Here is a 57,671-nt window from a genome sequence, read left to right on the forward strand (position 1 = left end):
GAACTGCGCAGGCTTTCGTGATGGCAGCCTGCGAGCGCAGGCGCGTACCCAGTCATCCATCGCGATTTCCGACGATGGCGTGAACTGGGTACTGTGCAATGCCTCGCCGGATATCCGCGCACAACTGCAGGGCTTCGCGCCGATGCAACCCGGCCGCGCCCTGCGCGACACCGGCATCAGCGCGATCATCCTGATGGACAGCCAGATCGACCACACCACTGGCCTGCTGAGCCTGCGCGAAGGCTGCCCGTACCAGGTGTGGTGTACCGACATGGTCCATGAAGACCTCAGCAGCGGTTTCCCGCTGTTCACCATGCTCACCCACTGGAATGGCGGCCTGGCCTGGAACCGCATCGAGCTGGACGCCAGCTTCACCATCCCGGCCTGCCCCAACCTGCGTTTCACCCCGCTGCCGCTGCGCAGTGCCGCGCCACCGTATTCGCCGCACCGCTTCGACCCGCACCCCGGCGACAATATCGGCCTGATCGTCGAAGACCTGCGCACCGGCGGCAAACTGTTCTACGCCCCAGGGCTGGGCAAGGTGGACGCGCCATTGCTGGAAATCATGGCCGGCAGCGACTGCCTGCTGGTGGACGGCACGATGTGGGACGATGATGAAATGCAGCGCCGTGGCGTCGGCACCCGCACTGGCCGCGAGATGGGCCACCTGGCGCAGAACGGCCCCGGCGGCATGCTCGAAGTGCTGGAACACCTGCCGAAGCAGCGCAAGGTACTTATCCACATCAACAACACCAACCCGATCCTCGATGAAGATTCTCCCGAGCGGGCCGAGCTGGTGCGGCGCAATGTCGAAGTGGCTTACGACGGCATGAGCATTGAACTGTAGGAGCGAGCTTGCTCGCGAAAAACGCAAGAACACCGCAGATATTCAGGGTGCATGCGTCACCGTTAACGACCTTCGCGAGCAAGCTCGCTCCCACAGGAGACCCATATGACTGATATACCGATGAGCACCGATGCATTTGAAAAAGCCCTGCGGGCCAAGGGCGCCTTCTACCATATCCATCACCCGTACCACGTGGCGATGTATGAAGGCCGCGCCACCCGCGAGCAGATCCAGGGCTGGGTCGCCAACCGCTTCTACTATCAAGTGAACATCCCGCTGAAGGACGCCGCGATCCTGGCCAACTGCCCGGACCGTGAAATCCGCCGCGAGTGGATTCAGCGCCTGCTCGACCACGACGGCGCCCCCGGCGAAGACGGCGGCATCGAAGCCTGGCTGCGCCTGGGCCAGGCCGTCGGCCTCGACCCGGACCAACTGCGCTCCCAGGAGCTGGTGTTGCCCGGCGTGCGCTTTGCGGTGGACGCCTACGTCAACTTCGCCCGCCGCGCCTGCTGGCAGGAAGCCGCCAGCAGCTCGCTGACCGAACTGTTCGCGCCGCAGATCCACCAATCGCGCCTCGACAGCTGGCCGCAGCATTACCCATGGATCGACCCCACCGGCTATGAGTATTTCCGCACCCGCCTGGGCCAGGCTCGCCGCGATGTGGAACACGGCCTGGCGATCACCCTGCAGCACTACACCACCCGCGAAGGCCAGGAGCGTATGCTGGAAATTCTGCAGTTCAAACTGGACATCCTGTGGAGCATGCTCGATGCCATGAGCATGGCCTACGAATTGAAACGCCCGCCCTATCACAGCGTGACCACGCAGCGGGTCTGGCATAAAGGGATCGCCCTATGAGCTTTGATCGCAGCAAGAAACCGACCTGGCGCCAGGGTTATCGCTACCAGTACGAGCCCGCGCAAAAAGGCCATGTACTGCTCTACCCCGAGGGCATGATCAAGCTCAATGAAAGTGCCGCCTTGATCGGTGGACTGATCGACGGCGAGCGCGACGTCGCCACGATCATCGATGAGCTGGATAAACAATTTCCCGGTGTGCCTGAGCTGGGCAATGATGTAGAGCAATTCATGGAGGTCGCCCGTGCCGAGCACTGGATCACCCTTGCCTGAAAAACCAGCCATCGGCCTGCCCTTGTGGCTGCTCGCTGAGCTGACCTATCGCTGCCCGCTGCAGTGCCCGTATTGCTCCAACCCGCTGGATTTCGCCGAGCAGGGCAAGGAACTGAGCACCGAGCAGTGGTTCAAGGTGTTTCGCGAAGCCCGTGAGATGGGCGCCGCGCAGTTGGGCTTTTCCGGCGGCGAACCGCTGGTGCGCCAGGATCTCGCCGAACTGATCGCCGAAGCGCGCAAGCTGGGCTTCTACACCAACCTGATCACCTCCGGCATCGGCCTGACCGAGCAGAAGATCAGCGACTTCAAGAAGGCTGGCCTGGACCACATCCAGATCAGCTTCCAGGCCAGCGACGAACAGGTGAACAACCTGCTGGCCGGCTCGAAAAAGGCCTTCGCGCAAAAGCTGGAAATGGCCCGCGCAGTGAAGGCTCATGGCTATCCGATGGTGCTGAACTTCGTCACCCATCGGCACAATATCGACAAGATCGACCGCATCATCGAGCTGTGCATTGCGCTGGAAGCGGATTTTGTCGAACTCGCCACCTGCCAGTTCTATGGCTGGGCGCAGCTCAATCGCGTGGGGTTGTTGCCGACCCAGGAACAGTTGGTGCGCGCCGAACGCATCACCAACGAATACCGCGCCAAGCTCGAAGCCGAAGGGCACCCGTGCAAGCTGATTTTCGTCACCCCGGATTACTACGAAGAACGCCCGAAAGCCTGCATGAACGGCTGGGGCAGCATCTTTCTGACCGTAACCCCGGACGGTACCGCCCTGCCCTGCCACGGCGCCCGACAGATGCCGGTGCAGTTTCCCAACGTGCGCGACCACAGCATGCAGCACATCTGGTACGACTCTTTCGGCTTCAACCGCTTTCGCGGCTACGACTGGATGCCCGAGCCGTGCCGTTCATGCGATGAAAAGGAAAAGGACTTCGGCGGCTGCCGCTGCCAGGCGTTCATGCTGACCGGGGATGCGAGCAATGCCGACCCGGTGTGCAGCAAGTCCGAGCACCACGGCATCATCCTTCAAGCACGGGAAGAGGCCGAACACGCCACCCAGACCATCGAGCAACTGGCCTTTCGCAACGAGCGCAACTCACGACTCATCGCAAAAAGCTGAGAGCCTCAGCGTTTGGCGATGATGTACACCGCGTGAATGATGCCTGGGAAGTAACCGCACAAGGTCAGCAGAATATTCAGCCAGAACGCGCCGGCGAAACCCACTTGCAGGAACACTCCCAGTGGCGGCAACAGAATGGCGATGATGATACGAATGATGTCCATGGGTTCAGCTCCTGAAAATCGGCTCGTGTGAGCCGTGTAGCTAATCGACCTTGGACGTTCGTGAGGGTTCAGTAGGATCTGGCACCGCGACCGTCGTTCGCTGCACAAAAAAAAACGCCCCCAGCCAAAAAAAACAAGCTGGGGGCGCCGCGTATACCGCGAGACGGTTCAGGAATAAGGGGTCAGACGGCGATGCCCTTGCGGCATTGCATTTGTGCGGTGCGTACCCGGGAAAAGGCGTGCCCCAGGCGCAGGAGCATTTCGTCGATGTTGCTTTTGCTCACCGTCAGGGCCGGGGTGAAGCGCAGGCAGTTGGGTTGCGGGGCGTTGAGGATCAGTCCTTCGTCCAGAGCCGCTTTTACTACGGCATCCGCAGAATCATCCGATAACGTCAGTCCCCACATCAGGCCGTGGCCGCGCAGTTGACCATGGCCATAGCGATAAGCCAGGCGAGCCAGACCTTCGCCGAGGTAACAACCAGACTCACGCACATGCTCGAAGAAGCCATGCCCCAGCACAGCATCGAGCACCGCCCCCCCGGCGCAGGCCATCAGCGCATTGCCATGATGGGTGCCTTCCAGCTCACCGACTTCAAAGCAACAAGCCTTGCCACGCGCCAGCAGTGCCGCCAGCGGTACACCACCGCCCAGGCCTTTGCCGAGCGCAATGATGTCGGCGCGTACACCGTACTGCTCTTCGGCGAGCAAGGTGCCGCAACGGCCGATGCCGGTTTGCACTTCGTCGAGGATCAGCAGAATGCCCAGCTCGCGGCACAGCCGTTCGACACCCTTGAGGTAATGCTCGGTCGCCGGGATGACGCCGGCTTCGCTCTGGATCGGCTCGAGCATGATGGCAACGGTTTGCGCGTCAACGGCCGCGTGCAGCGCCGCCAGGTCGTTGAGCGGGACGTGGCTGAAGCCCGGCAGTTGCGGTTCAAAGCGGTTTTCACGGCTGCTCGCCGAGGCCGACATCGCCGCGAAGCTGCGCCCATGGCAACCGTTGCTGGCGCTGATGATGCGATAAGCACCGCCGCGATACAGCTGGCCCCACTTGCGTGCCAGTTTGATCGCCGCTTCGCAGGCTTCCGCGCCGCTGTTGAGCAAATACGCCTGGTCGCTGCCGGTGCGGTGGCACAGGCGGTCGACGAGGTTGAGTTGGGGACGGTTATGCAAGCCGTTACCGGGATTGATCAGCGCCTGGGCCTGATCGGCCAGGGCCCGGATCAATACCTGCGGGCTGTGGCCGAGGCTGTTGGCCGCGCAGCCCTGGCTGAAGTCCAGATAGGCGCGATCATCGCTGTCCCACAACCAGGAACCCTGGCCGCGCACAAAGACCTGCGGGGGGCGCGCTACGGTAGGCATCAGGCATCCACTGGGAAAATCTTCGCCACAAGCATCCAGGATCAGGTCATCCAGACTGGCCGCCGAGCGGCGCAAATTGAACAGGTTCACACTTTTCCTCCCATGGCAACCATGCCGTGGTCGGTGTACCCCGCAAAACCCGCCTGGAGGTTTTTTGACTTGCCTATGCAAACACCATCAACATAAACGCTAATCATCGCCCGATCTGGCCCTGTAAGCCTTGTGGATAGGCGCTAGACTAGGCGTCTTGGGGGCCAACGGCCATTTCGATTTTCCAGCTTTTCCGATAAGAATTACTTATGGATTTTAAGCAACTGCGTTATTTCGTCGCGGTGTATGAGGAAGGCCACGTAGGCCGTGCCGCTGAGCGCCTGTCGATCTCCCAACCGGCTCTGTCACAGCAGATCCGCCAGCTCGAACAAAACCTCGATGTGAGCCTGTTCGAACGCAGCAGCAAACGCCTGCTGCCGACCCTCGCGGCCCATACGTTATACAACCACGCCTTGCCGTTGATCGATGGCATGCAACAAGCCGTGGAGGCGTTGCGCAACTTCAAGGGCCAGGCATTGCGCACCTTGGCCATCGGTGTGTTGCAAACCGTACACACCAGCCTGGTGCCGCAGATGCTGGAGCGTGTGCGCAAGGCCCAGCCGCACCTGGTGGTGCAAATCTACGAACTGACCGGGCTGGAGATTGAACGGCGCCTGCTCAATGGCTCGCTGGACATCGGCATCAGTTACCTGCCGCCCCGCCAGCCGGGGCTGCACGGCGTGCTGCTGTATGAAGATGAGCTGAAGGTGGTCATCCCGGAGGATCACCCCCTGCGTGAATTCAAGAAAGTCTCCCTGACACAAGCGGCCGAGTTGCCGATGTTGCTGCTCGGGGAGGAGTTTCAGATCCGGCAGATCTGGCAGGGCCAGCTATCCAACCTCGGGCGGCGCCCGCAGGTGCAGGCGGAGTTGAATACCATGGTGGGGATTCTCGACAGCCTGCCGCATACCAAACTGGCCACGGTGCTGCCGGGACGTTCCCAGGACCAACACAACAGCCAGTCGCTGCTGTGGAAACCCTTGAGTGAACCGAGGGTGCCGCTGAAAGTCGGGTTGGTGTGCCGCGATGTGCAGCGCCAGCAAGCGACGTTGGCGCTGCTGCGCACCTTGCTGGAGGACGTGATGAACGCCCCGCAGGTGCCGGGCTGACTTTTTCGCGGGCAAAAGAAAACCCCGCCGAAGCGGGGCTTTGCAGACTGTTTCCCTGACATCCATTTCACTCCGCCATCCTGGCAGAATCCTACGTGTCCGTGTTGTTGCTTTGCGCTTCCTGCGCGACGTCCATGTGAAGTAGATTATCCGTGGATCCAATTTGGCGATAGAGGACGATTAGCAGCACGTCATGTAAGAGAATGCTTACAAAGCCTCTACACCCTTAGAACAGGGCCTCATCCAGCAAGAACAGCGATTCGCTACCGGCTTTTACCGACGCGCTCAACGACTGAATACGCGGCAGCAGACGGGCAAAGTAGAAACGTGCGGTGCCCAGCTTGCTGGCGTAGAAACCTTCCTCGGCTTCTTTGCCCAGCGCCGCCTTGGCCATCCTTGCCCACATGTAGGCGTAGGCCATGTAACCGAATGCATGCAAATACTCCACCGAGGCCGCACCGATTTCATTCGGGTTGCTCTTGGCACGGTCCAGCACCCAGGCCGTCAACTCATCCAGGCTATCCACCGCGGCATTGAGCGGCGCGGTGAACTCAGCCAGCTCCGCGCCCGCGGTGGCGGTGAACTGGCGGATCTCGTCGGCGAACAGGGTGTAGAACGCGCCGCCGCTGCCGACAATCTTGCGTCCCATCAGGTCCAGGGCCTGAATGCCGTTGGTGCCTTCGTAGATCTGGGTAATGCGTACATCACGCACCAATTGCTCCTGGCCCCACTCGCGGATGTAACCGTGGCCGCCAAAGATTTGTTGGCCGAGTACCGTGGTTTCGAGGCCCAGATCGCTGAGGAATGCCTTGGCCACCGGGGTCAGCAAGGCCACCAGGTTATCCGCGCGCTCGCGGGCGGCGGCGTCTTCGCTGAACTTGGCGATATCCAGTTGCATCGCCACATATGTGGAGAATGCACGGCCGCCTTCGTTCGACGCCTTCATGGTCAACAGCATGCGACGCACGTCGGGGTGGACGATGATCGGGTCGGCGACTTTGTCCTTGGCCTGGGCACCGGTCGGCGCACGGCTCTGCAGGCGGTCGCGCGCATATTCAATCGCGTTCTGGTAGGACCGCTCACCGGACGCCAGGCCCTGGATGCCTACGCCCAGACGCTCGTAGTTCATCATGGTGAACATTGCCGCCAGGCCCCGGTTAGGCTCGCCCACCAGGTAACCCACGGCTTGGTCGAAGTTCATCACACAGGTCGCCGACGCTTGAATCCCCATCTTGTGTTCGATGGAACCGCAGCTCACCGGGTTACGCGCGCCCAGGCTGCCGTCGGCATTGACCATGAACTTCGGCACCAGGAACAGCGAAATGCCCTTCGGCCCCGCAGGCGCATCCGGCAGTTTGGCCAGGACCAGGTGGATGATGTTCTCGGTGAGGTCGTGTTCGCCGCCGGTGATGAAGATCTTGGTGCCGCTGATGGTGTAGGAACCGTCCGCCTGAGGCTCGGCCTTGGTGCGGATAATGCCCAGATCGGTGCCGGCATGCGCCTCGGTCAGGCACATGGAACCGGCCCACTTGCCGGAGTACATATTCGGCAGGTAGGTGGCCTTGAGTGCTTCACTGGCGTGGGTGTTGATCGACACGCAGGCGCCGGAAGTCAGCATCGGGTACAGGCCAAACGCCAGGCTCGACGAGTTGATCATCTCTTCGACTTGCGCCGACACCGCCTTGGGCATGCCCATGCCGCCAAACGCCGGATCGCCGCCTACGCCCACCCAGCCGCCTTCGGCGTAGGTGGTGTAGGCCTGTGGAAAGCCATCCGGGGTGCTGACAACCGTGTCGGCCCAGCGGCAGCCCTGTTCATCGCCGCTGCGGCTGAGCGGGGCGATGGATTTGGCGGTGACTTTACCGGCTTCTTCGAGGATTGCCTCAACGGTTTCGGCGTCGACAGTGTCTGCCAATGCCGGCAATTGGGCCCAAAGTGTGGCGACCTCAAAAACTTCGTTGAGGACGAAGCGCATATCACGCAGCGGCGCTTTGTAATCAGCCATGGCAAACCTCGTGAGAACGTGAAAAGTAATTCGATAGGGTCGGTTTTACAGGCGCCGAGTGTACCCGAACAACTTTTCAGACACATAGGGTCCACTTTTGACTGATTGGTATTTTTAAGTCATCAGCCGCCGAATGCCTCCGCAGGCAGACTCATCAGGCACTCGCTGCCCGCTTGCACGGCAGCCCGATGGGTGGCGGTGCGCGGCAGCAGGCGCTTGAAGTAAAAGTCGCAGGTGGCCAGCTTGGCCTTGGCGAAGTCGGCATCGTCGTGGGTCTGCGCCGCGATCGCCATGCGCAGCCACAAATAGGCGAGGACGATGTAGCCGCTGTACATCAAGTAGTCCACCGCGGCGGCGCCCACTTCGTCAGGGTTTTTCATCGCGGCCATGCCGACCTCGGTCGTCAGCTCGCCCCATTGCCGGTTCAGTTGATCAAGCTGCGCCACATACGCCTTGAGCTGCGCATGCTCGGCATTCGCCTCACAGAACTTATGCACAATCCGGGTAAAACCGCGCAGCAGCTTGCCCTGGCTGCCCAACACCTTGCGCCCCAGCAAGTCGAGCGCCTGGATCCCGTTGGTGCCTTCGTAGATCGACGCAATGCGGCAATCGCGCACCAACTGCTCCATGCCCCACTCGCGAATAAAACCATGGCCGCCGAACACCTGCATGCCGTGGTTGGTCACTTCCAGCCCGGTGTCGGTCATGAAGGCTTTGCAGATCGGCGTGAGGAATGCCAACAGGTCTTCGGCCTCCTGGCGCTGGCCGGCGTCGGCGCTCAAGTGCGCGGTGTCGAGCAGTTGCGCGGTGAAATAGGTGAGCGCCCGGTTGCCTTCGTTGAACGCCTTCATGGTCAGCAGCATGCGCCGCACGTCGGGATGGACGATGATCGGGTCGGCGGCTTTTTCCGGGGCCTTGGCGCCGGTCAGCGCGCGCATTTGCAGGCGGTCGTTGGCGTACCTGATCGCGCCCTGGAAGCTCGCTTCGCCGTTGCACAGCCCTTGCATCCCGGTGCCGAGGCGCGCGTGGTTCATCATGGTGAACATGCAGTTGAGGCCTTTGTTCGCCTCGCCGATCAAAAAGCCCCTGGCCCCGTCGAAGTTCAGCACGCAGGTGGCCGAGGCCTTGATCCCCATCTTGTGCTCGATGGAGCCGCAATGCACCGCGTTGCGCTCGCCCGAATCGGCATGGAACTTGGGCACGATAAACAGCGAGATGCCTTTGGTGCCGGCCGGGGCGTCCGGCAGCTTGGCCAGCACCAGGTGGATGATGTTGGCGCTCAGGTCGTGCTCACCGGCAGAGATGAAGATCTTGCTGCCGCTGACCGCATAGCTGCCATCCGCCTGGGGCACGGCGCGGGTCTTGATCAGGCCCAGGTCGGTGCCGCAGTGGGCTTCGGTCAGGCACATGGTGCCAGTCCATTCGCCAGCGGTGAGTTTGCTCAGGTAGGTGGCTTTCTGTTCGGCGCTGCCGTGGGCGTGGATCGCCGACATCGCGCCGTGGGTCAGCCCCGGGTACATGCCCCAGGAGGTGTTGCTGGAGCCGATCATTTCGCTGAGCACCAGCCCCAGGGATTGCGGCAAGCCTTGACCGCCGTAGGCCGGGTCGGCTGCCACGCCGTGCCAGCCGCCTTGTACATACTGGGCGAAGGCTTCCTTGAAGCCCTTGGGCGTGGTCACCACGCCTTTGTCGAAATGGCAGCCTTCTTCATCGCCGCTGCGGTTGAGCGGCGCGAGCACGTTCTCGCAGAATTTCGCACCTTCTTCGAGGATCGCGCTGACCATGTCCGGGCTGGCGTCCGTCGCGCCAAGGGCGGCGTAGTGAGCGTGGAAATCAAACACGTTGTCGATCAGAAAGCGCATGTCGCGCAGGGGAGCTTTGTACTCAGGCATGGCAATGTCTCCGGCAGCAGATGGTTTCAACCTACTGCCGGCCACCGCCCCGGACAATCACTGTAGCGCCGCTGAATACAGCACCATCACTCAACCGGCAGCACTCTGCGTGCGTACCGCACCACGGCGGTTTTGCCCGGCCGCAATCACGCAGTTACGCCCCGCGCCCTTGGCGGCATACAGCGCCTGGTCGGCGGATTTGAGCACCTCTTCGGAGGTGCGGTGCTCGGCCTGGCGCTCGGCCACGCCGATGCTGATGGTCACCGAGACACTCGACGCACCGCTGCCCGCGCGCCGCTGGCGACCTTGCAGGTCATCCTGCGGACGGTCCGGGTTGCGCAGCTTGATGTCGTAGTTGGCGATGATCTCGCGGATTTCTTCCAGGTGCGGCATGCATTCATCCAGGGTCTTGCCGGCAAACACCACGGCGAACTCTTCACCGCCATAACGGTAGGCGCGTCCGCCGCCATTGACCTTCGACAGCTTGCTGGCGACCAGGCGCAGCACTTGGTCGCCGACATCGTGGCCATGGGTGTCGTTGAAGCGCTTGAAGTGATCGACGTCGCTCATCGCCAGCACATAGTTGCGCCCCAGTCGCTGCATGCGCTCATTGAGTGCGCGGCGCCCCGGCAGGCCGGTCAACTCGTCACGGAACGCCATCTGATACGCCTCGTGGGCCACCGCGGCCGCAATCATCAGCATCACCTGGCTGCACATGATGTTCAGGGTGAACGGCAGGATAAACGTCTGCGGCAACATCCAGAACAATCCCACCAGCCCCACCATCTGCGCCGCGTGCAGCGGGCGCGGCTGGTACCAGTATTGCGCCGCCAGGGTCAGGAAACCGATCAGGAACATCGGGTACGACAGCTGGATCAGGCTCATCCAGGCGCCATGCAGCGCCGGCCAGCGAATTTCCGCCAGCCAGTTCAGCAGCGCCTGGGGATAACTTTGCTCCAGCGCCAACGCGACACTGCCGACCGCCAGCAGCACCGCACAGCGCGCGACAAAATCACGGAACAAGTGGGTTTTTTCCTGCCACAGCCCATAGAGGCCGAACAGCAGCGGCAGCAACAGGCAGCACAAGTGGAACACCACTGCGGCGTCTTCGCGCACGCGGCCGTTGTCGCGGTAGTAGTCGGTCTGGGTGTCGAGCAGGAAGTAGGCGATGTACACCGTGATCATCAGGAACAGTTCACGCTGGCGACGATAGACCGCGCAATACGAACCGCCGAGCAACAGCACCAGGGTCGGCAACACGTTGAACAGCGAGGTGAAGAAGACGTTGAGGTCCTTGACATACGCAGCCGAGAGCCCGGCCAGTAACAGCAGCAATGAAGGGAGGAAATGACTGAAACGTAAAGCGGACGCGCGTGACAAGGGTAAAACTCCGACCCGCCAGGAATGATGGCACTGTGCCTTACTCCAGACAGTTAAACATACCCTGCCCGGCCTGTATCACATTGCCATCACTGTAACGGCAGCCAATCGCAATCCCTGAGCGCCCCGCTGCGTTTTTTCTCGGCAAAAAAAAACCGTCGCCCCCAACAGGAGCGACGGTTTTTCAAGTGGGCTCGGTGAGGCTTAGTAAGCCAGGCCGAAGTCCTCTTCTTTCATGTCCATCAGGTTGTTGGCGCCCGACAGCATGGTGGCCACGTGAGTACGGGTACGCGGCAGGATGCGCTGGAAGTAGAAGCGCGCGGTCTGCAGCTTGGCGGTGTAGAACGCCGCTTCGCTGGTGCCGGCGGCCAGTTTTTCGGCCGCCAGGCGTGCCATGTCGGCCCAGAAGTAAGCCAGGCAGGCGTAACCGGAGTACATCAGGTAGTCCACCGACGCGGCACCGACTTCTTCACGGTCTTTCATCGCCGCCATGCCGACCTTCATGGTCAACTCGCCCCACTCTTTGTTCAGCGCGGCCAGCGGTGTCACGAACTCTTTGACCGCTTCGTTGCCTTCGTTGGCCTGGCAGAACTTGTGGACGATCTTGGTGAAGCCCTTCAGCGCTTCGCCTTGGGTCATCAGCACTTTACGGCCGAGCAGGTCCAGCGCCTGGATGCCGGTGGTGCCTTCGTACAGCATCGAAATGCGGCTGTCGCGCACGTTCTGCTCCATGCCCCACTCGGCGATGAAGCCGTGACCGCCGTAGATCTGCACGCCGTGGTTGGCGGACTCGAAGCCGACTTCGGTCATGAACGCCTTGGCGATCGGGGTCATGAAGGCCAGCAGGCCATCGGCCTGTTTCTTGGCTTCGTCGTCGGTGCCGTACTTGACGATGTCCACTTGCTTGGCGGTGAAGTACACCATCGCACGGTTACCTTCGGCGAAGGCTTTCATGGTCAGTAGCATGCGGCGCACGTCAGGGTGGACGATGATCGGGTCGGCCGCTTTGTCCGGCGCTTTCGGGCCGGTCAGGGAACGCATTTGCAGGCGATCGCGAGCGTATTTCAGGCCGCCCTGGAAGCCGATCTCGGCGTGGGCCAGGCCTTGCAGCGCGGTGCCCAGGCGAGCGGTGTTCATAAAGGTGAACATGCAGTTCAGGCCTTTGTTCGCCGGGCCGATCAGGAAACCGGTGGCTGCGTCGAAGTTCATCACGCAGGTGGCGTTACCGTGGATGCCCATCTTGTGTTCCAGGGAACCGCAGGTCACCGCGTTGCGCGCACCGATCGAGCCATCGGCGTTCGGCAGGAATTTGGGCACGATGAACAGCGAGATGCCTTTGGTACCGGCCGGTGCGTCCGGCAGGCGGGCCAATACGATATGGACGATGTTATCGGCCATGTCGTGTTCGCCGGCCGAGATGAAGATCTTGGTGCCGGAGACTTTGTAGGTGCCGTCGGCCTGAGGCTCGGCCTTGGTGCGCAGCATGCCCAGGTCGGTGCCGCAGTGAGGCTCGGTCAGGCACATGGTGCCGGTCCATTCGCCCGACACCAGCTTGGTCAGGTAGGCGTCTTGTTGCTCGGGGGTGCCGTGCTCGGAGATGGTGTTCATCGCGCCATGGGACAGGCCTGGGTACATGCCCCACGACCAGTTGGCTTCGCCGACCATTTCGCTGACCGCCAGGCCCAGGGATTCCGGCAGGCCTTGGCCACCGTGCTCCACGTCATGGGCCAGGCTCGGCCAGCCGCCTTCAACGAACTGTTGGTAGGCTTCTTTGAAACCAGTAGGGGTCTTAACGCCTGACTCGCTCCAGGTACACCCTTCGATGTCACCCACGCGGTTCAACGGTGCCAGTACTTGCTCACAAAACTTGGCGCCTTCTTCGAGAATGGCGTCAACCATGTCCGGAGTAGCGTCCTGGCAAGCCGGCAGGCTTTGATAATGCGCTTCATAGCCGAGCAGTTCGTCACGAACGAAGCGAATATCACGCAAGGGGGCCTTGTAGTCAGGCATAGCGATAAACCTCTGCTGATGTGTCTGGGATGAACAACCGCGTGGGATTTGTTATGGCGGTCAAACAGGTGTTTGAAACATACGTTTACGACCTGGGGATGTCAAGCGTCGTCCCGCTGCCGTTTGTCATGACACCGCTCAAGAGCGCGCACGACGATGCCTGCGGCGAGGCGCCACAAGGGTTATCGGGAAAAAGGCGAAGGTGCAGGCGCGAGCGGTGTGCCTGGCACACCGCGTTGCTTCAGGGGGTCAGGCGAAGGTGTCGATCAACGTGCCGAGCATTTCATCGGAAGCCTTGGCGACTTTCGCGCCCAGCTCCACCTGAAACTTGCCTTGGGCCATTTCGACCATATTGCTCGCCGAGTTGGTCGGCTGGGCGCGGTCATTGGCCCGTAGCAGGTCGCTCTGGGCGTCCGACGGCTGGGTAGTGGCGGTGCTGGCAATCCTGCCGGCGGCCTGGTCGACGCGGCTCTGCCCGGTTTGAATCGTGCTCAGGCCTGAATAAAACGCGCTGCTGCCAGAGATTTCCATGGCGTGGACCTGCTGAGAGAATCGTGAAGTTGAATTGAAACAGACATCCGGGCAAAAGGCCCGTCAAAAACGCTAATGGCATAATGCCTTATCGATAGCCAAAATCAGTCAAGCAAGTCCAAGTGCAGGTACTCAGCCACCGCGTCGCTGCTGGCGTGCTTGAGTTTGGGCACCCGGCCCAGGCACGGCGCGGGCAAGCGTTCGGCCAGGGTGGCGAGGTTTTCTTCCAGACGAGAGGTCTTCGGCTCGATGATATTCGCCACCCAACCGGCCAGCGGCAGGCCATCGCGTGCGATCGCTTCGGCGGTGAGCAGGGCATGGCTGATGCACCCCAGGCGCACGCCCACCACCAGGATCACCGGCAATTGCAGCGCCATGGCCAGGTCGGACAGGTTGTCCTGGTCGGCCAACGGCACGCGCCAGCCGCCCGCGCCTTCGATCAGGGTGAAATCCGCTTTTCGCGCCAGGATCTGTTGCATGGGTTTGAGCAGCGATTGCACCGTCAGCGCAACGCCCGCCTCGCGCGCGGCCAGGTGCGGCGCGATGGCCGGCTCGAACGCCACCGGGTTGACCTCGGCATAACTCAACGGCAACGAACACTCGGCCAGCAGTGCCAGCGCATCGGCGTTGCGCAAGCCTTTGGCGGTGACCTGGCAACCGGAAGCCACCGGCTTGCCGGCGGCGGTGCTTTTGCCGGCCAGGCGCGCGGCATGCAGCAGGCCGGCGGCGATGGTGGTCTTGCCGACATCGGTATCGGTGCCGGTGATGAAATAAGCGGCGTTCATAGCGGTTTCTCCAGTACGGCGTACACCACTTGGTAGGTGGCCGGCAGGCCCTGGGCCTGGCGGAACTGCTCGTAGGCGTCGATCAGTGCAACAATCCGCGCGCGGCCCGTCAACCCTCCCGGCCGCCCCGGGTTGAGATTGTGCGCGCCAAGCGCTTTCAATTCGTGGGTCAGGCTGCGCACATCCGGGTAATGCAACACATGAGCACGCCGCTCCAGGCTCCGCACCTTGAAGCCACTGGCCGCGCACAGCTGTTGATAGGCTTCGAAGCTGCGGAAGCGGTTGACGTGGACCCGCCCGTCCACCGCCCGCCAGCTTTCGCGCAACTCGTCCAATGTGCCCACGCACAAGCTGGCGAACGCCAGCACGCCGCCCGGCTGCAGCACGCGATAGGCTTCGCTGAGCACCGCCGCGAAATCCGCGCACCATTGCACTGCCAGGCTGGAGAAGATCAACCCGCAGCTGGCCGCCTGCAACGGCAGGCGCTCGGCGTCACCGGCGATGAAATACTGCGCGCCGCCCAACGGCCGCGCATGGTCGAGCATGCCTTGGGCAATATCCAGCGCCACGCCTTGGCCGGCCGGCAGCCGTTCGCCCAGCACGCGGCTGAAATAACCGGTGCCGCAGCCCATGTCCAACCAGCGCTGCGCGCTGCAGGCCGGCGGCAGACGGGTCAGCAATTCATGCCCCACCGCGCGCTGCAACTCGGCCACGCTGTCGTAACTGGCGGCGGCACGGGAAAAGGAGGCCGCCACCTGACGCTTGTCCGGCAACGCGCCTGGCAGGCAGGCATGGGCTAAATCAGTCATCAACGCACTCGTGCAAAAAAGCCTGGATGGCCCCCGCTACACCGTGGGGGTCCTCCAGGAGAAAAGCGTGGCCGGCCTGTTCAATCAGGCCGATTTCGACATCGGGCAGCAGGCTCAGCAGGTCGCTGGCGGCTTCGGCGGGCACCAATTCATCCAGGCCCGCGAACAGGTGCAATTGCGGGCCGCGGTAGGCCACCAAGGCGTCGCGGGTATCCAGTTGGGCAAGCAGCTCGAGGCCGCTCATCAACACGTCCGACGGCGTCTGTGGTGCCGCGCTGGCCAGCAGACGCGCCAACCCGCGCGGGTCCGCGGCGCCTTTGGCGCACAACAGGCCGAAGCGCTTGAGGGTGACCGGGGCGTCGGCGTGGCAACCGGCGAGGAACGCCTCGAAGGTTGCGCCAGGCATCGCGTTCGGCCAGCCATCACGGGCGACGAAACACGGGTTGCTCGCCAGGGTCAGCAACCCACAACAACGCTCGCCGCGCCGCGCGGCCAGCCCGGAAGCGAGCATGCCGCCCAACGACCAGCCACCGAGCCAGGCGTTGTCCGGCAGGCTCGCGTCGAGTTCGTCGAGCCATTCATCCAGGTCGCTGGAGGCCAACGCCGGCAACGGCTCGACCTGTACGCGCAGGTGTTCGTTCAGGCCGTGCAGGGCGGCGGCCAACGGCTCCAGCGGCGACACGCCGAGGCCCCAGCCGGGCAGCAGGATCAAGCGATCACGCATGGTCGGGCTCCGTCGTACCGGACAAGCGGAAACACGCTTCCAATGCGTTTAACAATAGCTGCACCTGCGCCGCGCTGTGGGCCGCGGTCAGCGTCACGCGCAAACGGGCGCTGCCGGCGGGCACGGTGGGCGGGCGGATCGCGGTGACCATCAGGCCGCGCTCGCGCAACATCCGCGACAACGCCATGGCCTTGGCACTGTCGCCGATCAGGATCGGCTGAATCGGCGTGAAGCTGTCCATCAGCGTCAGGCCGATCTGCTCGGCGCCGTGACGGAACTGGCGGATCAGGCCGTTGAGGTGCTCGCGCCGCCAATGCTCGGTGCGCAGCAGCTCCAGGCTTTTGAGGGTGGCGCAGGCCAGGGCCGGGGGTTGGCTGGTGGTGTAGATGTAGGGCCGGGCGAACTGGATCAGGCTTTCGATCAAATCGTCACTGCCTGCGACAAAGGCGCCCGCAGTGCCGAACGCTTTGCCCAGGGTGCCGACCAGCACCGGCACATCCGCCTGGCTCAGGCCGAAATGCTCGACGATACCGCCGCCGTTCGCGCCCAACGGGCCGAAACCATGGGCGTCGTCCACCATCAACCAGGCGCCTTTGGCCCGCGCTTCACGGGCCAGCGCCGGCAAGTCGGCGAGGTTGCCGTCCATGCTGAACACGCCATCGGTGACCACCAGGGTATTGCCGGTGGCTTTCTCCAGGCGCTTGGCCAGGCTGGCGGCGTCGTTGTGCAGGTAGCGATTGAAGCGCGCCCCGGACAGCAGGCCGGCATCCAGCAATGAAGCATGGTTGAGGCGGTCTTCCAGCACCGTATCGCCCTGCCCCACCAGCGCCGTGACCGCACCGAGGTTGGCCATGTAACCGGTGGTAAACAACAACGCACGCGGGCGGCCGGTGAAGTCGGCCAGGGCTTCTTCCAGCGCATGGTGCGGCATGGCATGCCCGACCACCAGGTGCGAAGCGCCACCGCCCACGCCCCAACGGGACGCACCGGCACGCCAGGCCTCGATCACCTGCGGGTGATTGGCCAGGCCCAGGTAATCGTTACTGCAGAACGCCAGTAACGGTTGACCGTCCACTACTACTTCCGGGCCTTGCGGGCTGTCCAGCAGAGGGCGTTGGCGGTAAAGGTGTTCGGCACGACGGGCAGCGAGACGCGCGGCGAGATCGAAAGACATGCAGGCCTCGGCAGATCAGAGAAATGTAAGACAGGGCGCGATCCCCTGTGGGAGCTGGCTTACCTGCGATAGCGGCAGGACTGTCACCACCGAAGTGTCAGAAAGACCGCTATCGCAGGCAAGCCAACTCCCACATTTGGATCGCCGTGGTGCTTTAAACCGCGGCGTTGTAGAACTGCTCGCTGCTTTTCTGTTCCACCAACGCTTGCTCGATCGCCGCCTGGTGGACTTCGTCGGCGTGCTCTTCCCGCGCTTCCGGCAAGATGCCCAGGCGCGAGAACAGTTGCATGTCCTTGTCGGCCTGCGGGTTGGCGGTGGTCAGCAGTTTGTCGCCGTAGAAAATCGAGTTGGCGCCGGCAAAGAACGCCAGGGCCTGCATCTGCTCGTTCATCGCCTCACGGCCGGCCGACAGGCGCACATGGGACTGCGGCATCAGGATGCGCGCCACCGCCAGCATGCGGATAAAGTCGAACGGGTCGATCTCCTCGGCGTTTTCCAGCGGCGTGCCGGCCACCTTCACCAGCATATTGATCGGCACCGATTCCGGATGCTCCGGCAGGTTGGCCAGCTGGATCAGCAGGTTGGCGCGGTCGTCGAGGGACTCGCCCATGCCGAGAATGCCGCCGGAGCAGATCTTCATCCCCGAATCGCGCACATAGGCCAGGGTTTGCAGGCGCTCGGCGTAGGTGCGGGTGGTGATGATCGAGCCGTAGAACTCCGGCGACGTGTCGAGGTTGTGGTTGTAGTAGTCGAGGCCGGCCTGGGCCAGGGCTTCGGTCTGGTCCTGGTCGAGACGGCCGAGGGTCATGCAGGTTTCCAGGCCCATGGCCTTCACGCCTTTGACCATCTGCAGCACGTAGGGCATGTCTTTGGCCGACGGATGTTTCCACGCCGCGCCCATGCAGAAGCGGGTCGAACCGATGGCCTTGGCGCGGGCCGCCTCTTCGAGGACCTTCTGCACTTCCATCAGCTTTTCTTTTTCCAGGCCGGTGTTGTAGTGGCCCGACTGCGGACAATATTTGCAATCTTCCGGGCAGGCGCCGGTCTTGATCGACAGCAGGGTCGACACCTGCACACGGTTCGCATCGAAATGCGCGCGGTGTACGGTCTGCGCCTGGAACAACAGGTCATTGAACGGTTGCACGAACAGTGCTTTGACTTCGGCCAAGGACCAATCGTGACGCAGGGTGGCAGTGGTGCTGGCGCTCATGGGCGATTCCTTGATTATGCTTTGGCAAACGCTGCGGGAAGGGCAATACCCACAGGCACGACACGGATGCTCGGCATATTTAAGGAAGATTCATGCACTGTCAACCTGGATACAAACACCAAGTTTACATATGGTCAAAAAACGTACAGCACTGTTTAATCTGCGATGAAGCCACTGAGTCGGCCGATTGTGTGTGCAACGCCTGCGAAACCGAGCTGCCCTGGCTGATGGAGCAGTGCGAGGTCTGCGCCCTGCCCCTGCCGCTGGACGGTCTGATCTGCGGCCAATGCCAGAAACACCCGCCGGCCTTTAAACAGGTCATCGCCGCCTGGCGCTACAGCTTCCCCGTCGATAGCCTGATCAGCCGCTTCAAGCATCAGGCGCGCTGGCCCCTCGGGCATCTGCTGGGGCGCTTGCTGGGACGCCATCTGCAACACCGCTTCGACAATGCCGAACTGCCGCGCCCCGACTGCCTGCTGCCGGTGCCCATGGCGCGCAAACGCCTGCGCGAGCGCGGTTATAACCAGGCGTTGATGCTGGCACGCTGGCTCAGCGCCGAACTGCACATTGCCTACAATGAACACCTGTTGTTACGCCCCAGTGAAACCGTCGCGCAACAGGCGCTCGACGCCAAGAGCCGCCAACGCAACCTGCGCGGCGCCTTCGCCCTGGCGCGCGACATACCGGTACAGGACCGCCACTTTGCGCTGGTCGACGACGTGCTCACCACCGGTGCGACCGCCCATAGCCTGGCACGTCTGTTGATGGAGGCCGGGGCGCGGCAGGTCGACGTGTACTGCCTGGCGCGCACGCCCAAACCGGGTGCCTGACTTGACTCCGGCCGGCCTTGCCCGCAACGTTCCGCTCATCTCATCGAAGCGTAACCCCATGTCTCTGCCGACCTCCCTCAGCCAACACATCATCCGTCGCCCGCAGCGCATCGCTTTGCTCGCGCATATCGCCGAGCAGGGCTCGATCACCCGCGCGGCGAAAAGCGCCGGCTTGAGCTACAAAGCGGCCTGGGACGCCATCGACGAACTGAACAACCTCGCGCAAAACCCGTTGGTGGAACGCAGCGTCGGCGGCAAGGGCGGCGGCGGCGCCAGGCTGACGGCCGAAGGCGAGCGCGTGCTGCGCCTCTATCAGCGCCTGCAAGTGTTACAGGCCGAAGTGCTCGGCTCGGACGAAGCCGCCAGCGACTTCAACCTGCTGGGCCGCCTGATGCTGCGCACCAGTGCGCGCAACCAACTGCATGGCCAGGTCGTCGCCATCGAGCGTCACGGCCGCAATGATCTGATCCGCCTGCAACTGGCCGGCGGCCTGAGCCTGAGCGCGCAGATCACCCACGACAGCACGCAACGGCTGGAGCTGGAAGCCGGTGTCGAAGTGGTCGCCCTGATCAAGGCCGGCTGGCTGGAGGTGTGCGCCAGCCAGCACCCAGAAACACCTGGACACAATTGCCTGATCGGCAGCGTCGACGCCATTCTCGACGCCGAGGACGGCCCCAGCGAAGTGCGAATCGCCCTGCCCAACGGCCAGGTACTTTGCGCCCTGGCCCAGCCCCACGCGCTCAAGGCCCTGGATGCCGCCGAAGGTCAGCCGATCCAGGTGCAATTCGCGCCGAGCAATGTATTGCTCGGCACGCCCGTCTAAGCGCCGGGCCTGCTGCGCCCGCCGTCAAACTGCAACAATTTCGTCATGCCCGCTCCTTATGGTGTCTGCAAAAACCGCAGGGAGCCTGACATGAGCCTATTAGAAGAAAACCAAGCCACCGACCTCGAACAGATGGTCGGCCTCACCCGCCGCCGCTTCATCGGCGCCGGTGCCCTGTGCGGAGCCGCGATGTTCCTCGGCGGCAACCTGCTGACCCGCAGCGCGCTGGCCGTGAATGCCGCCAACGCCAGCCCGCTGCTGGGGTTCGCCAGCATCGCCGCCGCCACCAGCGACAGCATCACCCTGCCGCCCGGCTACAGCGCCTCGGTGCTGATCAGTTGGGGCCAGCCGCTGCACAAGAATGCCCCGGCGTTCGACCCGTCCGGCAACGGCACGGCCAAGGCCCAGGAGCAGCAGTTCGGTGACAACAACGATGGCATGAGCCTGTTCGCCTTCCCCGGCGACGACAACCGCGCGCTGATGGCGATCAATAACGAATACACCAACTACCGCTACCTCTTCGCCCACGGCGGCGCGCCGCAATCGGCCGAAGACGTGCGCAAGGCCCAGGCCAGCGAAGGTGTGTCGGTGATCGAAGTGCGCCGCCAGGGCGACACCTGGCAGTTCGTCCAGGACTCGCGCTACAACCGGCGCATCCACGGCAACTCGCCGATCCGCCTGAGCGGCCCGGCGGCCGGCCATGACTGGCTGAAAACCAGCGCCGACAAATCCGGCAAAAAAGCCCTCGGCACCTTCCAGAACTGCGCCAACGGCAAGACGCCGTGGGGCACTTATCTGACGTGCGAAGAGAACTTCACCGACTGCTTCGGCAGCAGCAACCCACAACAAACCTTCGACGCCGGGCAAAAGCGCTACGGCGTGGTGGCGGCGAGCAAAGAGATCAACTGGCACCTGCACGACCCGCGTTTCGATATGGCCAAGAATCCCAACGAACTCAATCGCCATGGCTGGGTGGTGGAAATCGACCCGTTCGACCCGCACTCCACTCCCGTCAAACGCACCGCCCTTGGCCGCTTCAAGCATGAAAACGCAGCCCTCGCGGAAACCCGCGACGGCCGCGCCGTGGTGTACATGGGCGACGACGAGCGCGGCGAATTCATCTACAAGTTCGTCAGCCGCGACCCGATCGACCACCAGAACCCCAAGGCCAACAAAGACCTGCTCGACCATGGCACGTTGTTTGTGGCGATCTTCGACGCTGGCGACGGCAACGCCGACCACCCCAAGGGCAACGGCCAATGGGTCGAGCTGACCCATGGCAAGAACGGCATCGACGCCAGCACCGGTTTCGCCAGCCAGGCCGAAGTGCTGATCCATGCACGCCTGGCTGCCAGTGTGGTGAAAGCCACGCGCATGGACCGCCCGGAATGGATCGTGGTCAGCCCCACCGACGGCCAGGTCTATTGCACCCTGACCAACAACGCCAAGCGCGGCGAAGACGGCCAGCCGGTCGGTGGGCCCAACCCACGCGAGAAAAACGTCTACGGCCAGATCCTGCGCTGGAAGCCCAACGCCGATAACCACGGCGCCGCCGATTTCACCTGGGATCTGTTTGTGGTCGCGGGCAACCCCGGCGTGCATGCCGGTACGCCGAAGGGCGGCTCGTCGAACATCAACCCACAGAACATGTTCAACAGCCCCGATGGCCTGGGTTTCGACAAAGCCGGGCGCCTGTGGATTCTGACCGACGGTGACTACAGCAACGGCGGCGACTTCGCCGGCATGGGCAATAACCAGATGCTCTGCGCCGACCCCAACACCGGCGAAATCCGCCGTTTCATGGTCGGGCCGGTGGCGTGCGAGGTGACGGGGATCAGCTTCTCGCCGGATCAGAAGACCTTGTTCGTGGGGATTCAGCATCCCGGCGAAACCGGTGGTTCGACGTGGCCGGAGCATCTGCCCAATGGCAAGCCGCGTTCGTCGGTGATGGCGATTCGGCGGGATGATGGTGGGATCGTGGGCGCCTGACAGACCGCTATCGGGGGCAAGCCCCCTCCCACATGTTGAGTTGTGAATACCTTCAACTGTGAGAGGGGGCTTACCCCTGCCACATGTTGATTTGTAAATACCTTCAACTGTGGGAGGGGGCTTGCCCCTGCCACATGTTGATTTGTGAATACCTTCAACTGTGAGAGGGGGCTTGCCCCTGCCACATTTTGATTTGTGAATACCTTCAACTGTGGGAGGGGGCTTACCCCTGCCACATGTTGATTTGTGAATACCTTCAACTGTGAGAGGGGGCTTGCCCCTGCCACATGTTGAGTTGTGAATACCTTCAACTGTGAGAGGGGGCTTACCCCTGCCACATGTTGAGTTGTGAATACCTTCAACTGTGAGAGGGGGCTTGCCCCTGCCACATGTTGATTTGTGAATACCTTCAACTGTGAGAGGGGGCTTGCCCCCTCCCACATGTTGATTTGTGAATACCTTCAACTGTGGGAGGGGGCTTGCCCCTGCCACATGTTGATTTGTGAATACCTTCAACTGTGGGAGGGGGCTTGCCCCTGCCACATTTTGATTTGTGAATACCTTCAACTGTGAGAGGGGGCTTGCCCCTGCCACATTTTGATTTGTGAATACCTTCAACTGTGAGAGGGGGCTTGCCCCTGCCACATGTTGATTTGTGAATACCTTCAACTGTGGGAGGGGGCTTGCCCCTGCCACATGTTGAGTTGTGAATACCTTCAACTGTGGGAGGGGGCTTGCCCCCGATAGCAATGGCACAGCCGCCCCCTATCTCAAGCCCGGTGCGTTACCATACCCGGCCGGACGCGGCGCCCTGCTGCGCGCAGGAGTTCGCATGGCCCATCCGTTTGAAACACTCACCCCCGACCTGGTGCTCGATGCTGTCGAAAGTATCGGCTTCCTCAGCGATGCACGCGTATTGGCGCTCAACAGCTACGAAAACCGTGTGTATCAAGTGGGCATCGAAGACGCCGAGCCGCTGATCGCCAAGTTCTACCGGCCGCAGCGCTGGAGCAACGAAGCGATCCTCGAAGAACACAGCTTCACCTTCGAACTGGCCGAGTGCGATGTGCCGGTGGTCGCGCCGATGATCCATAACGGCTCAAGCCTGTTCGAACACGCCGGGTTCCGCTTCGCTCTGTTCCCGCGCCGTGGCGGCCGGGCGCCGGAGCCGGGCAATCTGGACCAGCTCTATCGCCTTGGCCAGTTGCTCGGGCGCTTGCACGCGGTCGGCGCGACCCGCCCGTTCGAACACCGCGAAGCCCTGGGCGTGAAGAACTTCGGCCACGACTCCCTCACCACCCTGCTCGAAGGCAACTTCATTCCCAAAAGCCTGCTGCCGGCCTACGAGTCCGTGGCCCGCGACCTGCTCAAGCGTGTGGAAGAGGTGTACAAGGCCACGCCGCACAAGAACATCCGCATGCACGGCGATTGCCACCCCGGCAACATGATGTGCCGCGACGAGATGTTCCACATCGTCGACCTCGATGACTGCCGCATGGGCCCGGCCGTACAGGACCTGTGGATGATGCTCGCCGGCGACCGTCAGGAATGTCTGGGCCAGCTGTCGGAGTTGATGGACGGCTACCAGGAATTCCACGATTTCGACCCGCGCGAACTGGCGCTGATCGAACCGCTGCGGGCCTTGCGCCTGATGCACTACAGCGCCTGGCTGGCGCGGCGCTGGGATGACCCGGCGTTCCCCCACAGCTTTCCGTGGTTCGGCAGTGAGCGGTATTGGGGTGATCAGGTGTTGGCGTTGCGCGAACAGTTGTCGGCGCTCAACGAAGAACCGCTGAAACTGTTCTGACGGCGTTGCTTCCTGTGGGAGGGAGCAAGCCCCCTCCCACATAAAGCACTGCAGGCACCACGACCGGACAAATATCCTTACAATCGCGCTTTGTTAGCTGCCTAAGCAAGGATTCTGCAATGCACGCCGCCAACCCCCGCAAGGGCTACATCCTGGGCCTGAGCGCCTATGTTATCTGGGGTCTGTTCCCGCTCTATTTCAAAGCCATCGCCAGTGTCCCCGCCGCCGAAATCATCGTACACCGCGTGCTCTGGTCGGCGCTGTTCGGCACGCTGTTGCTGATGGTCTGGAAACACCCCGGCTGGTTCCGCGAACTGCGCGATAACCCGCGGCGCCTGGCGATCCTGGCGCTCAGCGGGGCGTTGATTGCGGCTAACTGGCTGACCTATGTGTGGTCGGTGAACAGCGGACGCATGCTCGAAGCCAGCCTGGGTTACTACATCAACCCGCTGGTGAACGTGTTGCTCGGCATGCTGCTCCTCGGCGAACGCCTGCGCCGCCTGCAATGGCTCGCCGTCGGTCTCGCCGCAGCGGGGGTGGCGCAACAGGTGTGGCAGGTGGGCAGTTTGCCGTGGGTGTCGCTGGCGCTGGCGCTGACCTTCGGTTTCTATGGCCTGATCCGCAAGCAGGCGCCGGTCAAGGCACTGCCGGGGCTGGTGGTGGAAACCTGGATGTTGGTGCCGATCGCCGTCGCCTGGTTGCTGTTCAACCCGTCGGCGCACAGCGCGCAGTTGGCATTCTGGAGTACGTCCGAAGCCTGGTGGCTGGTGGCCGCCGGCCCGGTGACGCTGATCCCACTGGTGTGCTTCAACGCCGCCGCACGGCATTTGCCCTACACCGCCCTGGGCTTTTTGCAGTACGTGGCGCCGACCCTGGTGCTGCTCGAAGCGGTGCTGCTGTTTGGCGAACAACTGGCAACCAGCACGCTGATCGCCTTCGCGTTTATCTGGGCCGGCCTGGTGGTCTACAGCCTGGACGCCTGGCTGACAGTGCGCAAACGCTGATCAAATAACGTACAAACTTCTGCAAGCCACGGCCCGCATGGCTTGCAGAGATCCACCCCAAGGTTATCCACAACCTGATCCCCGCCATTTGTGTACAAGCCCTTGAAACTGCTCGTTTTTTGCTCAGCTGACGGAGAAGCACGGCCGGCGTGGCCTGGCGCCGGGTCTCTACAGGTTATCCACAGGCCCATGCAAGATTTCCATGCATAACCTTGTGGGTGGTTATTCCTCGCGGCGCAGTTCCAACTCCACCATCAAGTCGTCGGCCAGGGTTTCCAGGGCCGCTTGCAGGGTGTCCAGCGCCAAGCCAGACGGCACCGCCAGTGATGCATCGGCGTGGAACAGCGGGTCGCCGCTCATCGGCGCCGGGCGCACGTCGGTGCTCAAGCGTTCGAGGTTCACCCCCTGCTTGCTCAACAGCGCGGTAATCTCACGCACGATCCCCGGCCGGTCGTTGCCCACCAGCGTCATGGTGATCGGTTTGGACGCCGCCGCCTGCCCGGCGCCGCTCTCGCCCACCAGCACGCGGATGCCGTGTGTGGATAAGTCCTCCAGCGCATTCACCAGGGCCTGACGGTTCTCGGCGGGGACGCTGACCCTCAGAATCCCGGCAAACTGCCCGGCCATGTGCGCCATGCGGCTCTCCAACCAGTTGCCGCCGTGGGCCGCGATGTTCTGCGCAATGCGTTCAACCAGGCCGGGTTTGTCGGCGGCAATGATAGTGAGTACAAGATGGTCCATGGCGAAGCCCTCTGGAATTCAATCTACAAGGTGGACGCAGATGCCCCCGAAAACAAATCGTGTACCATTTTTATATTTATCTGGAACAATCCATCTGTTTCTTGAGAACATCCCAGACCCCACTGTGACCATACGACCAAAGTGGGTCGCTAAACGACGTATTTAGTCTAATTTTCACAAGCGCAAGTCATCATGTAGTATGCGCAATCGCGCACTACATAACGTTGGGTCGATGTCTGCCACGGCAACCATGCTCCGCGACACAGCCTGCCCAGCCGCCTTCACAGGCATGTACCGGCGCAGCGTGCCCGCGGTTTAAATGGCCAGAGGCTTCATTGGTAAATTGAAAAGCTGAAAAGCGCATAAGCTCCGCAGAGTGAGGCAAGCAATGACTGAACACGTTCAAGTCGGTGGCCTGCAGGTCGCCAAAGTCCTGTTCGACTTCGTGAACAACGAAGCCATTCCCGGTACCGGCATCACTGCCGACCAGTTCTGGGCCGGTGCCGACAAGGTCATCCACGACCTGGCACCGAAGAACAAAGCCCTACTCGCCAAACGCGACGATTTCCAAGCGCGGATCGACACCTGGCACCAGACTCACGCCGGCCAGGCGCATGACCCGGTGGCCTACAAAGCCTTCCTGCAAGATATCGGATACCTGCTGCCAGAAGCCGCAGACTTCCAGGCCTCGACCCAAAACGTCGATGACGAAATCGCCCGCATGGCCGGCCCCCAGCTGGTTGTGCCGGTGATGAACGCCCGTTTCGCCCTCAACGCCTCCAATGCGCGCTGGGGCTCGCTGTATGACGCGCTGTATGGCACCGACGCCATCAGCGAAGCCGACGGCGCCGAAAAGGGTCAGGGCTACAACAAGGTGCGCGGCGACAAGGTCATCGCCTTCGCCCGCGCCTTCCTCGACGAAGCCGCGCCGCTCAGCGCCGGCAGCCACGTCGATTCCACTGGCTACAAGATCGTTGACGGCAAACTCGTGGTCAGCCTCAAAGGCGGCAGCAACAGCGGCCTGCGCGACGATGCCCAGTTGATCGGTTTCCAGGGCGACAGCGCCCAGCCGATTGCGATCCTGCTCAAACACAACGGCCTGCATTTCGAAATCCAGATCGACGCCAGCACCCCGGTCGGCCAGACCGATGCGGCCGGCGTCAAAGACGTGCTGATGGAAGCCGCGCTGACCACCATCATGGACTGCGAAGACTCCGTCGCCGCCGTCGATGCCGACGACAAAGTGGTGATCTACCGCAACTGGCTCGGCCTGATGAAAGGCGACCTGGCCGAAGAAGTGGCCAAAGGCGGCAAGACCTTCACCCGCACCATGAACGCCGACCGCGTCTACACCGGCGTGAATGGCCAGGACGTGACACTGCACGGTCGCTCGCTGCTGTTCGTGCGCAACGTTGGCCACTTGATGACCATCGACGCGATCCTCGACAAAAACGGCAACGAAGTACCGGAAGGCATTCTCGACGGCCTGCTCACCAGCTTGGCGGCGATCCACAGCCTCAACGGCAACAGCAGCCGCAAGAACAGCCGCACCGGTTCCGTGTACATCGTGAAACCAAAGATGCACGGCCCGGAAGAAGCGGCGTTCACCAACGAGCTGTTCGGCCGCATCGAAGACGTGCTGAACCTGCCGCGCAACACCCTCAAGGTCGGGATCATGGACGAGGAGCGCCGTACCACGGTCAACCTCAAGGCCTGCATCAAGGCCGCCAGCGAGCGCGTGGTGTTTATCAACACCGGCTTCCTCGACCGCACCGGCGATGAAATCCACACCTCCATGGAAGCCGGCGCGATGGTGCGCAAGGCCGCGATGAAGACGGAAAAATGGATCGGCGCCTACGAAAACTGGAACGTCGATATCGGCCTCGCTACCGGCCTGCAAGGCCGTGCGCAGATCGGTAAAGGCATGTGGGCCATGCCCGACCTGATGGCGGCGATGCTCGAACAGAAAATCGCCCACCCGCTGGCCGGCGCCAACACCGCCTGGGTGCCGTCGCCGACGGCGGCTGCGTTGCACGCGTTGCACTACCACAAGGTCGACGTGTTCGCGCGCCAGGCCGAACTGGCCAAGCGCGAGCGCGCGTCGCTGGACGATATCCTGACCATCCCGCTGGCGAACAACCCTAACTGGTCGGACGAAGAAATCCGCAACGAGCTGGACAACAACGCCCAGGGCATCCTCGGTTATGTGGTGCGCTGGATCGACCAGGGCGTCGGCTGCTCGAAAGTACCGGACATCAACGACATCGGCCTGATGGAAGACCGCGCCACCCTGCGCATTTCCAGCCAGCACATCGCCAACTGGCTGCGCCACGGCGTGGTCACTCAGGATCAGGTGATGGAAAGCCTCAAGCGCATGGCGCCGGTGGTAGACCGTCAGAATGCCGGGGATGCGTTGTACCGCCCGCTGGCGCCGGACTTCGATAGCAATATCGCGTTCCAGGCGGCGGTGGAGTTGGTGATTGAAGGCACCAAACAGCCTAACGGTTATACCGAGCCGGTGTTGCATCGCAGGCGTCGGGAGTTCAAGGCTAAAAACGGCCTGTAAATGAAAAAGCCCTGGTCTTGCGATCAGGGCTTTTTCTTTGAGGCTTGTGGTGTCCGGAATGGCCTCATCGGGGGCAAGCCCCCTCCCACAGGATGTACGCGGTCAACTGTGGGAGGGGGCTTGCCCCCGATGAGGCCTTTACATACACCGCAAAAATCAGGACCTCATCCCCAACTCGCGCTTGACCATCTTCGCCAACTTCACGCTATCAATCGGCTTGAGCAGAAAGTCCACCACGCTCAAATGCATCGCATCGATCACATCCAGCGCTCCGGCGTTCCCGGACACAACGATGATCGGCAGCGCCGCGCGCTCGGATTCGCGCACTTCGCGAATCAACTGGAGGCCGTTGCTCGGCGCCATGCGCAGGTCGGTGATCAGCAACCCAATGGAGCGGCTCGACTTCAAGAGTTTCAAGGCTGCCTCACTACTCTCGGCGGTCATGCAGCGAATCCCGTCCAGGCCCAGGATTTCCGCCAGCAGTTCGCGCGCATCCTTGTCGTCGTCGACGATCAACACGCGTTGTGGCGGTAAATCAGGCTTCAGCATCACAGCGCTCAGCGCTTCGCGCTCGGCATCACTCAAAATATCGTGGTCGGACATACGGTTCTCAGCTAGCTCTCATCAATCTCCCAGCACACTCGTCAGACATCTGCGGAAGGGCGAACAATGTGCACTTCGTCGGAAAGTTTGCCTAGTGGGCGTTCTACGGGGTTTGGACGATCGTCATGTAAGGTTTTTCCCTAGTTATGCGCCGTTTTCATCGACCTAGACTTACGTCCAATGGGCACCCGCCGTGCAGGAGTCGACCATGCAGGACGATAACGACAAAAACATCGCGGTCATTGTTATGAGTAAAGCTGATGCATTCGCCCAGGCGGGAAAAACTGCGGTGTTGCAGAACATCCACGGCACCTTGCAGTTCCTGCAACGCTTCCCGCCGTTCAACCAAATGGAAAACGCGCACCTCGCGTTCCTGGTAGAGCAGTGCCAATTGCGCTTTTATGGCCCCGGCGAAAGCATCCTCAAGCCGTCGGCCGGGCCGGTGGAGCACTTTTACATCGTCAAGCAGGGCCGGGTCATCGGCGAACGGCCGGATTCGGCCGAACCCACCTTTGAGATTGCCACCGGCGAGTGCTTCCCCCTTGCGGCACTGCTGGGCGAACGTGCGACGCGCACCGAGCACAAGGCCGCCGAAGACACCTTCTGCCTGCAACTGAACAAGCCGGCGTTTATCAAGCTGTTCGCGCTGTCCAGCGAGTTCCGCGATTTCGCCTTGCGCGGCGTCAGCAGCCTGCTCGATCAGGTCAACCAGCAAGTGCAGCAAAAAGCCGTGGAAACCCTCGGCACCCAATATTCCTTGAACACCCGCCTCGGCGAGTTGGCCATGCGCCACCCGGTGACGTGCAGCCCGGCTACACCGTTGCGCGAAGCGGTGACGCTGATGCACGAGCAACAGGTCGGCAGCATTGTGATCGTGGATGAGCACAAGGCGCCCCTGGGGATCTTCACCCTGCGCGATCTGCGCCAGGTAGTGGCCGACGGCACCAGCGATTTCACCCTGCCGATCGACGCGCACATGACCCATGCGCCGTTCTTCCTCACCCCGGACCACAGCGCCTTCGACGCCGCCATCGCAATGACCGAGCGGCATATTGCCCACGTGTGCCTGGTCAAAGACCAGCGTCTGTGCGGCGTGGTGTCCGAGCGCGACCTGTTTTCCCTGCAACGCGTGGACCTGGTCCACCTGGCCCGTACCATCCGCAACGCACCCAAGGTGGAAAACCTGGTGGCGATACGCGGCGAGATCGGCCAGTTGGTGGAGCGCATGCTGGCCCATGGCGCGTCGTCGACCCAGATCACCCACATTATTACCCTGCTCAACGATCACACCGTGTGCCGGGTCATCGAGCTGACCCTCGCCGACAAAGGCGACCCCGGCGTGCCGTTCACCTGGTTGTGTTTCGGCAGCGAAGGCCGGCGCGAGCAGACGCTCTACACCGACCAGGACAACGGCATCCTGTTCGACGCCAAGGACGCCGCCGAAGCGGCTGAGATCCGCGCGCGCCTGCTGCCCCTCGCGCAGCAGATCAACCAGAGCCTGGCGCAGTGCGGCTTCACCTTGTGCAAAGGCAACATCATGGCCGGCAACCCCGAGCTGTGCCTGTCGCGGGCCGAATGGGCGCGACGGTTTGCGGCGTTCATCCGCGAAGCCACGCCGGAGAACCTGCTGGGGTCGACCATCTATTTCGACCTGCGAGTGGTGTGGGGCGATGAACAGGGCTGTGAACAACTGCGCCAGGGCATTCTCGACCAAGTCGCGGATAACCGCCTGTTCCAGCGCATGCTGGCGGAGAACGCCTTGCGCCAGCGCCCGCCGGTGGGGCGCTTCCGCGATTTCGTGCTGACGCGCAAAGGCGGCGAAAAAGCCACCCTCGACCTCAAGGTGCAAGGCCTGACGCCCTTTGTCGACGGCGCGCGCCTGCTGGCCCTGGCCAACGACGTCCACGCCATCAACACCCTGGAGCGCCTGCGCCAGTTGGTGGTCAAGGAAGTGATCGAGCCGCTGGATGGCGCCGCCTATGAAGAGGCGTACCACTTTATCCAGCAAACCCGCATGTAGCAGCACCAATTGCAGATGCGGGAAAACCAGCCGTATTCCAACCGCGTCGACCCCGACAGCCTCAACCATCTGGACCGGCGCATCCTGCGCGAATCCCTGCGCCAGGCCCAGCGCCTGCAAAGCAGCCTGACCGTGCGGTATCAGCTGTGAACTTATTTGGTTGGTTGCGCACGGCCAAACCCCATCTCGACGCAACACAACAGCAGCGCCTGGCGCAGTTACCCCAGCCGGTCGCGCTGGGCGACCTGGCATTGCGCAGCCAGCGCTGGGTGGTGCTGGACCTGGAAACCAGCGGCCTGAACCTCAACCGCGATCAGGTGTTGTCCATCGGTGCAGTGGTGATCGAGGACGGCGCGGTGGATTTTTCCCAGATGTTCGAACGCACCCTGCAACGCGCCGAAACAAAACTCAGCCCCAGCGTGTTGATCCACGGTCTCGGCCCCAGCGCGATCGCCGCCGGCAGTGACCCGGTGGACGCGTTGCTGGATTTCATGGAGTTCGTCGGCGACAGCCCGTTGCTGGCCTTCCATGCGCGGTTCGATCAACACATGCTGGCCCGGGCGCTCAAGGACAGCCTGGGTTATCGCCTGGCCCATACGTTCCTCGACGTGGCCGACATCGCCCCGCTGCTGTACCCCGAGGCGCTGCTGCGCGAAGCCGGGCTGGACGACTGGATCGACCACTTCCACCTGCAGGTGGGCGAACGCCATCACGCCAGCGCCGACGCCCTGGCCACTGCGGAGCTGATGCTGATCCTGCTCAGCCGCGCGCGCCAGCAGCACATCGACACACCGCGCGCCCTGCAAGCACGTTTGAGCCAATGGAAACGGCGCAAGCAAGCGCCATCGTTTTAATAGCACCGCCGGACAGACGCCAATTGCGCCCGCTGCACGCCTCTGACACAATCGCGAATAATTCTCGTTAGTTTAAACTTGTTTATTCGGTGATGCCTTGTCGTCGGTCCAGACCCCACACAGTGAGCTTGTCGGTGCGTTGTATCGCGACCATCGCGGCTGGCTGCTGGCCTGGCTGCGGCGCAATGTGGCCTGCCCGAGCCGCGCCGAAGACCTGAGCCAGGACACCTTCATGCGCTTGCTCGGCCGCGACGGGTTGCGCGAACCCCGCGAGCCCCGCGCCTTCCTGGTGGCGATCGCCAAAGGCTTGCTGTTCGACTACTTCCGCCGCGCCGCCCTGGAACAGGCCTACCTCAGCGAATTGATGCTGATCCCGCAAAGCGAACAGCCGTCGCCGGAAGACCAGCAACTGATCCTCGAAGACCTCAAGGCCATCGACCGCCTGCTCGGCACGCTGTCGAGCAAGGCCCGCGCCGCGTTCCTCTACAACCGCATCGACGGCCTGGGCCACGCCGACATCGCCCGGCGCCTCGGCGTGTCGGTGCCGCGCGTGCGCCAGTACCTGGCCCAGGGCATCCGTCAGTGCTACATCGCGTTGTATGGCGAGCCGCTGTGAGTGCGATCAGTTGCAAACCGGTGTCGGCCCGGGTGCTGGATGCGGCGATTGCCTGGCAACTGTCCCTCGACTCAGGGGACGGCAGCGCCGTGGAACAGGAGGAGTTCGCCAAATGGCTGGCCAGCGATGCAGAACATGCCCGCGCCTGGCGCCAACTGGGCCTGCTCGACCAGCGCTTCAGCGTGGCCTCGGGCCCGGCGCGGGCGGCGTTGTTGCAGTCACGCGAGGGCATTCGCCAGCGCGTGCGCAAACTCGGCAGCGGCCTGGCGAGTATCGCACTGGTCTGCGGCCTGGCCTTGTTTGCCGGGGAACGTTATGTACCGCTCCACTATTGGCTGGCCGATCAACGCACCGCCACCGGCGAACAACGCACGCTGACACTGGCGGACGGCACGCAGATCAACCTCAACACCCACAGCGCCATCGATGTGCGCTTCGATGAAAAACGCCGGCTGATCGTGTTGCAGGAAGGCGAAATCCTCGTCGAAACCGGCCACAACGATGCGCGCCCGTTCTATGTGCAGACCCGCGACGGCAGCCTGCGCGCGCTGGGCACGCGGTTTATCGTCAAGCGCGAGGACGCCGCCACGCGCCTGAGCGTGCTGCAATCGGCGGTGGCCGCGCAACCCGAGGCGCTGCATCAGGAACAGATCTTCAAGGCCGGCCAGCAAGTGCTGATGCGCAGCGACAGCCTCGGCCCGCTGCTCGCCGTCACCCCCGCCACCGACGCCTGGACCCGCGGCATGCTGGTGGTGGACAACGCCCGCCTGGGCGATGTGGTCGAGGAACTGAGCCGTTATCGCCGCGGCTACCTGGGTGTGGATAACGCTGTGGCCGACCTGCGTATCACCGGCAGCTTCCCGCTGCACGACACCACCCTGGCGCTCAACGCACTGCTGCCGACGCTGCCGGTGCGGATCGAACAGCGCACGCCGTGGTGGGTGACGGTGAAGGGTAGGCCCTAGGTCCGGCGGTGTCGGGGATATTGCTCGCGCGAGCAATCCCGCTCCCACCTTCGACCGCGTTGTATCAGGCTGAACGCGGTCGAAGGTGGGAGCGAGCTTGCTCGCGATGACGCCCTCCAGAACACCAAATATCCCCAGACCACAATTATTTTCACCTCGCCCTATCACTTTTCGAATCTCGCTCGGCACAGGGGTAATTGCGAATTACTTCCATTCAGGAGCCGCCCCATGTCCCGCACGCTAGACACCTTGTTGCGCCCCAGCCTGTTAGCCGTGGCCATTGCCCTCAGCACCCCGCTGGCCAGCAGCGCGCTGATCGCCGCCGAGCAAGCGTCCAGCGTGCGCGCCTACAACCTGCCCGCCGCGCCATTGGCCGCCACCCTGAACCAGATCGCCAGCCAGGCCGGCCTCGCGCTGACCCTCAGCCCGGCACTGGCCGCGGGCAAAACCTCGGCGCCGGTCCAGGGCCAGTTCGACGCCCCGGGCGCACTGCGCGAGGCACTGCGCGGCAGCGGCTTGCAGGTGGAGCAGAGCAGCACGGGAACTTACACACTGGTGGCGATTGCGGACGGGGTCGTGGCGTTACCGCAAACCAGCATCGTTGCCCAGGGCAACACTGAAAGCGCCTGGGGCCCGGTGCAGGGCTACCTGGCGACGCGCACCGCCGCCGGCACCAAGACCGATACCGCGCTGGTCGAAGCACCGCGCTCGATCTCCGTCGCCACCCGCGAGCAGATGCAGGACCGCAACGTGCAGAACCTGGATGACGCCGTCAAATACATGCCCGGCATTGTGTCCGCCAGCTACGGCAGCGACACCCGCTACGACTGGATGCGCGTTCGCGGCTTCGAACCGACCCAATTCCTCGACGGCCTGCCGTTGCCACGCGGCGTGTACGCCAACCCCAAGGCCGAAACCTGGAACCTGGATCGCCTCGCCCTGCTGCGTGGCCCGGCCTCCTCGGTCTATGGCCAGACCCCGCCGGGCGGCCTGCTGGACATGGTCAGCCGGCGCCCCAGCGCGGAGTCGAGCCATGCCATTCAAGTGCAATACGGCAGTGACAACTATCGCCAGATCAATTTCGCCAGCACCGGCAAGATCGATGATGAAGGCCAGTTCCTTTACGGCGTCAGCGGCGTGGTCCGGGATGCTGGCACCCAGGTCGACCACATCGACAACAAGCGCTACAACATCGCCCCCAGCCTGGTCTGGAACATCGACACCGACACCAAGCTGACCCTGCTCTCGCAGTTCACCCGCGACGATACCGGCACCACCAGCCAGTTCCTGCCGATCCAGGGCACCAAGATCAAATCGCCGCTGGGCGAGGTCTCCCACCACAAGAACCTCGGCGATCCGGACTATGAGTTTTATGACCGCACCTACTACGCGCTGGGCTATGCGTTCGAGCATCGCTTCAACGATACATGGCAGTTCCGCCAGAACCTGCGCTACACCAAGTCGGAGCTGGCGTTCCAGCAACTGACCGTGGGCTCACTGATCTACGGCCCTGCCGACGCTGCGGGCAACATCGGTCGTTCGTCGACCAACGTTGACGAAAACATCGGCCAATTCGCGGTCGACAACCATTTCCAGGCTGACTTCAACACGGCTGACATCACGCACACGCTGTTGCTGGGGCTCGATCATCAACGCACCGACACTTCGTATCTGTCGATTTTCGGCAGCGCCGGGACGACCAATATCTTCAACCCGACCTACGGCCAGACGATCGTCCGCCCGCCGCGCTCCGACGCGTACTACGACTACAACCAGAAAACCATACAGACCGGCCTCTATGTGCAAGACCAGATGGCCCTCGACAAATGGCGCCTGACCCTCGGCGGGCGTGAAGACTGGGTGCATCAGGGCACCACGTACTTCAACAAGGACGACGCGACCAACACCGACCGCAGCCGGAACTTCAGTGGCAACGCGGCGCTGAGCTATGTCTTCGATTCGGGCTTCGTGCCGTACCTGTCCTACGCCGAGTCCTTCCAGCCGGCGAGCAATGCCAGCGTCGACCCGGTCAAATCGTACAAGCCCACGCAGGGCAAGCAATGGGAACTGGGCGTCAAGTATCAGCCTCCCGGCTCCAACACATTGCTCAGCGCAGCGGTTTACGACCTGACCCAGAAAAACGTGCTGGTCACCAGCTTCGGCGCCGGGGGCGAATCGGTGACCGACCAGACCGGCGAAGTGAAGGTCAAGGGCCTGGAACTCGAAGCCGTGTCTGACGTGAGTGAAAACCTCAAGCTGATAGCCGCCTACACCCTGGCCAAGTCCGAAGTGCAAAAAGGCCAATACAAGGGCAACCGCCTGCAGCTGATGCCGAACCAGCAAGCCTCCCTGTGGACGGACTACACCTGGCACAGCGGCATGCTCGACGGTTTCGGCATTGGCGCCGGGGCCCGCTACACCGGCAATACCTATGGCGACCAGGGCAATACCTGGACGGGCAAGGCCAACGCCTACACAGTGTTCGACGCCACCGTGCATTACGACCTCGGCCGCCTGGACAACAGCCTCAAAGGCGCCTCGCTGAAACTGAACGCGACCAACCTGTTCGACAAGGACTACCTCTCCACCTGTGACGGTTCCTACTGCTACTTCGGCGACCAGCGCAGTGTGGTCGCCAGCGCCACCTACCAGTGGTAAACGACTGAGTTGACCTCCCGGCCGCCTCCAGGGGCGGCTTGGGTGTGTCTGAAGGCCAACAAATGAAAAGCCGAACCATCCGCCGCTGGTCCTTTATCCACACCTGGACCAGCCTGATCTGCACCTTGTTCCTGCTGCTGCTCGCCCTTACCGGCCTGCCGTTGATTTTCCACCACGAGCTCGATCACCTGCTGGGCAACGAACCCGAGTTGCAGCAGATGCCCGCCGACACACCACAGCTGAACCTCGAGCAACTGGTGGCCAAAGCCCAGGCGCATCGCCCTGGCGAAGTCATGCAATACCTGGCGTGGGACGAAGACGACCCGCACGGCGTGATCGCGATCATGGCCGCCACCGCTGGCACCGAGCCCAATGCGTCGCACACGTTCATGCTCGACGCGCGCACCGGCGCAACCGTGGAGATGCCGTCGGCCAACGGCGGCTTGACGCTGTTCCTGCTGCGCCTGCATGTGGATATGTTCGCCGGCCTGCCGGGCAAGTGGCTGCTGGCGTTCATGGGCCTGTTGTTTGTGCTGGCGATTGTCTCGGGCACGCTGCTTTACCTGCCGTTCATGCGCCGCTTGACGTTCGCCACCGTGCGCCAGGACAAATCCACCCGCCTGCGTTGGCTCGACCTGCACAACCTGATCGGCGTGGTCACCCTGACCTGGGCACTGGTGGTCGGCGTGACCGGCGTGATCAGCGCCTGCGCCGACCTGATCATCGCCGCCTGGCGCACCGACAGTCTCAGCGCGATGGTCGAACCGTACCAACACGCCCCGCCGCTGACCCTGCGCGCACCCGCCAACGATCTGCTCAAGATCGCCGCCGCAGCCGCACCCGGCATGCAGCCGGACTTCATCGCCTTCCCCGGCACGCGCTTTTCCAGTGAGCACCATTACGCGGTGTTCATGAAGGGCAGCACCCACCTGACCTCGCACCTGCTCACGCCGGTGCTGATCGACGCCAGCAGCCTGGCCGTCACCGCGATCGCCGAGCGGCCGTGGTACATGGATGCCATGGGCATGTCGCAGCCGCTGCACTTCGGCGACTACGGCGGCATGCCGATGAAAATCCTCTGGGCGCTGCTGGATGGGCTGACCATCGTCGTGCTCGGCAGCGGTGTGTACCTGTGGTGGGTTCGGCGCAAGGCGGGCAAGGCATGAGGCCGCGTCAATCGAGTTTCTGGAAAGTGTTCGGCATTCCGCTGGGGATCGGCCTGCTCAGCGCCGTCGGTTTGTTTGCCGCGTTGCTGGGGGATGGGCTGTGGGATGCACTGAGTTGGGTCGGGTTGGGTATTCCTGCGGTCATTGGGACTTGGGCGTTGTTCAGGCGGCGTGGCTGAGGACGCTATCGGGGGCAAGCCCCCTCCCACATTGGTATGCACCCCCCTGGGGGAGGGGGCTTGCCCCCGATGAGGCCCTCAAGAACCACAGCCCCCCCCCTCGCCAGCCACCGCGCAACCCACTAGGCTAGCGACTGCCCATCCCATCCAGGGGGATGGGCTGTGGGATGCGCTGAGTTGGGTCGGGTTGAGTATTCCTGCGGTCATTGGGACTTGGGCGTTGTTCAGGCGGCGTGGCTGAGGACGCTATCGGGGGCAAGCCCCCTCCCACATTTGGAATGCATTCCCCTGTGGGAGGGGGCTTGCCCCCGATGAGGCCCTCAAGAACCACAGCCCCCCCTCGCCAGCCACCGCGCAACCCACTAGGCTAGCGACTGCCCATACCATCCAGAGGGATGGGCTGTGGATGCGCTGAGTTGGGTCGGGTTGGGTATTCCTGCGGTCATTGGGACTTGGGCCTTGTTCAGGCGGCGTGGCTGAGGACGCTATCGGGGGCAAGCCCCCTCCCACATTTGGAATGCATTCCCCTGTGGGAGGGGGCTTGCCCCCGATGAGGCCCTCAAGAACCACAGGAATCCCCCTCGCCAGCCACCGCGCAACCCACTAGGCTAGCGACTGCCCATCCCATCCAGGGGGATGGGCTGTGGGATGCGCTGAGTTGGGCGTTGTTCAGGCGGCGTGGCTGAGGACGCCATCGGGGGCAAGCCCCCTCCCACATTTGGAATGCATTCCCCTGTGGGAGGGGGCTTGCCCCCGATGAGGCCCTCAAGAACCACAGGAATCCCCCTCGCCAGCCACCGCGCAACCCTCTAGGCTAGCGACTGCCCGTCCCATCCAGAGGAATGCCCATGTCCGCTCCCAGCATGACCTTGTTCCACAACCCCGCTTCGCCGTTCGTGCGCAAAGTCCGCGTGCTACTGGCCGAAACCGGCCAGCAGAACCGTGTGGCCCTGCAGCTCTGCATGCCGACACCGGTCAACCCGGACGTGCAACTGGTCAACGAAAACCCGGTGGGCAAGATCCCGGCCCTGCGCCTGGCCGATGGTACGGTGCTGCACGACAGCCGGGTGATCCTCGATTACCTCGACCACCAGCACGTCGGCAACCCGCTGATCCCGCGTGACGGCTCGGCCCGCTGGCGCCGCCTGACCCTGGCCTCGATGGCCGACGCCATCATGGATGCCGCCGTGCTGGTGCGTTACGAGAGCGCCCTGCGCCCGCCGGAAAAACACTGGGCGCCGTGGCTCGACGAACAGCGCAACAAGATCCGGCGCACCCTGGCGGAGCTGGAAGCGGATGCGATTGCCGAACTGGCCAGCCACTTCGATATCGCCGCGATCAGCGTGGCCTGCGCCTTGGGTTACCTGGATTTCCGCCACCCGGACCTGCACTGGCGCGACGCCAACCCCCAGCTTGCCGCCTGGTACGCCGAAGTCAGCCAGCGCCCTTCGATGCTTGAGACACAGCCGCCGGTTTGACCCTGCGCATAGGTGGCGCAGGAAACAACGCCACAATCCTCGCCACCAACTGCGCTCGCTCCCGCTGGTCCTCACGCAACCCGATCATTGCACGGCCTCCAGATCGAATGCCAAGGGCTCGGCCGCCTTGCGTTTGCCCACGCCGTACCAATCGAGTTTGCGTGTCAGCACCATCACCGTCCCCAGCAGGCCGAACAGCAACAGCGAGCCCATCAGCAGCGCGTAGTCCTCGGCACTCAACAGCCCGTACAACAAGCCATACAACGCCGCCAGCCCGGCCGAGAACCCCAGGCCGTGGGCGACGCTGCGCAGCACATGGCACACGTAGAAACCAATCAACAACACACAGGCACTGGCCGAGATCAGGTACGCCAAGGCAAAGCCCAGGTGCTCGGACAACGACAGCAATAACAGGTAGAAAAACGCCAGGGCGAACCCCACCAGGGCGTACTGGATCGGATGCACCGCCAAGCCCTTGAGCACTTCGAACAGGAAGAAACCGCCAAAGGTCAGGGCGATGAACAGCAGCGCATATTTGATCGCGCGGTCGCTCTTGAGGTACTGGTCCACCGGGTCGATGAAGTTCACCCCGAAGCTGCGGTTGTTGAAGTCGTCACAGCCGCGTTCGTCCAGGCAGCCGCGCAGGGCTTCTTCGAGGTTGGTGGAGAAGAATGAGGTCTGCCAGTTGGCGCTGAAGCCCTTGTCGGTGACTTCCCGTTGCGCCGGCAGGAAGTTGCCGATGAAGCTCGGGTGCGGCCAGTTGGAGGCCAGTGTGACCTGGCTGGTCTTGCCCACCGGCACCACTTGCAGTTGCTCGGTGCCTTGCAGGCGCAGGTCGAAGGCGAAGTCCAGCGCGGCCGGGGTTTTGCTGTCCTGCTCCGGCAGCGCCACATGCACCCCCTCGCCCAGCCACTCCACGTGGGTGCCTGGCGCAAACTCCAGGCGCTGGCTGCCCAGCTCCAGCTTCAGTGCGTTTTCGATACCGCGAATATCGCTGATACCCACCGCCAGAAACGCCGGCTCAAAGCGGTAATCGGCGAAATTTTCCTTGATGCCCCATTGCTCCGGCAAGACGAAGCGTCCGCTGATGCGGTTGTCGGCGTGGAACAGCCGGGCCTGGTAGATGCCACGCGCACGCAGTTCGGTCTGCACCCGCCCGTCGAGCTCAAAACGCTCCGGCAGGAAATACAGACGACCGCGCACTTCACGGGTTTCCTCGTAGCGCCTGTTGAGTTTTTCATTGAGCTTCCACTCGCGGACAGTCTTGCGGTACGGCACCACCATCACCGGGCCGGTGAGGCGCTGGCTGTAGCTGGAGCTACGGGCGATATCCATCAGGACACTGTCGCGAGTGTATTGGCGGTCGGCGATGAGGCCGTTGATCATCAGCAATGGAATCAGCAATAGCAGGATCAATAGCGCAATCGCGCCAAGTTTGAAAAGCAGGCTGCGGTTCATGGGGCTCTCCCTGTTTTGATGGGGAAAGCGTGAGCCGCGCATGTGGGAAATTTATGTGGGCAATGTGGAGACTGTGTGGAGATGCAGCACCACTTGCACGCCACCGTGTACGTTGCCGATCTGCAACGTGCCGCCATGCAGCTTCATCACTTCCTCGACAAAGTTGAGGCCCAGGCCGGTGCTTTTGCGCCCGCTGGCCGGACGCGGCAGCGAGTAGAAACGCTCGCTCAGGCGCGGCAAGGCGTAGTCGGGAATCGGCGCGGCCTGGTTGAACAGGCTGACCTGCACAGCGTTGTGCCGGGTCTGTGCGCTGAACCGCAACACCCCGCCCGCCGGCGTGAAGTCCAGGGCGTTGTCGAGCAGGTTGCCCAGGGCCTGGCGCAGCAGGAACGGTTCGCCGAAGACCTTCACCTCAGCGCCGATCGTTTGTTCGATGCGCAAGCCGGCACCTTCGATGCGCGCGCATTGGGCCTTGAGCACATCGTCCACCAGCGCGGCCAGCGGCAGGCTGGCTTGCGCCTCCAGGCCCTGGCGATGCTCGACCTGGGCCAGGTTCAGCAAGCGCTCGATCAACTGCTGCAGGCGGGTACTTTCGCTGTCGATATTGCCGACAAAGCGCTGTTGCTGCTCGCGGCTCATGTCGCCCTGCAACAGCTCGGCCGCGCCGCGAATCGCCGCCAGCGGGCTCTTCAATTCGTGGGTCAGGGTGTGGACGTAATGCTCCACATAAGCCTTGCCCTCCAGCTGTGTCCGCATGTGCTCCACGGCGGTGGACAACTGCTTCAGCTCGCCGCCACGGTAATGCGGCAATTCGGCGCGCCGCCCCTCGCTGACCGCCTCGGCATACGCGGTAAGCCGGCGCAGTGCCACGCTCAACCACCACGACAACAGCGCACCGAGCAGCAGGCCGAGGATCACCAAGCCGGCGCCGTACCACAGCAACCGGTGCTCGGTGCGATCGACATAAGGCTGCAGCGAACTGTTCGGCTTGGCCACCGTGACCACGCCGATGATCTGCCCGTTGTCGCGAATCGGCGCGCCCACGTGCATCACCGACGAGGCCGGATCATCCGGCGCGCTGCGGGTGGAACGCGCGCCGTACTCGCCGCGCAGGGTCAGGTACACGTCGTTCCATTTGGAGTAGTCCTGGCCCACGGCTTCGCCGCTGGAGTCGAGCAACACCATGCCGTTGGCGTCGGTCACGTAGATGCGGTGGTTGACCTGGTTTTTCGGCAGGCCCCAGATGGTCGCGCCCGGCTGACGGGTGCCGTAGGCCTTGAGCAGCTCCGGCCAGTGGCTTTGGGCGAGGGTGCCGTTCTTGACGTCGTTGCGCAGGATTTCGGCCAGCAGGTTGGCGGTGTCCACCAGGGTTTCTTCGGTGGACTGGCGCACGCCAGGGCGGATTTCCTTCATCACGGTGTTCAGCACGAAGTAACCGGTGAAGCCGATAAACAGCGCGTAGACCAGGAAAAACCGCAGCCCCAGACGCATCAGCTGTGGCTCGGGCTGTAGCTGTAGCCGAGGCCGCGATGGGTCTGGATCGGTTCGGCCTGCGCCGCCACGCTGCGTAATTTGCTGCGCAGGCTTTTGATATGGCTGTCGATATTGCGCTCATAGCCGGCATCGGCCGGCACGCCGACCGCGTCAAGCAGTTGTTCGCGGCTGAACACACGCTCGGGTTGTTCCAGCAGGCTTTGCAGCAAGCGGAACTCATGGCGGGTCAGGCTCAGTGCCAGGCCACGGTAGGTGATCTGCATGCGCTCCAGGTCGACCTGGAACAACGCCGGAACGACGCCAGGGCCGACGCGCTTGAGGATCGCCCTGACCCGCGCCGCCACTTCCCGTGGGCTGAACGGCTTGACCACATAATCGTCGGCGCCGATCTCCAGCCCGACCACGCGGTCGATCTCGCTATCGCGGGCACTGAGAAACATCACCGGCACTTCGCTGAAGCGCCGCAGTTGCTTGCAGGTTTCAAAGCCGCTGATGTCGGGCAGGCCGATGTCGAGGATGATCAGGTCGGCCGGGGTCTGGCGCTGGTGGGCCAGCGCTTCCTGGCCGAGGCTCAGCCAGGTGGTGGTAAAGCCCTCGCCTTGCAGGGCGAAAACCAGTGTGTCGGCTATCGCCGCTTCGTCTTCGACAATCAGGATGTGCGGCATGGCGGTCCGTCAGCAGTCCGGCTTGTCGGCGGTGTAGCGACGCGCCGGGTTCACCGCGGCGCCGAACTCACGCAGGGCCTTGGCGCCGATCAGCAGCGGGTAGTTGAAGCTGCTGCGGTCGGTGAGGTTGACCTCGACGGTGCGCTTGACGTTGCCCAGGCACATTTCCAGGTCGATCACCGGGCGCGTGGCCACGGTGGCTTCTTCCTTGTCCTCGTCTTCGTCGGCGCGGCTCTTGATCTTGCTGATGCGCGCCACCTTGTGTTCGTAGACTTTGTTGCCGGCGTCCTTGCCGCCGACGCGGAAGCGCACCCAATCGTCGCCGTCACGGGTGAAGGTCTCGATGTCACGGGCCGACAGCGAGGCGGTCAGCGCGCCGGTGTCCATCTTGGCCTTGAAGGTTTCGCCGATCTCCGGCAGTTGGATGTATTCGTAGCGACCGTAAACGGTCGGTTCGGCGGCCATGACGGGCAAGACCGCCAGGGCGAGCGAGGCAAGGAGCAGTTTCACGAAGTGATTTCCTCGGAAAGAAGTAGGCGAATTCTAGACCGCAAAGGCAGCACTTAGTTAGTTCGGCAACCATACCCGGCATATTGTGAAACATTCGTCGGGCGATTTGCGATTTGGCCTCTAGACGCCGCTCTCTTATTATGTCCCGCCCACAGGATTCCAAGAGTTACTTATGCGCCGCCTGCTCACCGGCTGTTTCGTCTCGCTGCTGCTCCTGCTCAACACCCTGGTCCTGATCGGGCCGCTGACGGTGTTTGCCCTGCTCAAGCTGGTGGCCCCCGGTCGCTATCGCGATTACGCGTCATGGGCCGTGATGTGGATCGCCGAGACCTGGGCCGAAATCGACAAACTGATCTTCGCGCTGTGCATCCCGACCCAATGGGACATCCGCGGCGCAGACGACCTGCGCGGCGACACTTCGTACCTGGTGATCAGTAACCACCAATCCTGGGTCGATATCCCCGCGCTGATCCAGGCCCTCAACCGCCGCACGCCGTTCTTCAAGTTCTTCCTGAAGAAAGAACTGGTCTGGGTGCCCTTCCTCGGCCTGGCCTGGTGGGCGCTGGATTATCCGTTCATGAAGCGCTACACCAAGGCGTTCCTGGCCAAGCACCCGGAACTGGCGGGCCAGGACTTGAAGATCACCCGCCAGGCCTGCGAGCTGTTCAAGCGCCAGCCGGTGACGGTGGTCAACTACCTGGAAGGCACCCGGTTCAGCGAGGCCAAGCGTGCCCAGCAAGGCTCACCGTTTGCCCGCCTGCTCAAGCCCAAGGCCGGCGGCGTGGCGTTTGTGTTGGCGGCACTGGGCGAACAACTGGATGCCGTGCTCGACGTGACCGTGGTCTATCCGCAAGCGAAGACGCCGGGGTTCTGGGATCTGATCAGCGGGGCGGTACCGAAGGTGATCATCGATATCCGCACCCGTGAGCTGGACCCGGCGTTGTGGCAGGGCGACTACGAAAACGACCCGGCGTTTCGCCAGGTCGTACAGAACTGGGTGAACCGGCTCTGGACGGAGAAAGATCAGCGGATTCAGGAACTGCGAGGCGAAACCGCTGGGGCCTTATGGGCAAAGTAACCGTTACGGACGCTTAGGCCACGTGGCCGAATCGTCACCGGTACGCCACCCGTGCGCTATCTCGATGGTGTCGTGACTGCTCACGGTATCAGCCTGCTCCTGGCTGGCGTCGTGGGGCGCTTTTCCTTGCTCTGCGGCAGCGGGCTTGTGGGTCGCGGCGTGATACGAAGCGCTAGCGAGAGCGTTGTAGGTGTTGACGATGTTCATGGAAGACTCCTACCTGACCGGATTGAAGAATCCACCCCAGGAGGGTTGGTTTTCCTGGAGCAGTCCCCGTAGGTGGTGAAACATCCCACACAGTTCCTCGAGAGTTGTTGCGCAGCATTGCCAAACGAGGGGCTGACTCGATCCTTGGCTACCCGCGCCCCACGCCTGGACCCGCTTGCCCTGCAGCGAACCCGCGATAGGGCATCGTCTGAAAACGCATAAAAAACTGTCAGAGTTAACAGTTCCGCCCGCCTTGGGCGGCTGATTAGGCTAAGGACTCCATCTCAGTCGAGTGCCCTGATCATGACCATCAAAGTCCTCTTCGCCGGCATAGCGTTACTGACAGCAGCGAACATTGCCCATGCAGAAATGGCCACGTGCCCCGCAGTCAGTTCAATAAAAGCTACGCCGTATACCGACCCGGACCTTCCTCCGGACTTCAACCAAGGCTTCAAATACGAAGCCCCCGGGCCCGGTGGCCAGATGTGGGAGGGCCAGTCCACGGCCACAAGCGAGACCTACCTCGAATCTAAATACAACCTGATGTTAGTCAGTGCCGAAATGATCCACGGGAAAATACTCTGCAGTTATGGCGGTACAACACAAAGAGAAAACGCAGAGCCGGTGAACAACGTTTCCAAACCCTATGTTCAATTGGGCCTGCCGTTTAACAACCCGAAGGCCGCGACCGGTACAGCATGGAAAGGAACCAGCTGCGGGAATCAAGGCGGCGCGGTGCCGATCGACGCCTCCCAATGTACTTTTGAGTACCAACCGTAACGCTGTTCCCCGCAACCTGCCGGCCACTTCAAAGCGGGGGCGAACCCGCTTTGAAGGACCATGGCCTTAGCTGCCGGTGCCCCAAGCCTGGCCCAGTTTGCCCAGCAGCGAACTGTTGGCGCCCTGGCCGCCCAGGTATTGCAGGATCACCGGGGCGAATTGGCCGATCATGCCGCTGTCCATGCCCAACGCGCTGAACGCGGTGTTCAGGTCGCTGGTGTTCTTCACGTTACCCAGCAGGCCGTCGAGGCCGCTGGTCTTGCTGCCACCGCTCTGGCCGAGCATCCCGCTCAAGGCACCGAGGCTGCCCAGCGCATTGCTGCCCGACAGTTGATCGAGACCCGGCACGCTTTTCCCCAGTTGTGAATAGTCGCTGCTGCTCAGTTGGTTCCTGGCCAGGCCCAGCATGGCGCCGGTGCCGCCGACAGCTTGCTCGTGGGTGACATTCAATTGTGAGGTCAGGGCACTCAGCAAACCGGCCGTTTCGGACGACGGCGCAACGGCAGCGGCTTTGTTGTTGCCGCCCTGCATACCGGAAATCGCATTGGCCGCATCGCCAAGGCTGAACCCGGCGGCGAATACCGGGCCGGCTGCCAGGGTCATCAGGCAGGAAAGGGCGAAACCGCGTGAAATCTTCATCGAAACAACCTCTGGATGTAGGGGTGAAAGCAGGCGTTTGACTGGCCTTTTCGTCACTTGTTCCAAACCCGCTCCGGAACCCAACTGCGATAAGCCGGTCCATGAACTGACTACAAAATTTGTCAGGAAGAGACTTATGACGACGATCCACCCCCAAGTGATTGATCACAAGCCTTCATTCTGGAGCCGCCCGCGCCTGTTCATCGGCGCCTGCGCTGTAGTGGCCGCCGGTATCGGCGGCGCGCTCTACACCCAGGACAGCGTCAAATACGCCGCCACCCTGGTGACCACCACCCAGCAGCCGGCAGCGCAGATCATGGCCCACAAGGACTACCTGGAAGTGCAGCCGATTGCCTCCACGGCCCCTGCCCCTGATCAGAGCCTGGAACTGTGGGCCATCCCCGAGGACGGCACGCCGGTATCCCTCGGCCTGTTGCCGGAAGATGGCAAAGGCATCATCGGCTTGAACCCACGCCAGCAGGAATCCATCAGCAAACCGGTGGACTTGATGGTGAGCTCGGAAACCAAGGGTGGATCGGTGAGCAAGCAGCCGACCGGGCCGACGGTGTATCAAGGCGCGCTGGCGATTCGTTAAGCCACGGGGTAAACATCAACGAGTCACTGGATCAATCGCCAAAAGCAAGCTCAGCCGGCAGTCCGCCAGTCGTGAGCGAGAGCCGTGGTTGCTGACAAGCAATCTGAAGCAAAGCGAGTGGAATTCAGCAAAATCGTGGCAATTTATAAGCGGCGTATGCAGATCGAAGGAGGCTTCCGAGATGTGAAAAGTGAGCACTTGGGGCTGGGTTTTAATCTGCATCGAAGCATGAGCCCAAAGCGAATAGAGGTGCTGCTGTTGATTGCTGTGCTCACCAACTATCTCCTCTTTTTAACCGGGCTTCAGGCGCGAGAACGTGATCAATCACAAACTTTCCAGCGCAGGGGCCTCATAAAAGCCGGAGTCACCACAACCGCAATGAAGAACTATTAACGCCAGAAAGACAAACAGATCCTACTTATATCAATAAACAATTAACAATATCTCAAATCAATATAAAAACTGTCAATTTCAACAGTAGAGCAATAAGCCTTGGCTCCGGATGATGGCCCTCCACACAATGAAAATGGAGCACAAGACCATGCACGCCAAAGTATCAATTGTCACTCTTCTCCTTCTAACAGCAGCAGCCAGCAACACCTACGCGGGAAACTGCGCGTACGCGTTTAATATAGCCAAAGTAGGCGATTCCTACGTTGCAGATGGCGTTGAAGGCGCACGTTCACAGTGGACTTCCAGCGCCACAGCTCCAGATATCAGCCTTTCTAACCTTAGGTTCGTGAACGCCCGCATCCAAAAAGCGAATAATGAAACAGATCCAAGCAGAAAAAAAGATTGGAGAGTTTTTTGCCGCTACCAAGACCAGAACAATCAATTTATAACAATGTCTTTTAATCCAGGCCAACCCATCAAAGCTGTAGGCGGAAATTGGAAAAGTGTGGCCACAGATAGCTTTGACAGAGAAATCAAAGCTAAAACCAAATCACCCAGCGACATGACGGAGGCTGATATTATTGCGAGGGACTGCGTTAAGTCATCGCCTGAAGAGTGTCCGTATCAATAAGTTTTATAAAAATAAAGAGTGTGGCCAGAACGCCACTCTCTTTTAATACTCGGGCGGCGCATCATCCAGTCTGATCACCTGCACGTGTGTCGATTTTTTGCATCTCTGGCAATAAAAAACCACTCTTTAATCTCAACTTCTTCTAAAGTACTGTCACTTCTAACAGTAGCTGCCGCCGGAACATCACCTGCAGCATAGAGCCTTCCACGCCCCACAGGAGTTGGGCTATGAAAACTGCACTGCTTGCAGGTGTGTTAGCCACTGTGGCACTGATGAACAACACCCACGCGGCGACTTCCACCTGCCCGCCGATCCAAAACATCAAACAAACGGCGATGGCCAGTGGAGGTTACCGCTATGAAACATCACAGTCCGATGGACGCATCTGGGCAGGTGAAAACCAGCAGGCGACAGCGTCGTACCTTACTGATTCGACGTTTCACGATGCCCGGTACGATGCCGACCACAAAGCCGTCATCTGCACCTACGAAGGGCCAATGAATAACGACGCGAGCTTTTCGGTCACGCTCAAACCTATCTCTGATTGGAACCTTATCCCTATAGGTGACTGGAAAGGCACGCATTGCGAAGCCCAGGACATTTCCAAATGCTCATTTACGCATGAATGAAAAGGGCGACTCGAAGTCGCCCTTTTCGTTACGCCGCGCTGAACAACTTATGCGGATCAATCACAAACTTCTTCGGCACGCCCGCATCAAACTCGCCATACCCACGCGGCGCGTCATCCAGGCTGATGACTTCGACCCCGACGATGTCGGCAATGTGAATGCGGTCCCACATGATCGCCTGCATCAACTGGCGGTTGTACTTCATCACCGGCGTTTGCCCGGTGTGGAAGCTGTGGGATTTGGCCCAGCCCAGACCAAAACGGATGCTCAGGCTGCCCATCTTCGCGGCGGCGTCGACGGCGCCAGGGTCTTCGGTGACGTACAGGCCGGGGATACCGATCTTGCCCGCCACGCGCACCACGCCCATCAGTGAGTTGAGCACCGTGGCCGGGGCTTCGTGCTTGACGCCGTCATGCCCGTGGCCGCGTGCTTCGAAGCCCACGCAGTCGACGGCGCAGTCCACTTCCGGCTCACCGAGCAAGGCAGCGATCTGTTCGTGCAGCGGCGTGTCAGTGGACAGGTCGACCACTTCAAACCCTTGCGCCTTGGCGTGAGCCAGGCGGATGGAGTTGACGTCGCCGATGATCACCACCGCCGCGCCCAGCAGGCGTGCGGAGGCGGCAGCGGCCAGGCCGACCGGGCCGGCACCGGCGATGTAGACGGTGCTGCCAGGGCCAACGCCGGCGGTGACGGCGCCGTGGTAGCCGGTGGGCAGGATGTCGGAGAGGCAGGTCAGGTCGCGGATTTTCTCCATGGCCTTGTCGCGGTCCGGCAGTTTCAGCAGGTTGAAGTCGGCGTAAGGCACCAGCACGTATTCGGCCTGGCCGCCGGTCCAGTCGCCCATGTCGACATAGCCGTAGGCGCCACCGGCACGGGCCGGGTTGACGGTGAGGCACACGCCGGTGTGTTGCTCTTTGCAGGAGCGGCAGCGGCCGCAGGCGACGTTGAAGGGCACGGACACCAGGTCGCCGATTTTCAGGTTCTCGACGTCGCTGCCCTTCTCGATCACTTCACCGGTGATCTCGTGACCGAGCACCAGGCCGGTCTGGGCAGTGGTGCGGCCGCGCACCATGTGTTGGTCGGAGCCGCAGATGTTGGTGGAGACCACGCGCAGGATGACGCCGTGCTCAATCTTCCTGCCACGGGGGTCCTGCATTTTGGGATAGTCGATTTTCTGTACTTCGACCTTGCCGTTGCCGAGATACACGACACCACGATTACCAGACATGCTTTCACCTCGCTGTTGTTTTTATGAAAGCGCGTTGCCCGTGGGTGGGCAGCGCGTTGAGTGCTCGGGTACAGATGCTGTTTCTTGTGTTGTTTGTTAGGGCCTCATCGGGGGCAAGCCCCCTCCCACATTTGGAATGCATTCCCCTGTGGGAGGGGGCTTGCCCCCGATGGCGTCAGTCAGAGCACCACCGTCCGATTGGCATTCAAAAACACCCGCCGTTCAATGTGATACCCCACCGCCCGGGCCAGGGTCAGCCCTTCGATATCGCGCCCCTTGGCAATCAGATCCTCGGGGTAGTGGCTGTGATCCACCACCTCCACACCCTGGGCGATGATCGGGCCTTCATCCAGGTCGTTGTTGATGTAATGCGCCGTCGCGCCGACCAGCTTCACGCCCTTGTTGTACGCCTGGTGATACGGCTTGGCGCCCTTGAACCCCGGCAACAACGAGTGGTGGATATTGATCGCCTTGCCATCCAGCTTGCGGCACAGCTCCGGCGACAGCACTTGCATGTAGCGCGCAAGGATCACCAGTTCCGCGCCGGTGTCTTCAATCACTTGCCACACCTGACGCTCCTGGGACGGTTTGTCGTTGGGGTCGAGGGCGAAGTGGTAATAGGGAATCTGGTGCCAGTCGGCCAACGGTTTCAGATCGGGGTGGTTGGACACCACCGCGACCACGTCCATCGACAGTTGGCCAATACGCTGGCGATACAGCAAGTCGTTCAGGCAGTGATCGGCCTTGGACACCATGATCACCACTTTGGGCCGATAGTTCGGCGCCGTCAGTTCGAAGACCATGCCAAAGGCTTCCCCGCGCGCGGCCAGGCCATCGCGGAACGCTTGCTCATCGAAACCCTCCGGCTGACGAAACTCCACGCGGATAAAAAAGCGCCCTGACAGCCGGTCATCGAACGAGTGGTGCTCGGTGACGTAGCAACCCTGCTCGAACAGGTAGCGGGTGACCGCGTCCACCGTGCCGAGCACGCTGGGGCAGTCGGCGGTCAAAATCCATGTATCGGGTGCGCGGCTCATGACAGGTCACTCCTCAAGCAAAGCCCGGCCTCACCCACCCCTACCCCTGTAGGAGCGAGCTTGCTCGCGAAAATCGTCAACGATAACGCGGGCATCCTGGATGACCGCGGTGCCCTTGAGGCTTTCGCGAGCAAGCTCGCTCCTACAGGGTGGCGGGTGAAGGGGGTGGGGGTCATATCAGGCTTGAACGCTCAGGCCGAATTCGGCCGAGGCATCCTGCAACCACAACCACCAGTAATCCGAGAAGCTGCGACGAATCACCAGTTCCCAGGTGTCTTCGGCGGTATGGCGGATCACCAGTTGCGACTTGGCGAACACCGTGCCCACCGCCTTGCCCACCGGGAAGTTGTTGGGGTGTACGTCGTAGCTGGTGGACTTCATCAGCACGTCGCGCACGTTCGGGCCGCGCAGTTCGAGGATCTGTTGGCCGCCGCTGACATTGACGATCTGGATATGCAGATCGCCCAGGGCGGCACGCAGGTTTTGTTCGGCGGCGAATTCTTCACCGCTCGGCACCACCAGCAGCCACTCGTCCGGGCCGAGCCATTGCAGGCTGGTGTCGCCGTTGACGATCACCGTCAGCGCGCCGGGCAGTTCGATGCCCAGGGCCTTGTGGACGCCAGCGGCGAAGGCGGCGTCATGGCCGTCGCCGCGAATAGTCAGGTGGCCGAGCAGTTTCTTTTCACGCACGGTCACGCCGGCATTCTTGCGGCCCTTGCCGACCAGGCTGGCGAGGTCGGCATGGTGCAGCGACGACTCGGCCTTGGCCCCGGTGGTGGGGCGTTGTTGGTATACGTTGGCTGCTGTCATAGAGCACCTTTGCTGAATTCTGTTGTGTGGCTACTGGCGTCATCGGGGGCAAGCCCCCTCCCACATTTGGAATGCATTCCCCTGTCTCCCGATGGCGCGCCTCGGTCTATCAGATGTTCTGGCGGTCGCCTTTCGGATCAAAGAACACCGAGGACACAATCTCCGCCTCGATCACGCTGCCATCCGCTTGCGGCGAAAACACCCGCTCGCCGATGCGCTTCAAGCCGCCCTTGACCACCGCCAGCGCAAACGAATAACCGAGGGAGTTGTGCGCGTAGCTGGAGGTGACATGGCCGACCATCTTCATCGGGATCGTCTGCTTGGCGTCGAACACCAGTTGCGCGCCTTCCGGCAGCCACACCGCGGGATCGATCGGCTTGAGGCCGACCAATTGCTTGCGATCTTCGCGCACGCAGTCTTCGCGGTTCATGCCGCGCCAGCCGATCCACGAGAACGGCTTGGTACGGCCGACGCACCAGCCCATGTTCAGGTCGTCCGGGGTCATCGAGCCGTCGGTGTCCTGGCCGACGATGATGAAGCCCTTCTCGGCCCGCAGGACGTGCATGGTTTCGGTGCCATACGGGGTCAGGTTGTACTTTTTGCCGGCCTTGACGATTTGCTCCAGCACGCCCATGGCGTAGTCGGCCTGCACGTTGACTTCATACGACAGCTCGCCGGTGAACGAGATGCGGAACACCCGCGCCGGCACGCCGCCGACCAGGCCTTCTTTCCAGGTCATGAACGGGAAGCCGTCCTTGTCCAGGTCGATGTCGGTGACTTCGGCCAGCAGCTTGCGGCTGTTGGGGCCCGACAGGGTCATGGTCGCCCAGTGGTCGGTGACCGAGGTGAAGTAGACCTTGAGGTCCGGCCATTCGGTCTGTTGGTAGATTTCCAGCCATTGCAGCACACGGGCCGCGCCGCCGGTGGTGGTGGTCATCAGGAAGTGGTTGTCGGCCAGGCAAGCGGTCACGCCGTCGTCGAAGACCATGCCGTCTTCTTTGCACATCAGGCCGTAGCGCGCCTTGCCCACGTCGAGCTTGGTCCAGGCGTTGCTGTAGATGCGGTTGAGGAACTCGCGGGCATCCGGGCCCTGGATGTCGATCTTGCCGAGGGTCGACGCATCCAGCAGGCCGACGCTGTCGCGCACCGCCAGACATTCGCGCTTGACCGCCGCGTGCAGGTCTTCACCGTTGCGCGGGAAGTACCACGGGCGTTTCCACTGGCCGACGTCTTCAAACTCGGCGCCATTCTTCACATGCCAGGCGTGCAGCGCGGTGTAGCGAATGGGCTCGAAGATGTGCCCACAGTGCCGCCCCGCAACCGCGCCGAAGGTCACCGGCGTGTAGTTGGGGCGGAACATGGTGGTGCCCATCTGCGGGATGGTCATGTTCAGCGAACGCGCCGCAATGGCCAGGCCGTTGACGTTACCCAGCTTGCCCTGGTCGGTGCCGAAGCCCAGCGCGGTGTAGCGCTTGACGTGTTCCACCGACTCGAAACCTTCGCGGGTCGCCAGTTCGATGGCGGCCGCAGTGACGTCGTTCTGCAGGTCGACGAATTGCTTGGGCGCCCGTGCAGTGGCTTTCTCGTGAGGCACCTGGAACAGCGCCAGCGTCGGCTCTTCCAAGCGGTTCAAGGCTTTGGGCAGCGTGCCTTCCACCGGGCTAAAACCGGCTTCGCTGGCGGCGCGCACGCCCCCTTCAAAACCGTCCGCCAGGGAATCGCCCAGGCCGTAGACGCCGTTGATACCGCCAACGCACACACGCTTTTGCGGTGCTTCGCCCGGTACAAAACCGAGGATGTCTTCGCGCCAGGTCGGCTTGCCGCCCAGGTGCGAGGCCAGGTGGACCACCGGGCTGTAGCCGCCGGAGCTGGCCACCAGGTCGCAGTCCAGCCACTCGCCGGGGCTGGTGACGGTATGCGCTTTGACATCGATGGCGGCAACACGGGCGCCGCTCACATGCTTGCTGCCACGGGCTTCGATCACAGCGCTGCCGGTGAGGATACGAATGCCTTTGGCGCGGGCTTCTTCCACCAGCGCGCCGCGTGGGTTATGGCGGGCATCGGCCACGGCCACCACTTTCAGGCCGGCTTCCAACCAGTCCAGGGCGACGCGGTAGGCGTGGTCGTTGTTGGTCGACAGCACCAGTTTCTTGCCGGGTGCCACGCCGTAACGGCGCACGTAAGTCGAGACTGCACCGGCGAGCATATTGCCCGGCACGTCGTTGTTGCCGTACACCAGCGGACGCTCGCACGCACCGGTCGCCAGCACCACGCGCTTGGCACGCACACGGTGGATACGCTGGCGCACCTGGCCGATCGGCGCACGGTCGCCGAGGTGATCGGTGAGACGCTCGTGAATGGTCAGGAAGTTATGGTCGTGGTAACCGTTGACGGTGGCGCGGGGCAGCAGCACCACATCCGGCAGGGCTTTGAGTTCGGCGATGACGCTGGCGACCCACTCGGTGGCCGGCTTGCCGTCGAGGCTTTCGCGCGAATCGAGCAACGAGCCGCCGAACTCTTCCTGCTCATCGGCGATGATCACGCGGGCGCCGCTGCGCGCAGCGGCCAGTGCAGCGGCCAGACCGGCCGGGCCGGCACCGACCACCAGCACGTCGCAATGCCGGTTGAAGTTGTCGTAGGTGTCCGGGTCGTTCTCGGTCGGCGAGCGGCCTAAACCTGCAGCCTTGCGGATGTACTTCTCGTAGGTCATCCAGAACGACTGCGGGTACATGAAGGTTTTGTAGTAGAACCCCGGCGGCATCAGCTTGCCGCCGACTTTGCCGAGAATGCCCATCACGTCGTTGTTCACGCTCGGCCAGCCGTTGGTGCTGGTGGCAACGAGACCCTGGTACAACGCCTGTTGCGTGGCGCGCACGTTGGGAATCTGGGTGGCTTCGGTGGCGCCGATCTGCAGCACCGCGTTCGGCTCTTCGGCACCGGCAGCAAAGATGCCGCGTGGGCGCGAGTACTTGAAGCTGCGGCCGATGATGTCGACACCGTTGGCCAGCAGCGCAGCGGCCAGGGTGTCGCCTTCGAAGCCTTTGTAGGTCTGGCCGTTGAAGCTGAAGGTCAGGACTTTGTTACGGTCGATCCGGCCACCGTTGGACAGGCGATTGATCTGGCTCATACCTTCGCTCCAGCAGCCTTGGCGGTGAATTGTGGCTTGGTGCCGATTTTGTAGGTTTCAAGAATTTCGTAGGTCAGCGTGTCGCGGGTCGCGTTGAAGTACTGACGGCAACCGGCAGCGTGAATCCACAGCTCGTGGTGCAGGCCGCGGGGGTTGTCGCGGAAGAACATGTAGTCGCCCCACTCTTCATCGGTGCAGGCGTTGGGGTCCAGCGGGCGTGGGATGTGCGCTTGGCCGGAGGCATGGAATTCCTCTTCGGAGCGCAGTTCGCCACAGTGAGGACAGAAGATATGCAACATAGGGAATTTCTCCTGTTAGTGGGCGACGGCCGCAGCGCCGTGTTCGTCGATCAACGCACCGTTGTGGAAACGGTCGATGGAGAAAGGTGCGGCCAGCGGGTGCATTTCACCCTTGGCCAGGCTCGCGGCAAACACGTTGCCTGAGCCGGGAGTGGCCTTGAAACCGCCCGTGCCCCAACCGCAGTTGAAGAACATGTTCGGCACCGGGGTCTTGGAGATGATCGGGCAGGCGTCCGGCGTGGTGTCGACGATGCCGCCCCACTGGCGGTTCATACGCACGCGTGAGAGCACCGGGAACATCTCGACGATGGCCTGGATGGTGTGTTCGATCACCGGGTACGAACCGCGCTGGCCGTAGCCGTTGTAGCCGTCGATACCGGCGCCGATCACCAGGTCGCCCTTGTCGGACTGGCTGATGTAACCGTGTACGGCGTTGGACATGATCACGCTGTCGATAATCGGCTTGATCGGCTCCGACACCAGTGCTTGCAGCGGGTGCGATTCGATCGGCAGGCGGAAACCGGCGAGCGAAGCCATGTGCCCGGAGTTACCGGCGGTGACCACACCGACGCGCTTGGCGCCGATAAAACCCTTGTTGGTCTCCACACCGATGCACACGCCGTTTTCCTTGCGAAAGCCGATCACTTCGGTCTGCTGGATCAAATCCACTCCGAGGGCGTCGGCGGCGCGGGCAAAGCCCCAGGCCACGGCATCGTGACGGGCCACGCCGCCGCGTCGTTGCACGGTGGCGCCCATCACCGGGTAGCGGGTGTTCTTCGAGCAATCCAGGTACGGAATCTCGTCCGCGACCTGTTTGGCGTTGAGCAGTTCGCCGTCCACGCCGTTGAGGCGGTTGGCGCTGACGCGACGTTCGGAATCGCGGATGTCCTGCAGGGTGTGGCACAGGTTGTAGACGCCGCGCTGGGAGAACATCACGTTGTAGTTCAGGTCCTGGGACAGGCCTTCCCACAGTTTCATCGCGTGTTCGTACAAGTGCGCCGACTCGTCCCACAGGTAGTTGGAACGCACGATGGTGGTGTTGCGCGCGGTGTTACCGCCGCCCAGCCAGCCCTTTTCGACCACGGCGACATTGGTGATGCCGTGCTCCTTGGCCAGGTAGTAGGCGGTCGCCAGACCATGCCCGCCACCGCCGACGATGACCACGTCGTACACCTTTTTAGGGGTCGGCGTGCGCCACATCTTCTGCCAGTTTTCGTGGTGGCTGAGTGAGTGCTTGAAGAGGCCGAAGCCCGAGTAGCGTTGCATAGTCATTACTCCAAAACCGCGCTCAGCGATAAACCGGGAAATCAGCGCACAGGGCCGACACGCGCTTGGCCACGTCGGCCTCGACATCGGCGTCGCCGAGGTTGTCGAGGATGTCGCAGATCCAGCCGGCCAGCTCGATGCATTGCGGCACCTTGAAACCGCGCGTGGTCACCGCCGGCGTGCCGATACGCAGGCCCGACGTCACGAACGGCGACTGCGGGTCATTCGGCACGGCGTTCTTGTTGACGGTGATGTGGGCGCGACCGAGGGCGGCGTCCGCGTCTTTACCGGTGAGGCCCTGGCGAATCAGGCTGACCAGGAACAGATGGTTATCGGTGCCGCCGGACACTACATCGTAGCCGCGTTTGATAAACACGCCGGCCATGGCCTGGGCGTTGTCGATCACTTGCTGCTGATAGGCCTTGAAGCCAGGCTCCTGGGCTTCCTTGAAGCACACCGCCTTGCCGGCGATGACGTGCATCAGCGGGCCGCCCTGGGCGCCAGGGAATACAGCGGCGTTGAGTTTCTTTTCGATCGTTTCGTTGGCACGCGCCAGAATCAGGCCGCCACGCGGACCGCGCAGGGTCTTGTGGGTGGTGGTGGTGACCACGTCGGCGTAAGGCAGCGGGTTCGGGTACAGACCGGCGGCCACCAGGCCGGCGACGTGGGCCATGTCGACGAACAGCAGCGCACCGACCTTGTCGGCGATCTGACGGAAGCGTGGGAAATCCAGGGTCTTGGAGTAGGCGGAAAAACCGGCCACCACCATCTTCGGCTGATGCTCCACGGCCAGGCGTTCGACTTCGTCGTAGTCGATCAGCCCGGTGTCGGTGTTGATGCCGTATTGCACCGCGTTGTACAGCTTGCCCGAGGACGACACTTTGGCGCCGTGGGTCAGGTGGCCGCCGTGGGCCAGGCTCATGCCGAGGATGGTGTCACCGGCGTTCAACAGCGCCAGGTACACCGCGCTGTTGGCGGATGAGCCGGAATGCGGCTGCACGTTGGCGTAGTCGGCGCCGAACAACTGCTTGGCGCGTTCGATGGCCAGGGCTTCGACCTTGTCCACATGCTCGCAGCCACCGTAGTAGCGCTTGCCCGGGTAGCCTTCGGCGTACTTGTTGGTCAGGCCGCTGCCCTGGGCTTGCATCACGCGCTTGCTGGTGTAGTTCTCCGACGCGATCAGCTCGATATGATCTTCCTGCCGCTGCTCCTCGGCATTCATCGCCGCGAGCAGTGCATCGTCATAACCCTGGATCTGGTCTTGTTTGCTGAACATCGCGTCTCTCCCAGCCTTTCGTATTGTTAAGGCCCGTGCAGGGCCCTTTGATGCGATGGTAGGGCTGGCGCAGGCAGGTCAAATGCCTACGGACGCCACGCAAAGGTGCGTTTACGACATAGCTGGAACAACGCAGAACAAATGTGGGAGGGGGCTTGCCCCCGATAGCGGTGGATCAGCTTGCACATGCCGTGGCTGACACACCGCTATCGGGGGCAAGTCGAACCGTCGCACCGCCCCTCCCACACTGGTTAGGCGATGATTTGACGGACGAGTAGCAACAGCAGGAAATGCACAGGATAGAGGGCATACGCCCAGCGGCGCATGGCCGGCGGCGAGGTGTGTTGGGCGTGTCGCAACACGACCAGGCCGAGCAGTGGCGCGAGCAGGCAGGCGCTCAGTCCCATCCACGCCACCGGCGTGCCGCTATCGAGCAGAATCTGCCATTGATTGGCTGCCACACACAGCAGCCCCGGAAATACGCTGAAATACCATCGCCGACGAAACACCAACACCATTGCCCACGGCAGCAATACACCGAAGAAACCGAACATCAGCTGCGTGGAAAACACAGCGCCTATCGCCAGGGAAATCAGCGCCAATCCTCGGTCAACCAGCGCCTTCTGCTGCCATCCTCGGGCAACCAGCAGGCCCAACGCCAAGGTGGGCAACACATTCAACGTATCGGCATCTTCGATGAACAGCCGGTACGGCACTTCGCTGATCAGACTGAACAACAGCAACCAGCCCAGGTAACGCCAGCGGCCGCTCACTGGCGCGTCTCGCACCCGATGCACATTCGCCGCAATCGCCAGGCAAAACCACGGGAACGCCAGGCGCCCCGGCACATACAGGCCATCCAGGCTCAACCCGACATAACGCAAGTGGTCCAGCACCATGCTCAGC

The 57,671-nt window shown here is 62.3% G+C and carries 51 protein-coding genes and 2 pseudogenes (2 of these 53 only partly in view); 25 read left to right on the forward strand and 28 right to left on the reverse strand.

Going from position 1 to position 57,671, the window contains the following annotated elements:
* The 4 genes from pqqB to pqqE all read left to right on the forward strand — a co-directional run.
* On the forward strand, window positions 1-847 hold the 3' portion of the coding sequence (gene pqqB, locus MOQ67_RS28975) for a pyrroloquinoline quinone biosynthesis protein PqqB (RefSeq protein ID WP_448675738.1). It extends 65 nt beyond the left edge of the window; the window shows 847 of its 912 coding nt (coding positions 66-912); its start codon lies beyond the left edge, outside the window; the stop codon is at window positions 845-847.
* 105 nt (window positions 848-952) lie between these two features.
* On the forward strand, window positions 953-1,705 hold the full coding sequence (gene pqqC, locus MOQ67_RS28980; protein ID WP_017847832.1) for a pyrroloquinoline-quinone synthase PqqC: 753 nt from the start codon (window positions 953-955) through the stop codon (window positions 1,703-1,705).
* Window positions 1,702-1,977, forward strand: coding sequence for a pyrroloquinoline quinone biosynthesis peptide chaperone PqqD (pqqD, locus tag MOQ67_RS28985; protein WP_046489112.1), 276 nt, complete (start codon window positions 1,702-1,704; stop codon window positions 1,975-1,977). Before pqqC ends, pqqD begins: the two co-directional genes overlap by 4 nt.
* Window positions 1,970-3,100 (forward strand): pyrroloquinoline quinone biosynthesis protein PqqE, encoded by a 1,131-nt coding sequence (gene pqqE / locus MOQ67_RS28990; protein ID WP_017847834.1) that lies wholly within the window; start codon window positions 1,970-1,972, stop codon window positions 3,098-3,100. Before pqqD ends, pqqE begins: the two co-directional genes overlap by 8 nt.
* Before the next feature lie 5 nt (window positions 3,101-3,105).
* On the opposite strand, the gene MOQ67_RS28995 is transcribed toward pqqE, so the two are convergent.
* Together MOQ67_RS28995 and MOQ67_RS29000 are read right to left on the reverse strand one after the other, a co-directional pair.
* Window positions 3,106-3,264 carry a YqaE/Pmp3 family membrane protein gene (locus MOQ67_RS28995; RefSeq protein WP_010207008.1) on the reverse strand — a complete coding sequence of 53 codons (159 nt, stop codon included), beginning with the start codon at window positions 3,262-3,264 and terminating at the stop codon, window positions 3,106-3,108.
* Window positions 3,265-3,446: 182 nt separating this feature from the next.
* Entirely contained in the window at window positions 3,447-4,715 is a 1,269-nt protein-coding gene (locus tag MOQ67_RS29000) for an aspartate aminotransferase family protein (RefSeq protein WP_017847835.1), read from the reverse strand.
* 209 nt (window positions 4,716-4,924) lie between these two features.
* Here MOQ67_RS29000 and MOQ67_RS29005 point away from each other — a divergent pair, with 209 nt between their 5' ends.
* Window positions 4,925-5,824 (forward strand): LysR family transcriptional regulator, encoded by a 900-nt coding sequence (locus MOQ67_RS29005; protein ID WP_017847836.1) that lies wholly within the window; start codon window positions 4,925-4,927, stop codon window positions 5,822-5,824.
* 226 nt (window positions 5,825-6,050) lie between these two features.
* Here MOQ67_RS29005 and MOQ67_RS29010 read toward each other — a convergent pair whose 3' ends face one another.
* The 10 genes from MOQ67_RS29010 to bioB form a co-directional block, all read right to left on the reverse strand.
* Window positions 6,051-7,829 carry an acyl-CoA dehydrogenase C-terminal domain-containing protein gene (locus MOQ67_RS29010; RefSeq protein ID WP_017847837.1) on the reverse strand — a complete coding sequence of 593 codons (1,779 nt, stop codon included), beginning with the start codon at window positions 7,827-7,829 and terminating at the stop codon, window positions 6,051-6,053.
* Between the two features lie 122 nt (window positions 7,830-7,951).
* Window positions 7,952-9,721, reverse strand: a complete 1,770-nt coding sequence (locus MOQ67_RS29015) for an acyl-CoA dehydrogenase C-terminal domain-containing protein (protein WP_104904342.1) — start codon at window positions 9,719-9,721, stop codon at window positions 7,952-7,954.
* Between the two features lie 90 nt (window positions 9,722-9,811).
* Window positions 9,812-11,101: a GGDEF domain-containing protein gene (locus tag MOQ67_RS29020; protein ID WP_046489103.1), complete on the reverse strand. Its 1,290-nt coding sequence runs from the start codon at window positions 11,099-11,101 to the stop codon at window positions 9,812-9,814.
* Window positions 11,102-11,305: 204 nt separating this feature from the next.
* Entirely contained in the window at window positions 11,306-13,111 is a 1,806-nt protein-coding gene (locus tag MOQ67_RS29025) for a phenylacyl-CoA dehydrogenase (protein ID WP_057005404.1), read from the reverse strand.
* Window positions 13,112-13,360: 249 nt separating this feature from the next.
* The gene (locus MOQ67_RS29030) at window positions 13,361-13,642 is read right to left on the reverse strand and encodes a hypothetical protein (RefSeq protein ID WP_046489100.1); all 282 of its coding nucleotides are present in this window, start codon (window positions 13,640-13,642) and stop codon (window positions 13,361-13,363) included.
* Window positions 13,643-13,746: 104 nt separating this feature from the next.
* Entirely contained in the window at window positions 13,747-14,427 is a 681-nt protein-coding gene (gene bioD, locus MOQ67_RS29035) for a dethiobiotin synthase (protein WP_017847842.1), read from the reverse strand.
* Window positions 14,424-15,236, reverse strand: a complete 813-nt coding sequence (gene bioC, locus MOQ67_RS29040) for a malonyl-ACP O-methyltransferase BioC (RefSeq protein WP_177029585.1) — start codon at window positions 15,234-15,236, stop codon at window positions 14,424-14,426. Before bioC ends, bioD begins: the two co-directional genes overlap by 4 nt.
* Complete coding sequence (locus MOQ67_RS29045; protein WP_448675739.1) at window positions 15,229-15,960, reverse strand: alpha/beta fold hydrolase; 732 nt, start codon at window positions 15,958-15,960, stop codon at window positions 15,229-15,231. Before MOQ67_RS29045 ends, bioC begins: the two co-directional genes overlap by 8 nt.
* Window positions 15,953-17,134 carry an 8-amino-7-oxononanoate synthase gene (gene bioF, locus MOQ67_RS29050; protein WP_232590947.1) on the reverse strand — a complete coding sequence of 394 codons (1,182 nt, stop codon included), beginning with the start codon at window positions 17,132-17,134 and terminating at the stop codon, window positions 15,953-15,955. The genes MOQ67_RS29045 and bioF overlap by 8 nt, the downstream gene beginning before the upstream one ends.
* Before the next feature lie 154 nt (window positions 17,135-17,288).
* Entirely contained in the window at window positions 17,289-18,344 is a 1,056-nt protein-coding gene (gene bioB / locus MOQ67_RS29055; protein ID WP_017847846.1) for a biotin synthase BioB, read from the reverse strand.
* 92 nt (window positions 18,345-18,436) lie between these two features.
* Between bioB and MOQ67_RS29060 the strand changes: the two genes are divergently transcribed.
* The 5 genes from MOQ67_RS29060 to rarD all read left to right on the forward strand — a co-directional run bounded on the left by MOQ67_RS29060 (window position 18,437) and on the right by rarD (window position 24,797).
* Window positions 18,437-19,174 (forward strand): ComF family protein, encoded by a 738-nt coding sequence (locus tag MOQ67_RS29060; protein ID WP_275958609.1) that lies wholly within the window; start codon window positions 18,437-18,439, stop codon window positions 19,172-19,174.
* 58 nt (window positions 19,175-19,232) lie between these two features.
* Complete coding sequence (locus tag MOQ67_RS29065) at window positions 19,233-19,997, forward strand: TOBE domain-containing protein (protein ID WP_126585116.1); 765 nt, start codon at window positions 19,233-19,235, stop codon at window positions 19,995-19,997.
* Between the two features lie 90 nt (window positions 19,998-20,087).
* Window positions 20,088-21,986 carry a PhoX family protein gene (locus MOQ67_RS29070; protein ID WP_046489087.1) on the forward strand — a complete coding sequence of 633 codons (1,899 nt, stop codon included), beginning with the start codon at window positions 20,088-20,090 and terminating at the stop codon, window positions 21,984-21,986.
* A gap of 832 nt (window positions 21,987-22,818) precedes the next feature.
* Entirely contained in the window at window positions 22,819-23,793 is a 975-nt protein-coding gene (locus MOQ67_RS29075) for a serine/threonine protein kinase (protein WP_017847850.1), read from the forward strand.
* A gap of 119 nt (window positions 23,794-23,912) precedes the next feature.
* The gene (rarD, locus tag MOQ67_RS29080; RefSeq protein WP_017847851.1) at window positions 23,913-24,797 is read left to right on the forward strand and encodes an EamA family transporter RarD; all 885 of its coding nucleotides are present in this window, start codon (window positions 23,913-23,915) and stop codon (window positions 24,795-24,797) included.
* Window positions 24,798-25,019: 222 nt separating this feature from the next.
* Here rarD and MOQ67_RS29085 read toward each other — a convergent pair whose 3' ends face one another.
* Entirely contained in the window at window positions 25,020-25,538 is a 519-nt protein-coding gene (locus MOQ67_RS29085; RefSeq protein ID WP_017847852.1) for a glycine cleavage system protein R, read from the reverse strand.
* Between the two features lie 388 nt (window positions 25,539-25,926).
* Between MOQ67_RS29085 and MOQ67_RS29090 the strand changes: the two genes are divergently transcribed.
* A complete protein-coding gene (locus tag MOQ67_RS29090) occupies window positions 25,927-28,104 on the forward strand; it encodes a malate synthase G (RefSeq protein ID WP_046489083.1) in 2,178 nt (725 codons plus the stop codon).
* A 156-nt stretch (window positions 28,105-28,260) separates the two neighbouring features.
* Here MOQ67_RS29090 and MOQ67_RS29095 read toward each other — a convergent pair whose 3' ends face one another.
* Window positions 28,261-28,707 carry a response regulator gene (locus MOQ67_RS29095; protein ID WP_017847854.1) on the reverse strand — a complete coding sequence of 149 codons (447 nt, stop codon included), beginning with the start codon at window positions 28,705-28,707 and terminating at the stop codon, window positions 28,261-28,263.
* Between the two features lie 247 nt (window positions 28,708-28,954).
* Here MOQ67_RS29095 and MOQ67_RS29100 point away from each other — a divergent pair.
* From MOQ67_RS29100 to MOQ67_RS29135, 8 genes and pseudogenes are all read left to right on the forward strand, one after another.
* Window positions 28,955-30,877: pseudogene (locus MOQ67_RS29100) on the forward strand (DUF294 nucleotidyltransferase-like domain-containing protein).
* Window positions 30,874-31,581, forward strand: coding sequence for a 3'-5' exonuclease (locus MOQ67_RS29105; protein ID WP_102618944.1), 708 nt, complete (start codon window positions 30,874-30,876; stop codon window positions 31,579-31,581). The pseudogene MOQ67_RS29100 and the gene MOQ67_RS29105 overlap by 4 nt, the downstream one beginning before the upstream one ends.
* Window positions 31,582-31,678: 97 nt before the next feature.
* Window positions 31,679-32,197, forward strand: a complete 519-nt coding sequence (locus MOQ67_RS29110) for an RNA polymerase sigma factor (RefSeq protein ID WP_026140138.1) — start codon at window positions 31,679-31,681, stop codon at window positions 32,195-32,197.
* Window positions 32,194-33,162, forward strand: a complete 969-nt coding sequence (locus MOQ67_RS29115) for a FecR domain-containing protein (protein WP_046381829.1) — start codon at window positions 32,194-32,196, stop codon at window positions 33,160-33,162. The genes MOQ67_RS29110 and MOQ67_RS29115 overlap by 4 nt, the downstream gene beginning before the upstream one ends.
* Before the next feature lie 228 nt (window positions 33,163-33,390).
* Window positions 33,391-35,820 (forward strand): TonB-dependent siderophore receptor, encoded by a 2,430-nt coding sequence (locus tag MOQ67_RS29120; RefSeq protein WP_448675740.1) that lies wholly within the window; start codon window positions 33,391-33,393, stop codon window positions 35,818-35,820.
* Between the two features lie 62 nt (window positions 35,821-35,882).
* A complete protein-coding gene (locus tag MOQ67_RS29125; protein WP_448675741.1) occupies window positions 35,883-36,986 on the forward strand; it encodes a PepSY-associated TM helix domain-containing protein in 1,104 nt (367 codons plus the stop codon).
* On the forward strand, window positions 36,983-37,165 hold the full coding sequence (locus tag MOQ67_RS29130) for a hypothetical protein (RefSeq protein ID WP_046489074.1): 183 nt from the start codon (window positions 36,983-36,985) through the stop codon (window positions 37,163-37,165). Before MOQ67_RS29125 ends, MOQ67_RS29130 begins: the two co-directional genes overlap by 4 nt.
* Window positions 37,166-38,013: 848 nt before the next feature.
* Complete coding sequence (locus tag MOQ67_RS29135) at window positions 38,014-38,643, forward strand: glutathione S-transferase (RefSeq protein ID WP_017847862.1); 630 nt, start codon at window positions 38,014-38,016, stop codon at window positions 38,641-38,643.
* Between the two features lie 84 nt (window positions 38,644-38,727).
* Here the strand turns inward: MOQ67_RS29135 and creD are convergent, their stop codons facing one another.
* Genes creD through rloA2 form a run of 4 tightly spaced genes read right to left on the reverse strand, consistent with a single transcriptional unit; the run spans window position 38,728 to window position 42,770 of the window.
* Window positions 38,728-40,101, reverse strand: a complete 1,374-nt coding sequence (creD, locus tag MOQ67_RS29140; RefSeq protein ID WP_448675742.1) for a cell envelope integrity protein CreD — start codon at window positions 40,099-40,101, stop codon at window positions 38,728-38,730.
* 51 nt (window positions 40,102-40,152) lie between these two features.
* Window positions 40,153-41,592: a two-component system sensor histidine kinase CreC gene (creC, locus tag MOQ67_RS29145; protein ID WP_322246872.1), complete on the reverse strand. Its 1,440-nt coding sequence runs from the start codon at window positions 41,590-41,592 to the stop codon at window positions 40,153-40,155.
* Window positions 41,592-42,260 (reverse strand): two-component system response regulator CreB, encoded by a 669-nt coding sequence (gene creB / locus MOQ67_RS29150; protein ID WP_017847865.1) that lies wholly within the window; start codon window positions 42,258-42,260, stop codon window positions 41,592-41,594. Before creB ends, creC begins: the two co-directional genes overlap by 1 nt.
* A 9-nt stretch (window positions 42,261-42,269) precedes the next feature.
* Complete coding sequence (rloA2, locus tag MOQ67_RS29155) at window positions 42,270-42,770, reverse strand: retropepsin-like aspartic peptidase RloA2 (RefSeq protein ID WP_017847866.1); 501 nt, start codon at window positions 42,768-42,770, stop codon at window positions 42,270-42,272.
* 172 nt (window positions 42,771-42,942) lie between these two features.
* Here rloA2 and MOQ67_RS29160 point away from each other — a divergent pair, with 172 nt between their 5' ends.
* Complete coding sequence (locus tag MOQ67_RS29160; protein WP_017847867.1) at window positions 42,943-43,848, forward strand: acyltransferase; 906 nt, start codon at window positions 42,943-42,945, stop codon at window positions 43,846-43,848.
* 3 nt (window positions 43,849-43,851) lie between these two features.
* Here the strand turns inward: MOQ67_RS29160 and MOQ67_RS29165 are convergent, their stop codons facing one another.
* Entirely contained in the window at window positions 43,852-44,055 is a 204-nt protein-coding gene (locus tag MOQ67_RS29165) for a hypothetical protein (RefSeq protein ID WP_017847868.1), read from the reverse strand.
* 303 nt (window positions 44,056-44,358) lie between these two features.
* Between MOQ67_RS29165 and MOQ67_RS29170 the strand changes: the two genes are divergently transcribed.
* A complete protein-coding gene (locus tag MOQ67_RS29170) occupies window positions 44,359-44,835 on the forward strand; it encodes a hypothetical protein (RefSeq protein WP_052743389.1) in 477 nt (158 codons plus the stop codon).
* A gap of 66 nt (window positions 44,836-44,901) precedes the next feature.
* Here MOQ67_RS29170 and MOQ67_RS29175 read toward each other — a convergent pair whose 3' ends face one another.
* A complete protein-coding gene (locus MOQ67_RS29175; RefSeq protein WP_448675743.1) occupies window positions 44,902-45,474 on the reverse strand; it encodes a DUF2780 domain-containing protein in 573 nt (190 codons plus the stop codon).
* A 136-nt stretch (window positions 45,475-45,610) separates the two neighbouring features.
* On the opposite strand from MOQ67_RS29175, the gene MOQ67_RS29180 reads away from it, so the two are divergent.
* The 4 genes and pseudogenes from MOQ67_RS29180 to MOQ67_RS29195 all read left to right on the forward strand — a co-directional run bounded on the left by MOQ67_RS29180 (window position 45,611) and on the right by MOQ67_RS29195 (window position 47,722).
* A complete protein-coding gene (locus tag MOQ67_RS29180) occupies window positions 45,611-46,069 on the forward strand; it encodes an anti-sigma factor (RefSeq protein ID WP_448675744.1) in 459 nt (152 codons plus the stop codon).
* 10 nt (window positions 46,070-46,079) lie between these two features.
* A pseudogene (locus tag MOQ67_RS29185) lies at window positions 46,080-46,420 on the forward strand (IS4 family transposase); the annotation flags it as partial.
* Between the two features lie 190 nt (window positions 46,421-46,610).
* Window positions 46,611-47,093: a DUF3757 domain-containing protein gene (locus MOQ67_RS29190; protein WP_162231512.1), complete on the forward strand. Its 483-nt coding sequence runs from the start codon at window positions 46,611-46,613 to the stop codon at window positions 47,091-47,093.
* 227 nt (window positions 47,094-47,320) lie between these two features.
* Window positions 47,321-47,722: a DUF3757 domain-containing protein gene (locus MOQ67_RS29195; protein WP_052743384.1), complete on the forward strand. Its 402-nt coding sequence runs from the start codon at window positions 47,321-47,323 to the stop codon at window positions 47,720-47,722.
* Window positions 47,723-47,750: 28 nt separating this feature from the next.
* Here MOQ67_RS29195 and fdhA read toward each other — a convergent pair whose 3' ends face one another.
* The 8 genes from fdhA to MOQ67_RS29235 all read right to left on the reverse strand — a co-directional run.
* Window positions 47,751-48,950 carry a formaldehyde dehydrogenase, glutathione-independent gene (fdhA, locus tag MOQ67_RS29200; RefSeq protein ID WP_017847873.1) on the reverse strand — a complete coding sequence of 400 codons (1,200 nt, stop codon included), beginning with the start codon at window positions 48,948-48,950 and terminating at the stop codon, window positions 47,751-47,753.
* Between the two features lie 179 nt (window positions 48,951-49,129).
* Window positions 49,130-49,987, reverse strand: coding sequence for a formyltetrahydrofolate deformylase (gene purU, locus MOQ67_RS29205; RefSeq protein WP_017847874.1), 858 nt, complete (start codon window positions 49,985-49,987; stop codon window positions 49,130-49,132).
* Window positions 49,988-50,164: 177 nt separating this feature from the next.
* Window positions 50,165-50,797 (reverse strand): sarcosine oxidase subunit gamma, encoded by a 633-nt coding sequence (locus MOQ67_RS29210; protein ID WP_046487905.1) that lies wholly within the window; start codon window positions 50,795-50,797, stop codon window positions 50,165-50,167.
* 109 nt (window positions 50,798-50,906) lie between these two features.
* Window positions 50,907-53,924 carry a sarcosine oxidase subunit alpha gene (locus MOQ67_RS29215; RefSeq protein ID WP_448675745.1) on the reverse strand — a complete coding sequence of 1,006 codons (3,018 nt, stop codon included), beginning with the start codon at window positions 53,922-53,924 and terminating at the stop codon, window positions 50,907-50,909.
* Complete coding sequence (locus MOQ67_RS29220) at window positions 53,921-54,223, reverse strand: sarcosine oxidase subunit delta (RefSeq protein WP_017847877.1); 303 nt, start codon at window positions 54,221-54,223, stop codon at window positions 53,921-53,923. Before MOQ67_RS29220 ends, MOQ67_RS29215 begins: the two co-directional genes overlap by 4 nt.
* Before the next feature lie 15 nt (window positions 54,224-54,238).
* Complete coding sequence (locus tag MOQ67_RS29225; RefSeq protein WP_003209185.1) at window positions 54,239-55,489, reverse strand: sarcosine oxidase subunit beta; 1,251 nt, start codon at window positions 55,487-55,489, stop codon at window positions 54,239-54,241.
* A gap of 22 nt (window positions 55,490-55,511) precedes the next feature.
* Window positions 55,512-56,765 carry a serine hydroxymethyltransferase gene (gene glyA / locus MOQ67_RS29230; protein WP_017847878.1) on the reverse strand — a complete coding sequence of 418 codons (1,254 nt, stop codon included), beginning with the start codon at window positions 56,763-56,765 and terminating at the stop codon, window positions 55,512-55,514.
* A 251-nt stretch (window positions 56,766-57,016) separates the two neighbouring features.
* A protein-coding gene (locus MOQ67_RS29235; RefSeq protein WP_448675746.1) for a TraX family protein crosses the window boundary here: on the reverse strand, window positions 57,017-57,671 show its 3' portion. Its footprint extends 74 nt past the window's final position; 655 of the gene's 729 nt are visible here — the last part of the coding sequence; its start codon lies beyond the right edge, outside the window — the gene reads right to left on this strand; its stop codon occupies window positions 57,017-57,019.

The organism is Pseudomonas sp. LY-1, from assembly GCF_053502595.1.

Coding starts and splice junctions, on each gene's coding strand:
- bioF (WP_232590947.1), bottom strand. CDS start 17,134: ATGTCTTTCGATCTCGCCGCGCGTCTCGCTGCCCGTCGTGCCGAACAC.
- MOQ67_RS29175 (WP_448675743.1), bottom strand. CDS start 45,474: ATGAAGATTTCACGCGGTTTCGCCCTTTCCTGCCTGATGACCCTGGCA.
- MOQ67_RS29010 (WP_017847837.1), bottom strand. CDS start 7,829: ATGGCTGATTACAAAGCGCCGCTGCGTGATATGCGCTTCGTCCTCAAC.
- MOQ67_RS29005 (WP_017847836.1), top strand. CDS start 4,925: ATGGATTTTAAGCAACTGCGTTATTTCGTCGCGGTGTATGAGGAAGGC.
- MOQ67_RS29060 (WP_275958609.1), top strand. CDS start 18,437: ATGCACTGTCAACCTGGATACAAACACCAAGTTTACATATGGTCAAAA.
- pqqC (WP_017847832.1), top strand. CDS start 953: ATGACTGATATACCGATGAGCACCGATGCATTTGAAAAAGCCCTGCGG.
- MOQ67_RS29085 (WP_017847852.1), bottom strand. CDS start 25,538: ATGGACCATCTTGTACTCACTATCATTGCCGCCGACAAACCCGGCCTG.
- fdhA (WP_017847873.1), bottom strand. CDS start 48,950: ATGTCTGGTAATCGTGGTGTCGTGTATCTCGGCAACGGCAAGGTCGAA.
- creB (WP_017847865.1), bottom strand. CDS start 42,260: ATGCCGCACATCCTGATTGTCGAAGACGAAGCGGCGATAGCCGACACA.
- MOQ67_RS29215 (WP_448675745.1), bottom strand. CDS start 53,924: ATGAGCCAGATCAATCGCCTGTCCAACGGTGGCCGGATCGACCGTAAC.
- MOQ67_RS29135 (WP_017847862.1), top strand. CDS start 38,014: ATGTCCGCTCCCAGCATGACCTTGTTCCACAACCCCGCTTCGCCGTTC.
- MOQ67_RS29195 (WP_052743384.1), top strand. CDS start 47,321: ATGAAAACTGCACTGCTTGCAGGTGTGTTAGCCACTGTGGCACTGATG.
- bioD (WP_017847842.1), bottom strand. CDS start 14,427: ATGAACGCCGCTTATTTCATCACCGGCACCGATACCGATGTCGGCAAG.
- MOQ67_RS29090 (WP_046489083.1), top strand. CDS start 25,927: ATGACTGAACACGTTCAAGTCGGTGGCCTGCAGGTCGCCAAAGTCCTG.
- MOQ67_RS29065 (WP_126585116.1), top strand. CDS start 19,233: ATGTCTCTGCCGACCTCCCTCAGCCAACACATCATCCGTCGCCCGCAG.
- MOQ67_RS28995 (WP_010207008.1), bottom strand. CDS start 3,264: ATGGACATCATTCGTATCATCATCGCCATTCTGTTGCCGCCACTGGGA.
- MOQ67_RS29075 (WP_017847850.1), top strand. CDS start 22,819: ATGGCCCATCCGTTTGAAACACTCACCCCCGACCTGGTGCTCGATGCT.
- MOQ67_RS29160 (WP_017847867.1), top strand. CDS start 42,943: ATGCGCCGCCTGCTCACCGGCTGTTTCGTCTCGCTGCTGCTCCTGCTC.
- MOQ67_RS29120 (WP_448675740.1), top strand. CDS start 33,391: ATGTCCCGCACGCTAGACACCTTGTTGCGCCCCAGCCTGTTAGCCGTG.
- MOQ67_RS29165 (WP_017847868.1), bottom strand. CDS start 44,055: ATGAACATCGTCAACACCTACAACGCTCTCGCTAGCGCTTCGTATCAC.
- MOQ67_RS29180 (WP_448675744.1), top strand. CDS start 45,611: ATGACGACGATCCACCCCCAAGTGATTGATCACAAGCCTTCATTCTGG.
- bioB (WP_017847846.1), bottom strand. CDS start 18,344: ATGAGCGCCAGCACCACTGCCACCCTGCGTCACGATTGGTCCTTGGCC.
- creD (WP_448675742.1), bottom strand. CDS start 40,101: ATGAACCGCAGCCTGCTTTTCAAACTTGGCGCGATTGCGCTATTGATC.
- creC (WP_322246872.1), bottom strand. CDS start 41,592: ATGCGTCTGGGGCTGCGGTTTTTCCTGGTCTACGCGCTGTTTATCGGC.
- MOQ67_RS29130 (WP_046489074.1), top strand. CDS start 36,983: ATGAGGCCGCGTCAATCGAGTTTCTGGAAAGTGTTCGGCATTCCGCTG.
- MOQ67_RS29190 (WP_162231512.1), top strand. CDS start 46,611: ATGCACGCCAAAGTATCAATTGTCACTCTTCTCCTTCTAACAGCAGCA.
- MOQ67_RS29025 (WP_057005404.1), bottom strand. CDS start 13,111: ATGCCTGACTACAAGGCCCCCTTGCGTGATATTCGCTTCGTTCGTGAC.
- MOQ67_RS29045 (WP_448675739.1), bottom strand. CDS start 15,960: ATGCGTGATCGCTTGATCCTGCTGCCCGGCTGGGGCCTCGGCGTGTCG.
- MOQ67_RS29015 (WP_104904342.1), bottom strand. CDS start 9,721: ATGCCTGAGTACAAAGCTCCCCTGCGCGACATGCGCTTTCTGATCGAC.
- MOQ67_RS29170 (WP_052743389.1), top strand. CDS start 44,359: ATGACCATCAAAGTCCTCTTCGCCGGCATAGCGTTACTGACAGCAGCG.
- glyA (WP_017847878.1), bottom strand. CDS start 56,765: ATGTTCAGCAAACAAGACCAGATCCAGGGTTATGACGATGCACTGCTC.
- bioC (WP_177029585.1), bottom strand. CDS start 15,236: ATGACTGATTTAGCCCATGCCTGCCTGCCAGGCGCGTTGCCGGACAAG.
- MOQ67_RS29095 (WP_017847854.1), bottom strand. CDS start 28,707: ATGTCCGACCACGATATTTTGAGTGATGCCGAGCGCGAAGCGCTGAGC.
- rarD (WP_017847851.1), top strand. CDS start 23,913: ATGCACGCCGCCAACCCCCGCAAGGGCTACATCCTGGGCCTGAGCGCC.
- MOQ67_RS29070 (WP_046489087.1), top strand. CDS start 20,088: ATGAGCCTATTAGAAGAAAACCAAGCCACCGACCTCGAACAGATGGTC.
- MOQ67_RS29220 (WP_017847877.1), bottom strand. CDS start 54,223: ATGTTGCATATCTTCTGTCCTCACTGTGGCGAACTGCGCTCCGAAGAG.
- MOQ67_RS29030 (WP_046489100.1), bottom strand. CDS start 13,642: ATGGAAATCTCTGGCAGCAGCGCGTTTTATTCAGGCCTGAGCACGATT.
- MOQ67_RS29225 (WP_003209185.1), bottom strand. CDS start 55,489: ATGCAACGCTACTCGGGCTTCGGCCTCTTCAAGCACTCACTCAGCCAC.
- MOQ67_RS29210 (WP_046487905.1), bottom strand. CDS start 50,797: ATGACAGCAGCCAACGTATACCAACAACGCCCCACCACCGGGGCCAAG.
- purU (WP_017847874.1), bottom strand. CDS start 49,987: ATGAGCCGCGCACCCGATACATGGATTTTGACCGCCGACTGCCCCAGC.
- MOQ67_RS29125 (WP_448675741.1), top strand. CDS start 35,883: ATGAAAAGCCGAACCATCCGCCGCTGGTCCTTTATCCACACCTGGACC.
- pqqD (WP_046489112.1), top strand. CDS start 1,702: ATGAGCTTTGATCGCAGCAAGAAACCGACCTGGCGCCAGGGTTATCGC.